Here is a 44071-nt window from a genome sequence, read left to right as displayed (position 1 = left end):
CGCGAATCCCTCACTGCCCAGGCGATGCACGCCATCGACGCCGCCACCGGCGCGGTGATCCCGCCAATCCATCCGGCGACGACCTTTGCGCGCGATGCCGACAACCAGCTGATCGGCGAGACCGATTATCGCCGCCCGGCCGGGCCGAACGAGTTTCAGGCGGCCCGGGTGCTGGCGATGCTGGAGGGCGCGCCGGAGGCGAAGCTGTTTGCGTCGGGCATGGCGGCGATTGCGGCGGTGGTCGAGAGCGTGCCGACGGGCGGGCATGTCGTGGCGCAGAGCGAGATGTATTACGGCGCCAAGGCCTTGCTGCAGCGCGCTGCCGCCAAGGGGCGGATCACGCTAGATCTGGTCGCGCCCGGCGATGTGGCTGCGCTGAAAGCCGCCTGCAAGCCGGGCACGGATCTGGTCTGGATTGAGAGCCCGGCCAATCCGTCCTGGGCGATTGTCGATATCGCGGCGAGTGCCGGGATCGCCCATTCGGTCGGCGCGACACTGGCGATTGATTCCACCTGTGCCCCGCCCTGCACCACGCAGGCTTTGGCGCTGGGCGCCGACATCGTCATGCACTCAGCGACCAAATATCTCAACGGCCATTCCGATGTGCTCGCCGGCGTGCTGGCGACGCGCGCGCTCAATGAGCGCTGGGCCGAGATCACCGAGATCCACACCCGCACCGGCGCCATTCCCGGCGCTTTCGAGACCTGGCTGATGCTGCGCGGCCTGCGCACACTCTGGGTCCGCTTTGCGCGCCAGAGCGAGACGGCGCTCTTCCTGACGGAAAAGCTCTCCGGCCACCCGGCCCTCGACGCCGTGCTCTATCCCGGCCTGCCCACCCATCCGGGCCATGCCATCGCCGCGCGTCAGATGACGGGCGGGTTTGGCGGCCTGTTTTCCTTGCGGCTGAAGGGCGGTTATGAGGCAGCGCGCAAGCTGGCTTCCGGGACAAAGCTCTTCATCCAGGCCACCTCGCTGGGCGGGGTGGAAAGCCTGATCGAGCATCGCAAACCAATCGAGGGACCGGCCAGTCCGACGCCGGATAATCTGGTGCGGGTCTCGGTCGGGCTGGAGCGGGCGGAGGATCTGCTCGCTGATCTGGAACAGGCCCTGGCGACGGCCGGCTGACCTAAAGGTCAAACCCCAGATATTGTGATCAACTCGTAGCGTTCCACAACATCTTGCCGGTTTATGCTTGCGTCCCGATCAATATCGGGCGTAATCTCACGGCTATGTTGTGGTTCAAGTGCGTAGTTTTCCAATAAACACCCTGGGGAGAAACTCATGTCACTGGACAAAATCATCTGGGCCGTCTCGGCCCTTGTCGCGATTGTTTTCGCTTTCGTCAGCATCGAAATGGCCGGACTGATCCTGGCCATTCTCGGCCTCGCCTGCGGCTTCTTCATCAAGGGCGATCATCGCCGCGCCGTCATTCTGGCCGCGATCTTCCTGATCGCCGGCGGTGCCAGCGCGCTGGGATCGATCCCGACCGTCGGCACCTATCTGACGGCTATTTTCAGCAATTACGGCGCCGTCCTTTCCGCCGCATCGCTGATGGTGATCGTCATGGCGACCGCCGAACGCATGATCCCGGGCATGTCGAGCGAATAGACACCGGCCCGTTCAGACCTCAACCAACAGGGAGCCCCGGATATCGGTCCGGGGCTCTTTGCGTTGGCGTTGCACTTGACCGGATTGCCCGCCCTGTTTAACCCTGCCCACTCAACCAACCGGAGCGTTTATGCGCCGCCTTCTTGAGTCCTGATACAGCCCGCTGATGCAGCGGGCTGGCATGAAAACCCCATTCCGCCTGGCCATGCCGGTGCGGATCGCTTTTCTATTTCAGGAACAGACCATTGAAAAACACACAAAATATCCAGCTTCGTCCCGCCACGCCGGACGATGTCGAGCCTCTCACTGCCCTTTCCTACAAGACGATCCGGGTCAAATACCCCGACGTCATCGGAGCGGATATGGTGGAGGGCTATATCGCCTCAGGGGCGGTGCCGCATTACTATACCGAGCGCAATGCCTTCACCCGCGTCGCCGTGGCTGATGGCGAAGTGATCGGGGCCTGCGCCCTGCGCGGCAATGCCGTCGATCTGATGATGGTGACTGTTGAACACCATCGCAGCGGTGTCGGCTCGATCCTGTTGTCGGAGGCAGAGGGCATCCTGTTCGCCGATCATCCGGAGATCACACTCGACAGCTTCCGCGATAATCGCCAGGCGGTCGATTTCTACACCAAGCATGGCTGGGAGATGCAAGAAGCCTTCACCGACCCCGATTACGGGATCGCGATGGTGCGCATGATCAAGTCACGCGGCAGCGCCTAACGGCACGGCCCGGTCTCGCTCCAGGGCGAGACCGGGCCAAACCGCTCGCATCCGTCAATCCATATGCATGATCGCCGGCAGCGACCATTTGAACTGGATGGCACAGCCGCGCAGCACAAAGGCGAGCACCGCGGCCCCGATCGTCACCGCGCTGGGGTCGAGCCCGAGCGCCATGCCGGCGACATAGGCCGCCGCGCCGGCCAGGGCGGCAAGGGCGTAGATATCCTCGCGCAGCACCAGCGGCACGTCATTGACGATAATATCGCGCAACAAGCCGCCAAAGGCGGCGCTCATGACGCCGGTCAAGAGCGCGATACTCCAGTGGGCACCGGCATCAAGCCCGGCGCGCGCGCCAAGCACGCAAAACACCGCCAGCCCGACCGCATCGGCCCAGATCAGCACCGCACGCCGCGTCGCCAGCCATTGCGCGCCCGGCGCCAGGAAATAGCCCAGCAAGGCGCCGCCCAGCGCGATCCAGAGATATTTCGGCTCGACGATCCAGTAGACCGGCAGCTCGCCCAGCAGAACATCGCGCAGCGTACCCCCACCCATGCCGGCAACGGCGCCGAGAATGGCGGCGCCGAACGGGTCGAGCGATTTGCGCGCCGCCAGCATGCCGCCGGAAAAGGCGAAAAAGCCGATCCCGGCGAAATCGAGGATCAGGAAGACGGTGCCGACATTCATGCGCGCGGCGCCGTCTTGCCGCGGGCGAGCTCACGCCGGGCCTGCTCGAATACAAGAAGGTCGGCAAGGTCACGCGCCCGCCAGGCAGCGGCCATCAGGATCCCGACTGCCACGGCCCAGGTTGCCAGGATGACGATCACCGAGTCGATCTGGCTGAAGCCGAGCCGGGTCCAGATTTCCGGATCGATCTCATTGATCCCGATTGTTGCACCGACTGGCAGGGTCACCATCAAAAGGGCATAGGCCCGAAAGGTACGGTCCACTTTGCCGGCATTCAGCTCGGCATAGGTTTTGAGGAAGTCGATCTGGGCATCATCCAGCCCGCCAAGCAGGCCCAGCCCGAGTTTCCAGTGGCGCGCCCGGGTGAGCGGCGTGAGCTGGTCATTGCCGAAATGGTGCAGGCTGCGCCGCGAGAAACCCGCGAACAGGATCAGGCGCCATGTGGTGAAGTTCACGGTCAACCGCTCCCACACGCCCATCGCCATGGCGTCGGTGCGGATCAAACCGGTTGCGCCAGCCTTGCTGGTTGAGGTCATCTCGTCATCTTTCATGGCCGCGGAACCCCCGGCACTTCGGGCACGCCCGGCACGGTCAGATACACTGCCACCGCGGTCAGTGCCACGATCAGCACCGCCCAGACGGCGGCATTGATATAGACCGAGCGCTTGGCGGAGCGGCGCTCCAGCCAGGTGCGCGGGCGCACGCCCTTGAAGAAGAAGACCAGCAGGGCTGCCAGATTGACACTGACGATATTGATCATCAGCAGCAGGCCCGCGCGCGCTGCCAGCGGGAACTCGCCCGAACCGGCAAACAGGCCGGTCGAAGCGGCCGGCGGCAACAGCGCCACGGCGACCATCACCCCGACCAGGGTCGAGGGCAGACCGGCGACAATGGAGAGCGCCGCTGCCGCCCCGGAGGCCAGCGCCAGCGCGGTTGAGTCCAGTCCGACAATGGTGCGATTGGTCAGCTCGGCCGAGCCGAGATTGACGTCAAAGACCAGACCGATCACGACGGAAATCGCCATGCCGAGAAACAGGCCGGACAGAGCGGTGCGTGTCGCCTTGGTCATCAGCGCGAAGTCACCCAGCGCAGAGCCGAGCGCGAAGGCGAGGATCGGTCCCAGCAAGGGGGCGATCACCATCGCGCCGATCACGGCGGCGACATTGTCGGCGGCGAGACCGAACACGACCACGATGGTCGAGAGCACGGTGAGGATCAGGAAGTCGCGGTCCAGCTTGGTGCCAGCCTCGATGTCCTGGTAGATTTCCTCCCGCAGCGCCACCACGCGGTGCTTTTTCTTCACTTCCGGGTCGACTTCCTCAAGCTTGGGCAGGCTGGCCTCGACCGGCAGGACGACCAGGCGCCAGCCCTCCTGATGCTCGAGCATGGTCGCAATCGTATCGAGCGCCTTCTGGCCATCGCCTTCCTTGAACACCATGCGCATCAGCCGCCGGCCGCCGCTGTCGGGCTCACTGAGGCTGCAATCGAGCGGTTCGGTCGCGAGCACGGCCTGGTGCACAGGTTCGACCCTGTCACCATCGGCCATGCTCAGTTCAAACAGGCGCATGGTTTCAGCCCTTCCCGGGGAAATCGAGGCGGAAGATCAGGCTCGACGTGTCCCAGCGGCTGCCGCCGGCGTCCTGGATTTCGGCATAGAAATCATCGACCAGTTTCGCCACCGGCAATTCGGCGCCATTGCGTCCGGCCTCCTCGAGCGTGATGCGCAGATCCTTGCGCATCCAGTCTACGGCGAAACCGTAGTCAAACTTGCCCGCAACCATGGTTTCCCAGCGATTTTCCATCTGCCAGGACTGGGCCGCCCCCTTGGAGATCGCCCCCATGACCTTGGCCGGATCGAGCCCGGCCCGCTTGGCGAAATTGAGGCCTTCCGACAGCCCCTGGACAACACCGGCAATGCAGATCTGGTTGACCATCTTGGCCAGCTGACCCGAACCGGCCGGACCGATCAGGGACGACGCCTTGGCATAGGCATCCATCACCGGCTCGGCCGCGGCGAAGTCGGCCTCGCTGCCACCACACATGATGGTCAGCTGGCCATTCTCGGCCCCGGCCTGGCCACCGGAGACCGGCGCATCGACAAAGCCGATCCCGGCGCTGCGCGCCTCGGCATCGAGTTCGCGCGCCAGTTCGGCAGAGGCCGTGGTGTGGTCGACCAGGATGGCGCCGCGCTTCATGGCCGGGATCACCTGGTTGGCCACCGCCCGCACATCGGGATCATCGCCCAGGCAGAAGAAAACGAAATCGGCGTCGGCGACCGCCTGCTGCGGCGTCTCGGCCGCCTTGCCGCCATGGCGGCGCGCCCAGTCAGCGGATTTCGCCGCGGTCCGGTTCCAGACTGTGACCTCATGATCCGCCTTCACCAGATGGCCCGCCATCGGGAAGCCCATCACGCCAAGACCCAGAAATGCGCACCGTGCCATTAATCACTCCCAATTCGATTTGCCCCTTGCTAGTCTCCCGCGCACAGGGGAGCAAGTCATCATGATCAAATCCGTATTGCGTTATGGCACCATCACGCTTGGTATCATTGCGGCCGCGATAATCGCGTTCGCACTCGTCTTCGCCAACCGTCTCTATGCCTCGCTGCCGCAGACCACGGGCACGCTTGAGCTGGCTGGACTGGAAGCGCCGGCCGAGATCGTACGCGACGAGTATGGTGTGCCCCACATCTTCACCGCCAATGCCCATGATGCCTATTACGTCCTCGGCGCTGCCCACGCCCAGGACCGGATGTGGCAGATGGAAATCACCCGCCGCGCGATTCGTGGCCGGCTTGCGGAAATCCTCGGGCCCGATGCGCTCGATACGGACATCTTCTTCCGCACGATGGGCCTGGCCACGGCCGCCGAGGAATCTGTCACCAACCTGCCCGCCGATGTGCAGGATGCGCTGCAGGCCTATAGCGACGGCGTCAATTCCATCATCACCGCACCCGGCTATGTCGCCCCGCCGGAATACCAGATCCTGATGACCGCCCCCGAGCCGTGGTCGCCCGCCGATACCGTGACCGTCTTCAAGGCCATTGCCCTCGACCTGTTCGGCAATGCCTTCCAGGAACCGGCCCGCGCCGCGCTGGAAGCGGTGCTGGGCGCCGAGCGCACCGAGGAATTCATCGGCCGCTATCCCGCTGATGCGCCGCGCTCGCTGAGCATGGCCGATCTCGGCCTCACAGAAGCGCCGGCGGCCTCCGAAGTCGAAAGCCCGGCACCCGCCATCGGACCGGAAGATCCCGGCCGTGACGGCTCCAACAACTGGGTCGTCGCCGCCAGCCGCACCACGACCGGAGCGCCAATTCTGGCCAATGACCCGCATCTGGGGCTGAGCGCGCCGGATATCTGGTATCTCGCCCGCGTCACCACGCCCGCCGGATCGACGGTCGGCGCCACCCTGCCCGGCACGCCTTTCGTGACGCTGGGCCGCAATGATCACATTGCCTGGGGCTTCACCAATACCGGCCCCGATGTCGGCGATCTGCACCCGGCCACCGAGGCCGATGTCACCGGCAGCCGCGAAGAGACGATCCATGTCCGCTTCGCCAACGATGTGACGATCACCCGCCGCGAAACCGCGACCGGTCCGGTGCTCGATCCGGAGCATTTCGGCTATCCGCTGCCGAACGGCGCCGATTTCTTCGCCCTGCAGTGGATGCTCGACGAGCCCGACGACACCACGCCAGGTGTCGGCATGGCGATTTCCGGCGGCCGCGGCTGGGATGATTTCGTCGACGCGGTGCGCTCATTCGTGGCACCGCAGCAGAATATGGTCTTTGCCGCCACCAATGGCGATATCGGTTTTTACGCACCGGCGCGTATTCCCGTACGCAATGCCGACGGTGAGTGGGTCTCGACCATCCCCTTCGATGCCCTGCCCCACACCCGCAATCCCGAGCGCGGCTTCATCGCCACCGCCAACAACATGATCGTGCCGGATGAGTATCCCTATTATCTGACGAGTGAGTGGTATGGCGTCAGCCGCATCCGCCGCATCTATCACGGCATCGAGGCGCAGCCGCGCCATGATCTCGACAGCCTGCAGGCGCTGCAGACGGATACCGTCTCCGACATGGCGCTGCGCATCCTGCCGACCCTGCGCACCGCCGAACCACTGACCACCGCCGGCCAGGACGCACTCGCCCTCCTCGCCGACTGGGACGCCGACATGGCCGTCGACCGGCCGGAGCCGCTGATCTATTCCGCCTGGATGGTGGAGCTGCAGCGGCGCGTCTATGCCGATGAGCTCGGCACCGAGTTCAATCGCTGGTTTGCCGATCGCCGCGTCTTCATGATGGATGTGCTGACCGGTGATCTCGGCGCCTGGTGCGACAATGTCCTGACCGATGATGTCGAGACCTGCCACGACCTGCTGGGCGCCGCGCTCGATGACGCCATTGCCAATACGGCCGCCGCCCAGGGCAGCGATATCACCGCCTGGCGCTGGGGCGATGTCCATTACGCGCGCAGCGACCACACGCCGTTCTCCAGCTTCCCGATCCTGAAGGACTGGTTCACCATCACCACGCCGGTGCCCGGCGATGGCTCGACCGTCAATGTCGCGCCCTTCTCCTTCCGCGGAAACGACTACGTCGTGTCGCACGGTGCATCCTACCGCTCGCTGTATGATCTGTCGGATCTGGACAATTCGCGCTTCATGATCACCACCGGCCAGTCGGGCAATGTGATGTCGCGTCACTATGACGACCTGGCCCCATTATGGGGTCGCGGCGAGTATTTCCAGGTCCGCACGGACTGGACGCCTGACACGATGCCGGAAGGTGCCGAACGGCTGCAGCTTCAGCCGGCCTCGCCGTAGCCGCCACGCACGAAGACCAGCGAGGGCACCGTCCGCGGCGTGTCGAAGGCGATGACTTCGCCGACAATGATGTCGTGATCGCCGCCGGCATGCACGGCGCGCTGTCGGCAGACCAGCCGCGCCACGGCACCGTCAATCAGCGGCGCGATATCGCCGGAGCACTGCGCACCGCAAAGCGCGAGATCGGCCTCGTGCGCGCATTTCTCCGCCATCTGGGCCTGGTCGTGCGCGAGGATATTGATGGCGTAGTCCCGGGCATTGCGAAGCAGGTCATAACGATGCGTGCTGCGCTCGATCGACCACAGGACCAGCGGCGGCTCGAGCGAAACCGAGGCAAAGGAATTCACCGTCATGCCCAGGGCAGCGCCACCGGCATAGGTCGATACAATGGTCACGCCGGTCGGGTAGCACCCCAGGACGTCGCGGAAAGCTCGGCTATCAATCAAAATCTGCCCTTCGGAAACCGGCTCGAAACCTCGCCTTAACGTTAACGGTCTACAGGAGACAGGTGAGTTTAAACAAGGCGGGTAGACATGGCGGCGAACGACAGGCCGATCATCATCAAGAAGATCACCAAGGTTGCCGGCGGACACCATGGCGGTGCCTGGAAGGTTGCCTACGCCGATTTCGTCACCGCGATGATGGCCTTCTTCCTGTTGATGTGGCTGATCAACACCACCACGCCCGAGCAAAAACAGGGCATTGCCGATTATTTCGCCCCGGCCAGCGTCAGCCCCTCGACCTCCGGTTCCGGCCAGCCCTTCGGCGGCACGACCCCCGGCCAGGATGGCGTCCAGGGTAGCGGCGACGCCTCGATGGTGCGCCGGCTGGCCCCGAGCGTGCCCGAAGACAATAATGACACCGAGCAGGTCACGCCGGCCTCGTCCTCTGATGCGACGGACGCCCCGGAAGTGACCCAGTCCGCCATGGCACAGGCGCAGCAGCGCCGCGAGGACGCCCTGTTCCAGAGCGCCGCCATGTCACTGCGTCAGGCGATGCAGTCGATGCCGGAGCTGGCAGAACTCTCCAACCAGGTCATCATGGACGTCACGCCGGAAGGCCTGCGCATCCAGCTGATCGACCAGGAAGGCCGGCCGATGTTTGCCCCCGGTGCCGCGGAACCGAATCCACGCGCCGTGACGCTGATCAATGCCATCGCGGCCATCGCCGAGCGCCTGCCCAATCGGGTCTCGATTTCCGGTCATACCGATTCCGGACCGACCGGATCGGGCAATTACACCAACTGGAACCTCTCGGCCGACCGCGCCAATGCGGCCCGCGCCGTAATGCAGGAAGCCGGCATCAGCGACGACCGGATCTATGAGGTGCGCGGCAAGGCCGGCTCGGAACCGCTTTATCCGGACGACCCCTATATGCCCGGCAATCGCCGCATCTCGATCGTTTTGCTGCGCGAGGCACCGATCCTGCCGGCCGGTCACGAACTCTGATCAAAGCGCCCATGGCGCGGTGAGTTGCACCAAAAGGGCTTCGCAAGCCCGCGGGGCGCATGCTAGCGTTCACACGGGCCAGATCGGGCCCGACGCTTCCTGAAACACCAATATGCCGGAAATGACATCTGTAGATGATTGGCAGATGTGGGCCGTTCTCGGCGGCCTGTGCATCGCTATCGTCTTCTATTGCTGGGAACGATTTGCGATCGAGATCGTCTCCGCGTCCATCGTCGCAGTCCTGCTGGTCTTCTTTCACCTCTTCCCGCTGGAAACCGACAATCCATCGGTGACCGCCCTGCTGGCCGGATTCGCCAATCCCGCCCTGATCACCATCATGGCGCTCCTGATCGTCGGCCAGGGCATTTTCCAGACCGGTGCCATGGAAGGCCCGACCCAGGCGCTGCTGCGATCCTTCGACCAATATCCCAAGGCGACCCTGCTGGGCATGTTCGCCTTCGTCTTCATCATCAGCGCCTTCATCAACAACACGCCGGTCGTGGTGATGTTCATCCCGATTCTCGGGGCGATCGCCAAGCGGATGGACCAGAGCGCCTCCAAGCTGATGATCCCGCTGAGCTATGTCTGCATCTTCGCCGGCATGACGACGCTGATCGGCTCGTCGACCAATCTGCTGGTCGCCGATTCCCTGATGACCACTTCGGGGGTGCATCTCGGCTTCTTCGCGCCCACAGCGCCTGGCCTTTTCCTCGCCGGAATCGGCGTGGTCTATGTCATGTTCGTGCTGCCACGTCTGCTGCCGGATCATTCCTCCATGGAGGAAGAGCTGGCCGGTGCCGGCGGACGCCAGTTCATCGCCCAGCTGGAAGTCACTGCCGACCACCCGCTGGCCGGCAAGAAGCCTGTTGCCGGCATGTTCACCGACCTGCCTGACATGACTGTGCGCATGATCCAGCGCGGCGAACACGCCCTGCTGCCCCCTTTCGACCAGATCGAACTGCGCTCCGGTGACCTTGTCATCGTCGCCGCGACGCGCCAGACCCTGACCGACCTTCTGTCAAAGAATGCCGATTTCATGCGCGGCCTGCTGCAGACCTCGGGCCCCGGTGATGAACCGAGCCCGGGTGACCAGCTGAAAATGACCGAAGCGGTCGTCGCGCCCGGTTCGCGCCTGATCGGACGCACCATCGCCCAGATCGGCTTTCGCCATGCCACGGGCTGCGTCGTGCTGGGCATCCAGCGCCGCAGCCGCATGATCCGCTCGCGCATGGGCGAGATCCGGCTCGAGGCCGGTGACACCCTGCTCTTGTTCGGCACGTCAAACGCCATGCGCTCAATGCGGGCCGACCGTGACCTCCTGCTGATGGAATGGTCCTCGACCGCCCTGGCCGATCCGCGCCGGGCCAATATTGCGCGCGTCATTTTCGGCGGCGTCGTGCTGTTCGCGGCGACGGGCGCCATGCCGATCGCCGTCGCCTCTTTTCTCGGAGCCGTCGCGATGATTGCCGGGGGCTGTCTCAATACGCGCCAGGCGGCGCGAGCCGTGGACATGCGGGTCTACCTGCTGATCGGATCCGCAATCGCCCTGGGAACGGCGATGCAGGTCACCGGCGCAGCGGATCTGCTGGCCCTTGGCGTGGTCTCGATCTTCGCGCCCTTCGGCCCGGTTGTGTTGATGTCCGCGCTCTTCATCCTGGTCGCGGTGCTCACCAATGTCCTGTCCAACAGCGCCACCGCCATCCTGTTCACGCCGATCGCCATCGGCGCGGCCAACCAGATGGGACTGGACCCGACCCTGTTCGCGATGACGGTCCTGCTTGCGGCCAACACATCATTCGCCACACCGATCGGGTATCAGACCAATCTTCTGGTGATGGGGCCCGGACACTACCGCTTCGTGGACTATCTGCGGGCCGGCACGCCACTAATCATCTTGTTCTGGGCCGGGTATACGGCCTATATTGCCGTACATTACGCGTTCGGTGGGGCTTGAGCGCGTGCCGGTAAGCAAGCCGAAACAACGCAAGGCGAGAACGTGACCCACCCGTTTGCCACCCAGCAGATTCCCTTCTTCCTGACGGCGTCCGCGCCCTGCCCCTATTTGCCGGGCCGTATGGAGCGCAAGGTCTTCACGCGCCTCGAACCGGGTGAAGGCCCAGCCCTGAACGACGCGCTGACCCATGCCGGGTTTCGGCGCAGCCAGGCGGTGCTTTACCGGCCGGCCTGCGAGCAATGCGATGCCTGCCGCTCCTCGCGGATCGATCTGGCGAATTTCGAGTGGAAACGCCGCTGGCGCAAAATCCTCAACCGGAATGCGGATTTACGCGTCTCCACCGACGCTGTCGCGGCGACGCTGGAGCAATATGAATTGCTCGATCGCTATCTCGACAGCCGCCATTATGACGGCGACATGGCGGGGATGTCCTTCGGCGAATACGTGATGATGGTCGAGGATGGCGCCCAGCGCACCCATGTCACCGAATACCGTGACACCGAGGGCGATCTGGTCGCGGCCGTGCTGACCGACCGCCTGCGCGACGGGCTGTCAATGATCTACAGTTTCTACGATCCGGAAGCGGAACGCCGCAGCCTCGGCGCCTACATGATCCTCGATGCGGTCCGCCAGGCCGAGCTGGCCGGCCTGCCCTTTGTCTATCTGGGCTATTGGGTACGCGGCAGCCGCAAAATGGCCTACAAGGAACAGTTCCAGCCGCTGCAAGTTCTCACCCCCGCGGGGTGGAAGCTGCAGGCCGAACTGGAATATGAGGATGAAGACAGTCCGGACAACGATCCACACCACGACTGACGCGCTCTTGGGGGAGACAAGCATGGACAGACGCACATTTCTCAGCGGTGCCAGCATCGCGGCCGCCACGGTGGCGACAGCTTGCGGCGACAGCACCCAGCCAGCCGGACCGGCCTCGCCCGCCATCAATCGCGGCGTCAAGCAATTGCGCATGGTCACGACCTGGCCCGCCAATTTCCCCGGCCTCGGCACCGCCGCCAATAATGTCGCTGCCTTCGCCAATGCCGCCTCGGGCGGCACGCTGGACGTGCGCGTCTACGCCGCGGGCGAGCTGGTCAGCGCGTTTGAGGCCTTCGATGCCGTTTCCGAAGGCACGGCCGACATGTATCATGGCGCCGAATATTACTGGCAGGGCAAGTCCCAGGCCTTCAATTTCTTCACCGCCGTACCGATGGGCATGACGGCCACGGAAATCATGGGCTGGGTCGAATTCGGCGGTGGCCAGGCCCTGTGGGACGAGCTTTCCGCCCAGTTCAACATCAAGCCTTTCCAGGCCGGCAATTCCGGTCATCAGATGGCTGGCTGGTTCAAGCGCGAGATCAATACGCTGGAAGACTTCCGCGGCCTGCGCATGCGCATGCCGGGCCTGGGTGGCTCGGTGCTGCGCGAACTGGGCGCGGCGGCGGTCACCCTGTCGGGCGGCGAGATCTATCCGGCGCTGCAGAACGGCACGATCGACGCGACCGAATGGGTCGGCCCCTGGAATGACCTCGCCTTCGGCTTTTACCGCGAAGCGCCCTATTATTACGGGCCGGGCTTCCATGAGCCGGGCTCCAGCCTGGCCGTCGGCATCAATCTCGATGTCTGGAACGGGCTCGACAGCGACCACAAGGCGATCCTCCAGCAGGCCTGCTGGGCCGCGAACAATCAGAGTCTGGCCGAATACCAGTACCAGAACGCCCTCGCGCTGGACGTGCTGATCAATCAGCACGGCGTGCAATTGCGCTCCTTCAGCCACGAGGTCTGGAACCGGATCGGCGCGATTTCCGAACAGGTCGTGGCCGATACCGGCAATAGCGATGCCATGACCCGGCGGGTCTATGACAGCTATCTGGCGACCCGCAATTCGATGCGCAGCTGGGACCGGATCTCCGAAATGCCCTATATGGCGCAGCGCGAACGCGTGCTGGGCGGCTGATCATCATGCGGCAGGGGGATGGACTGATCCTGGTGGCTGGCGCCGCGGCGCTGGCGTTGACGGTGGGCGATATCGTGACCGGCGGCGGCGTTGCGGCCTGGTCGGGAGCGCATCTCGCGACCACCGCCCAGGCGATCGGCGGCGTGCTCGGAAAGCTCGGCCAGTTTGGCTGGCCCCTGCTCCTGATCCCGTTTCTGGCCGCCCTGGCCGGGCGCTTCATGGCCCTGCCCGCCGCCCTCACCGGCGGCCTGCGCCGCGCCATCGCCATCATCGACACCATTAATCTAAGCCTGGGCGGCGCGGCGCGCTGGTTTGCCCTCGGCCTGGTGATCGCCACCGCGACTGTCGTCGTGCAGCGCTATGTGTTCGGCTATGCCTCCACCAAGCTGGCCGAGAGCGTGATCTACATGCACGCCCTGCTCTTCCTGCTCGCCTCCGCCTCGACCCTGCTCAGCGATGGCCATGTCCGGGTCGATATTTTCTACTCGAAAATGAACGCGCGCGGCAAAGCCTGGGTCGATCTGCTGGGCACCTATCTCGCCCTGATCCCGACCAGCGCGCTCATCCTGTGGAGCTCGACCGGCTATATGAACTCCACTTGGCGCATCCTGGAGCGCTCGCGCGAGGCTGACGGCCTGCCGCTGGTGTTCGCGCTGAAGACCGCCATCCCTCTGTTTGCCGTCCTGATGATCCTGCAAGGCATCTCGATGGCCGCCCGCGCCGCCCTCACGATATCGGGCGAACAGGCGCCGGCGACGCCGGCCAATGCCAGCGCAGGGGAGATCTAGGATGAGCCTCTTCATCGAACTCCTGCCCTTTTTGATGTTCCTGGCCGCCTTCGCGGCCCTGCTGCGCGGCTATCCCGTCGCCTTCACCCTGGCCGGCGTGGCGCTCGGATTCGCCTTGCTGGGCATGAGCCTGGGCCTGTTCGACCCGGTGCATCTGCGCGCCTTCCCGCAGCGCATCTACGGCAATCTGATGGAGATGGACCGTTCCATCCTCGTCGCCGTGCCGCTGTTTGTCTTCATGGGCGTGATGCTGGAAAAATCACGCATCGCCGAGGAATTGCTCGAGGCCATGGGGGCGCTGTTCGGCACCATGCGCGGCGGGCTCGGGATTTCCGTCGTCATCGTCGGCGCACTGCTGGCCGCCTCGACCGGCATTGTCGGCGCCACCGTGGTGACGATGGGGCTCTTGTCCCTGCCGACCATGCTCAAGCGCGGCTATTCGCCCGAGCTGGCCGCCGGCTCGATCGCCGCCTCGGGCACGCTGGGCCAGATTATCCCGCCCTCCATCGTGCTCGTCCTGCTCGGCGACCAGATCTCCAATGCCTATCAGGAAGCCCAGCGCTCGCAGGGCATTTTCTCGCCCGACATCGTCTCGGTCGGCGACTTGTTCGCCGGCGCCCTCATCCCCGGGCTCATCCTGGTGGGGATGTATATTCTCTATCAGGTCGGCATCGCGATCTTCCGCCCCGGCGACGCGCCCGCCGCGCCGGCCAGCGAAGGCGCGACCGACTGGGGTCAGCTGCTGCACGCCCTGCTGCCACCGCTGGCGCTGATGGCCGCCGTGCTCGGCTCCATCCTGACGGGCGTGGCCACTCCGACCGAAGCCGCCGGTGTCGGCGCCGTCGGCGCGACCTTCATCGCCGGTGCCCGCAATGCCGGCGCCGCCAGAAACCCGCTGGCCGGTCAGCTGGTGGCCTTTGCCGGCCTCGCGGCCCTGCTCGGCTTGTTTGCCCTGGTTCTGGTCGCCAATATCGGCGCGGAGCGGCGCCTCTACATTGCCGACCTCGGTCCCGCCGCCAACCTGCTCGCCTTCGTGCTGGTTGCCATCACCCTGATCGGCGCGGCGCTGAGCCTTCTGCGCCTGAAACGCTCCGGCGTGCTTGATGATGTCATGGCCTCGACCGCCAATATCTCGGCCATGGTGTTCGTGATCCTGATCGGTGCGGCCCTGTTCTCACTGATCTTCCGCGAGCTCGGCGGTGACCTGGTGGTCCAGCACGCCCTCTCGGCGGTTCCCGGCGGCAAGTATGGCGCCCTCGCCGTGGTCATGCTGGTCATGTTCCTGCTGGGCTTCTTCCTCGACTTCATCGAGATCACCTTCGTGGTCGTGCCCATCGTGGCGCCCATCCTGCTGATGATGGGGATCGACCCGGTCTGGCTGGGCGTGCTGATGGCGATGAACCTGCAGACCAGCTTCCTCACCCCGCCCTTCGGCTTCGCCCTCTTCTACCTGCGCGGCGTCGCCCCGCCTTCGGTGACGACGGCCGCCATCTATCGCGGCGCGATCCCGTTCGTGATCATACAGATACTGGCGATCGGCGCGGTGGTGCTATTGCCGTGGCTGGCGACGGCTCTGCCAGAGTGGCTCTACGGGTAGCGGCTGGGCCTGGCGCAACGCCCTCCCCGAACACACCCCCGTTTGTCATCCCGGACGGATGCCCGGACGCGGCAGCGATCCGGGCGTAGATCCGGGACCTACCCGTCAAACCAGCTGGAGCAGCGGGTAGGTCCCGGATCTGCGCCCCGCCTGCGCGGGGCATCCGTCCGGGATGACAAGGAGAATATCAGGGAAGAGGTGTGCGAGCTCGCCGGCCCTTGGCGAATCCCCGCTGCGAGCTAGTATCAATGCTCGAACGCCCCAGGAGCCCCCATGACCCCGATCCGTAAAATCGCCCTCGAGCGCGGCTTCATCATCGTCCTCGCACTTGTCGTCTCCTGGATCTTCCTGTGGATGATCCGCGATTATCTCGCGGCCCTCTTCCTCGCCGCGGTGCTGACGCTCTTCCTGCAGGCGCCGCAGGACTGGCTCAGTGCCAAGCTGGGCGGGCGCAAGGGGATCGCCGCCGGGCTGCTTGTGACCGGCTCGGTGCTGGCCTTTGTGATCCCCGCCTCCATCCTGCTGGGCGTTGTCGCGGAGCAGGCGATTGAAGTGACCGGCATGGTGACGCCCTGGGTGCAGGAGCAGGTGGCGCTGATCCGCGAGAACGGGCTCGACAGCCTGCCGGCCTGGCTGCCGTTCCGCGATGAGATGATCCAGTATCAGGCCACAATCGCGACCCAGATCGGATCGCTGGCCGGATCAGTCGGACGCATTCTCGTCTCCAGCCTGCGGGCCGGCACCGGCGGCGTGCTGATCGCGGCGCTCAATCTCTTCATCCTGATCTATGCGCTGTTCTTCTTCCTGCTGACCGGGCGCGAGACCGGCCGCAAGGCCGTCGCCCTGATCCCGATGGTGCGCGAAGATCGCGAAATGCTCGCCGAGCGCGCCATCTCCACCATCCGCGCCACGGTGAAGGGCTCCTTCCTGATCGCGCTGGTGCAAGGTTCGCTGACCGGGATCGGCCTGTTCGCCGCCGGTGTGCCCGGCGCGATCTTCTGGGCGGCCGTCGCCACCCTGCTCTCTATCATCCCGATGATCGGCCCGCCCCTGATCTGGGGCCCCGCCGCGATCTGGCTCATCGCCTCGGGTCACCCCATTGCCGGCATCGCGCTGGCCGTCTGGGGCGCCGTCGTGGTCTCGACCTCGGACAATATCCTGCGGCCGGCCCTGGTCGGCAAGGACGCGAAAATGTCAGACCTGATGGTGTTGATCTCGACCCTGGGCGGGCTCGGCCTGTTCGGCGCCGTCGGGATCATCCTCGGCCCGGTGATCGCGGCGCTCTTCACCTCGGTCTGGTTTATCTTCCGCGAGGCCTTTGCGGGGCTGCTGGAGGAGGAGGTGGAGGAAACGGAAGAAGCGGCAGACAGCGAGGATGCGGTCTAGATTCCCCCGGTGCGTCGAACGGTTGGGGCCGGTTCAAAGCAGAAGATCATCCCCTTCCAGGGATTGCGCGAAAGCCTCCTTCGGCAACAGGCTGAATGACGCCCCGGTCAACGCGGCGCGGGAGATGCGGTCGCACCGGAAGGTGCGCGGCCCATCCCGGAGACGATCCATGGCGATGATGTACCAGACAGGGTATTTGAGCAGAAAATAGTGCGGCTCGATCTGACGCTCCGAAGTCGCGCCATCTTCCCTCTGATAGTGAATCGACAGCACCTCCTGATCGATAAACGCCTGGTGCAGCGTCTGGACCAGGCGCCTCGGCGGAGAGGCGACACCGGCCTGGACATAGGTTGAGGCCGTGGCTCCGATCAGGATCCGGGATTTCAGACGGTTCACCCTATTGCGTTTCTCCGGCGAAAAGGAGGCCACCAGCTGGCGCCGGACCGACGCCAGATTGGCGAGGAACAGCGGCGAATCCATCTTCTGCGCGACCTCGATGCTGATAAGCAGATCAACGGCTTCCGGATAGGCCAGGTTCAGGCGGCCGACGCCCCAATTGCGATCCAGCCGCACGCCACCACCACGGCCGCGATCTGCGTCGATCGGCAGGCCCTGCTCGCGCATCAAAAACAGGTCGCGTGTGATCGTGCGCTCGCTGACCCCCATCTCGGAGGCCAAACCCTTCACAGTACAGAACTCATCCTGCTTCAGCCGCGCTGCCAGCAGCTCCAGCCGCCTGAGCCTGTCGATCGATTTGCTGCCCGCCATGAAACAAATAGGACATTAAATGTCGCATTTGTCGATATCCTGGATTGGTCACCAGGCAAGTCAGCCTGGGCCTGCAGGAGAGATACAGATGAAAATGAGTTACTTCGTCATTGGTACGAACAATATGGAAGCAGCGACGAAATTCTACGACGTCCTGTTCGCACAAACCGATGTAGCGCCGGCCTTGCCGCAGGGGCGGATGACCTACTGGCTCGGCCCGGACTTCGCATTCGCCGTCGCCCTGCCCTTCAACGAAGCGCCCGCGACCCCCGGTAATGGCACAATGCTCGGACTCGATGTCGGGTCCGACGAGGAAGTCCGGCGGCTGCACAAACTGGCGATTGAGCTCGGGGGCAGCTGTGAGGGTGAGCCCAATCAGCGTGGTCCCTTTTTCTCTGCCTATGTGAGAGATCTGGACAAAAACAAACTCTGCCTGTTTCGGCAATAGGCCAGGCGAGGGTAGCGTCGCGGCAGGCGGGAGGCATCACTGCCCCGGCCGGTTGCCCCCTCACACCTGCGGCACGCTCGACATGCGCTGCGGCAGCTTGCCGCCGCCAAACTCCACCAGCGCCTCGATGCGCTTCTCGATCGGCGGGTGCGTCGCGAACACGCCCATGAAACCCGTATGCGGGTTCTCGATGAACATTTCGCGGACCTCGTCGGGCGCGTCGCCAACCTCGGAATGACCGGAGATTTTCATCAGGGCCGAGATCATGGCATCGGGATTGCGCGTCAGTTCGACGGCGCCGGCATCGGCCATGTATTCGCGCCGGCGCGACAGGGAAAAGCGGATCAGAATGGCCAGGATATAGGCGATGGCGATACAGGCCAGGGCGATGAAGATCAAAGCGCCGCCATTGCGCGAGCCGCCGCCACGGCGCGAGCCGAGCTGACTGCTGGCGCGCAGGCCGCCATGCAGCATGCCGCGAAAGGCGATCTCGCCGGCGAATGAGATAATCCCGACGAAGATGATGGCGATCACCAGCAGGCGCACATCCTTGTGGCGGATATGGGAGAGCTCGTGGGCCAGCACGGCTTCCAGCTCGGCATCATTGAGGGTCTGCATCAGCCCGCGCGTGACGGTGACGGTGTAATTGCCCTCGGTGAGGCCGGACGCATAGGCATTGAGGCCGGGCGTTTCGATGATCGCCATTTTCGGCACCGACATGCCGCGGGAAATGCACAGGTTTTCAAGCAGGTTGTAGAGGCGCGGCTCATCCTTGCGGGTGACGGAACTGGCGCCGGTGGCCGCATTGATCATCGCCTGATGCCCGAACCAGGCGATGATGAACCAGATGCCCGCCCCGATCAGGGCCCAGACGGCGATCTCAGGCAGGATATGGACCGCCGCCATCATCGACTGGCCGAGCGTCGCCTCGCCGTAATAGCCCTTGCCCGTCATGTAGCTGGCTTCCCCGGTCATCGCGATCACGAGGAGCGCGATGGCGTAGCCGATCAGGGTCAGCAGGACCGGGAAGCCAGCCAGCAGCAGGATGGATTTGAGGTTATTGTTCCAGATATGGGTGCGAAGTCCTGCCGCCCCGAACATCATGGGATAGGATCCTAGAACTTGACCTGGGGTGCCGCACGCTCGGCCTCGGCGACTTCGAAGAAGTCACGCTTGGAAAAGCCGAACATGTTCGCCATCAGCACCGCCGGGAATTGCTCGATCGCGGTGTTGAATTCGGCGACGGCATTGTTGAAGAAGCGGCGCGCGGCGGCGATCTTGTTTTCCAGGTCCGACAATTCGCTCTGCAGCTGCATGAAGTTCTGGTTGGCCTTCAGGTCCGGATAGCTTTCCGACAGGGCGAACAGCTGACGCAGGGCGCCGGAGAGCATGTTTTCCGCACCGGCGAGCTCTTTCACATTCGGCGCAACAATCGCGGCCTGGCGGGCCTTGATGACGTTTTCCAGCGTATCGGTCTCGTGGGTGGCATAGCCCTTCACGGTCTCGACCAGGTTGGGAATGACGTCATGGCGCTGCTTGAGCTGGACATCGACATCGCCCCAGGCCTGGTTGCAGGTCTGCCGCAGGGCGACAAGGCGGTTGTAGATACCGACCAGGATGAAGCCGACAACGAGGACGACGATAAAAATGATGAGTGACGAGTCCATGCTTTATTCTCCCGGGCAGGCCAGATGGGCCAAAATCGCAATACGCTAATCTATTTATTCAGCTTTCGCCTGTGAAGCGAGGAATTCCGAGCCGCGCGGTGCAAAGCGCAGGCTGCGCGGGAAACCGCGCGGCGCCATCTTGCCCGCCTGGGCGCGCTTGCCGCACCACATCTTCCAGTCGTCGAGCGCGTGACGGCGGCCGGCGCCGTCGAGCCAGCTGAGGCCCTCCTCGGCGCTGAACACCATGACATCGGCCACCCGGGCCCCCTTGCCGCCCAGCAGGCGCACGCCCTTGCCGCGCGTCATCACCGAGATCTCCTCGAGCGGGAAGACCAGCATTTTCTTGTTCTCGCCGATCACCGCGACCTGGTCGCCCATGGCCGGAATACACAACAGGGCCTCGTCGCCCTCGACCAGGTTGAGGATCTGTTTGCCGCCCTTCTTGGCCGCCATGCAGTCCTTCTCCTCGACGCGGAAACCATGCCCCTCGCCCGAGGCGATCAGCAGCGTGCGTTCGGGATCATATTTGAACAGGCCGATCGGGGCGGCATCATCAGGCAGATCGACATGCAGGCGCACCGGCTCGCCATGGCCGCGGCCACCGGGCAGCTTGTTGGCGTCGAGCGTGTAGAATTTTCCGTCCGTGGCGAACATCAACAGCTTGTCGGTGGTCTCGCATTTGACGGCGAAGGCAGAGCGGTCGCCTTCCTTGAATTTCAGCTCGGTGACGTCGGAGCTGTGCCCCTTGAGCGCCCTCACCCAACCACGCTCGGAGAGCACGGCCGTGATCGGTTCGCGCACGATGAAGGCCTCGATCGAGGTCTCGGCAGCGACCAGCGGTGCATCGGCGAACACGGTGCGGCGGGCACCGATCGCGGTCTTCGGGCCGTAGAATTTCTCGACCTCGGCGATCTCGCCATCGACCTTGGCCCATTGCAGCTCGGTCGAGGCGATCAGGTCGGCCAGGCTCTGGCGTTCGCCGCGCAGATTGTCGTCTTCCTTGCGGATTTCCAGCTCTTCCAGCTTGCGCAAGCTGCGCAGCCGCATGTTGAGAATGGCTTCGGCCTGCCGTTCCGACAGCTCGAAGGTCGACATCAGCTTGTCTTTGGGCTTGTCCTCGAAGCGGATGATGCGGATCACCTCGTCCAGATCGGCATAGACGATGAGATAGCCGGCCAGCACTTCCAGCCGGTCCTCGACCTTGGCCAGCCGCGTCTCGGCCCGTCGCACGACGACCTCGCGCCGGTGCTCGACCCAGATCTTGAGCGCATCCTTCAGGCTCATCACCCGCGGCGTGCCGGTCGGATCGAGCACATTGAGATTGAGCGGGAAACGGTTTTCCAGATCGGTCAGCTTGAACACCGACTCCATCAGGAGTTCCGGATCAACCAGCTTGCTCTTCGGCTCCAGCACGAGGCGGATATCCTCGGCGCTCTCGTCGAGCACGTCTTCGAGCAGCGGCAGGCGCTTGGCCTCCATCATCAGGGCAATGCGCTCGACCAGTTTGGATTTCTGCACCAGATACGGAATTTCGGTGATGACGATGCGCCACATGCCGCGCCCGACATCCTCGATCTCCCATTTTGCCCGCACCCGGAAACCACCGCGCCCGGTCTCATAGGCCTCGCGGATCGCCGCTTCCGGCTCGACGATGATGCCGCCGGTCGGCAGGTCGGGACCCTTCACGAATTTCAGCAGGTCGACAGTTTCCGCGTCGGGCTTCTTGATCAGATGCCGCGCAGCGCGGCACAGCTCGTAAGCATTGTGCGGCGGGATCGAGGTCGCCATGCCGACGGCGATGCCGGTCGAGCCATTGGCGAGCAGGTTCGGGAAAGCGCCTGGCAGGACGAGCGGTTCGCGTTCGGAGCCGTCATAGGTCTCCTCGAAATCGACCGTGCCGTGCTCGATATCCTGCAGGAGGAGCTCGGCCGCCTTGGTCAGGCGGGTCTCGGTATAACGCATGGCGGCGGCGCTATCGCCGTCAATATTGCCGAAATTGCCCTGACCCTCGACCAGCGGATAGCGCGAGGCAAAATCCTGGGCCAGACGCACCAGCGCCTCATAGACCGACTGGTCACCATGGGGGTGATATTTACCGATTACATCACCGACGATGCGGGCCGATTTCTTGAACGCCGAATCCGGGTTCAGCTTCAGCTCGCGCATCGCGTGCAAGAGCCGCCGGTGGACCGGCTTCAGACCGTCGCGGGCATCAGGCAGGGCCCGCTGGGTGATCGTCGACAGGGCATAGGCCAGATAGCGCTTGGACAGCGCCTCATCGAAGGGTTCCTCGATGATATGACCGGCATCAGGATCGAAATTATCGCCCATGGAACTGCGCCTCGTGATTCGTGGGCTTCAGTATAGGGCGATTGGCTTGTGGGACAGGGACGGGGCGCAGGAATAGCTGTGGGGAAAGCCGCGAGGCCGGCCGTAGGTTGACAACGCGCTGGTTGCAGAAGGCCGATTATCCCCGCCAGTCGATCAGCGCCTGGATCTCAGCGACAGTCATCCCTTTCTTCTCGAATCGCGAGCGCGCCGCAGCGAGGACGTTAGGCTCGAACTGGTCGGGGAACCTCAACACTATTGCCTCACCGGCCAGATGGAGCATCCCCCGATCAAGCAGGATCGAGAACTCATCTGTCTCCTTTGGACCAAGTGCCCAATCGATCAGCGTCTGCTTCACCCCAACTCGCTTTATTTTTGGTCGGGTACGATGCATCGGCGATGACTTCCCGCGCTCTTCCCGCCGCATTTCTTCGATCGTATGGACGGTCTGCCAGAGCGCATGATCCAGTGTCCCAGACGCGGCCTCCGGCATCACCGAAACAAGCTGTGCAAAGGCGGCGCGCTCAACATCATCGGCCCCATGCCGCTGCGCGTTTTCCTTCCAGATCCTCAGTTTCGCGACATCGCGGCATTCCCGTATCTTCTCGATGACGCGCTCATTGCCCATGCCAGTCTCCCCCCACCCCGATTGGGCGGCTCCGGACAATGCCTCAAAAAGCGGCCGGTCGCAGGGAAATATTATCGCCACGCCCCCAACCGGTCCCACCAGCTCCTCCTCGGCCACCGCAGGTGGATTGAAGAAAACCGGGCCTGAGCCCGGCTTTTCAACGGTTGATTCTAGCCCGCTTACAGGGCGGGGTCCAAACCCCGCCCCCTCCACCGGATTAGCGAACGACTGGATTGAACTCGGTCCGGCCGTCAAGAAGTTGCAATTCCAGCGCTTCCACCCGCCCGCGGCGGTCCAGCTGGAAGACGAGGCGATAGGACTCATCATCGGCGAATTTGAACCGGTGATCGCCCAGGGCGATGAGCGGAACCGGGTCGCGGCCCTCGCGCTGATAGACCAGCCCACCATTCTCGACGCGGACATCACGCGGCCCGAAATCGCCGGCATAGCGGGCCAGTTCTGCCTCCGACAGGACGACCGGATTTTGTGCTACCTCAAGCGCCTCACGCATCCAGCCCAGCTCGCGGCGGCGATCCTCATCCTCCGTCTGCTGCTCAAGCGCGCCATAGGCCTCCATCAGGGCCCGGTCGAGGGCCTGGTCGGCATCGATTTCGATATCGGGTGTGACGCCGGTGCCTTCCCAATTGGTGCCGGTGATCGGATTGCGGGCAGAGCCGGTCGAGACGAAAACCCCGTAGCCTTCCGGGACAATCTGAACACCGCCCGGATTGCCCGCGCCATAGGTGGTTTCGCCCACCAGAGTGCCGCGTTCCATGGCCTGGAGGTGGTAGGAGAAAGCCTCCCCGGCCGATGCGGTATCGCCGCTGGTCAGCACATAGACGGGCACGTCAGGACGATTGCCCGCCGGATGGCTGGGCAAGGACCACATCTGGTTCGGATATTCGTAATCGCGCGACACGAAGGTATTGATCAGCGTCTCGCCACCCGGTTCGAGGAAATGGCTGATGAGATACTGCACCATGGTCGGGTCGCCGCCGCCATTCTCGCGCAGGTCGAATATGACCGCGTCGGTATGGGCGACAAATTCGAGCGCAGCGCGCGCCGTCGGCTCGGCCGGGTCAATCGGTGCGAAACCGCGCAGCTCGATATAACCGATATTGCCGGGCAGGATCTCCACCGCATCGAAGGCGAAATTGCTCCGGGCCATCCGAGCCACTTGCTCGGCATTGGCCGCATCGCGCGCGGCACTATCCTCTGATGTCCTGCGCGCCAATTGCGCTGCCGCGGCTTGCCGCCCGATATAGCGAACGGAGAAATGGCGGTCCTGCTCGTGCAGATGTGCCGTCAGTGCTTCGGCCAGGGCCTGGGCGGTGGCGGCGTCATCGAAAGCCCCGTTGTCTTCGGCGGTCCGCATCCCGGATGCGATGATCGCAGCGCGTTCCACATCGAAGAATTCGTCTTCAATCACCTGGGCCAGGGCCGTAACAGCCGCATCGCGTTCAGCGGCATCAATCGCGTCCTGCGCCCAGGCCGGGGTCTGTGCCACGGCCATTGCAGCAATGGCAATCCCACTCACCTTGTTCAAAAATTTCATAAAATCGTCCTCCCAAGAAGCCCGGAGAGGTGAAGCGCAACCGCTTGTAGATCAACTTAATTACGGGCAATTGATTGGCAAGACGGGCGTCATGGAGACAGGCCAAACAATGTCCAGACAGGTCAGGACGAAGCCAGAGCCGGCTTGCCACGCACCGCTAAAGCCGCCCCACCCGCTCCAGCTCGGCGATCATGCGGGTGCGCGCTTCGGGCAATTGCCTGTCGATCGGCCAGAGCACGCGGCGGTCGATGAAATAACCGGTCAGGGCCAGGCCCATGGCGATATCGCCGGGCTCGATCGTGCCGGAACCCTGCATGAAGCCGGGGATTTCCAGGAGCTTGGCCAGGTAGGGCGCGGCCTCTTCGCGGCAGACGGCGCGGCCGGTGCGCGGGCTGACATGGGTGAGATCCTCGACAACGCCGGTGACGGCGCAGCTGTCGAGATCGAGGCCGTAGCCAAGATCGGCGAGCAGCCCCGCCTCCCAGCTGACATAGAGCGCCGGCCAGACATCGGGATTGTCCAGCGCCGCCAGGAAGACGCCGAAGCCCTCATAGACCTGTCTGTGCGCCTCGCGCTCGGGCAAGGCCATCACCGCGACGGCGCAGGCGGAATTGAGCCCGGCCAGCGCTGCACGGTCTTCCATCACGGCGCCGGCCCCCAGATGCTCGGCCTCAACGGTAAACGAGCCCAGATGATCGGCCAGCCGCGCGCGCCAGGTGACGGCGACACGATTGCCCGGCTGCAGCACCGGCCGCATGGTGCGCGAACGCCCGCCGCGCACGAGGCCGGCATGGCGGCCATTTTCCGCCGTCAGCACCTCGATGATCGCGCTGGTCTCCCCGTGCGGCCGAACCGCCAGGACAATGCCGCTATCAGACCATTCCATCATGGCCCTCAGGCATCACCAGCCTAGGCATCGAAATCAAGTCCGACATCGGAGAAGTGCGAACGCCGCGCCATCCAGCGCGGGTCGACCTTCACATTGATGAAGAGGTGGACGCGGCAACCGAGCATTTCCTCGAGTTCGCGCCGGGCCGCCTCGCCGATCGCCTTGACTGCGGAGCCATGCTTGCCGAGGACGATGGGCTTCTGGCTGTCGCGCTCGATGATGATGGATTGCTCGACGCGCACGGAACCGTCGCGCAGCTTTTTCCAGCTCTCGGTCTCGACCATGGAGGAATAGGGCAATTCCTCGTGCAGGCGCAGATAGAGTTTTTCGCGGGTGATCTCGGCGGCCAGAAGGCGCTGCGGCAGATCGGCGATCTGGTCTTCGGGATAATGCCAGACGCCTTCCGGCATCAGCGTCGCCAGATGCGCTTTCAGCAGCGGAACGCCGAAACCCTTCTTGGCAGAAATCATGAAGACGTCGGAGTAAATGCCGGTGTCATAAAGCTCTTTCGACATTGCGAGCAGATGGTCGCTGTCGATGGTGTCGATCTTGTTGAGCACCAGCGTCGCCTGGCGATTGGCCAGTTTGAGGCCTTCCATGACGCGGTCATCATCATCGACCATCAGCCGGTCGCCCGGCTTGCCATGGCCCTGTTCGATGCGGTCGCGCGCGCCGACATCGATGACATGCACGATGCAATCGGCATCATCGGCACCGCTCCAGGCGGCACGGACCATGGCCTTGTCGAGCCGGTTCTTCGGGGCGAAAACGCCGGGGGTGTCCACCAGGCAGATCTGCGTCTTCTCCTCGATCGCCACGCCGCGCACGGCAAAGCGCGTCGTCTGCACCTTGTGGGTGACGATGGAAATCTTGGCGCCGACGAGCGCATTGACCAGGGTCGACTTGCCGGCATTGGGGGAACCGATTACGGCGGCAAAGCCAAATCGGGTTTCAGGTTCAGCCGACATCATGGCCCTCTCTGTTCAACAGGTTTTTTGCGGCGGCGCGTTCGGCCGCCTGTTTGGTACCGCCCTCGCCGATAGCCGGCTCAAGCGGTGAAATTGTGACCTGGACGGTAAAGACCGGGCGGTGATCGGGGCCGGAGCGCCCGGTGAGCTGGTAACGCGGCGCGGCATGGCCCGCCTTGGCGGCCCATTCCTGCAACATGGATTTGGCGTCGCGCGGCTTCTGCTTCAAGGCTTCAAGCTTGTCCGACCAGTGGGCGTCGTAAAACGCCTGCACGCAAGGCCGGCCGCCATCGAGATAGAGCGCCGCCATCAGCGCCTCGCAGGCATCGCCCAGGATGGAGGTCTTGGCGCGGCCGCCGCTCTTCTCCTCCGAGCGCCCCATGCGCAGGGCCGAGCCGAGATCGATGGCGCGGGCGACATCGGCGCAGGTCTCCTTGCGCACCAGCGCATTGAGCCGCGGTGCCAGCGCGCCCTCGGACGCGGTATCGAAGGCGCGAAACAGGGCCTCCGCCGTCATCAGGCCGAGCACGCGGTCGCCGAGAAATTCCAGCCGCTCATAGCTTCGAAATCCGGGACGGCCATCGCCAAAACTGGAATGGGTCAGCGCCCGCTCGATCAGCTTTCTGTCCTTGAAGACATAGCCGATGCGGGCCTCGAGATCAGCGGTCGGATCAACCATGGGCCGACCCAATCAAACGCGCCTCGATCACCACGAAGGCCTGGGCATAGGGGTGGTCATCGGTGATGGTGATATGGGCATGGGCTTCCATTCCCTGGGGCGTCAATGCGATCAGGCGCTCCAGCGCGCGGCCGGTGAAGGCCAGGGTCGGCTTGCCGCCGGGCAGATTGATGACGCCGATTTCCTTCCAGGACACACCGCGCGCAATCCCGGTGCCGAGCGCCTTGGCGCCAGCCTCCTTGGCCGCGAAGCGCTTGGCATAGCTGGCAGCGCGCATACGGCGCGCTTCGGATTTGGCCTGCTCGACCTCGGTAAACACGCGCTGCACGAAACGGTCGCCAAAGCGCTCGAGCGAACGCTCGATGCGGCGGATATCCATCAGGTCGGAACCGAGACCGATGATCATGTCACAATGCCTGCCTCGTCACGCGCTTCCGCGATCAGCCCGCGCATCGTCGTCACAGCTTCGCGCAGCCCACGGAAAATCGCTTCGCCGATCAGGAAATGGCCGATATTCAGCTCGAGCAATTCCGGGATCGCCGCGATCGGCTTCACGGTGTCATAGGTCAGGCCGTGGCCGGCATGGACTTCCAGGCCGCGGCGGAAGGCTTCCGAGGCGCCGATCTTGAGCAATTCCAGATGCCCGGCCACCGCTTCGGTGTCGCCGCGCGCGGCGGCTTCGCAATAGGCGCCGGTATGCAGCTCGATCACGCTGGCGCCCATCGCCTCGGCGACGGCGATCTGGACCGGGTCGGCCTCGATGAAGAGGGAGACCCGAATGCCGGCCTCATCGAGCTGGCGCACATAGGGGGCGAGATGATTATGGCCGGCGGCGATATCGAGCCCGCCCTCTGTGGTGCGCTCCTCGCGCTTTTCCGGCACCAGGCAGACGGCATGCGGCTTGTGACGCAGGGCAATCTCGAGCATTTCCGGCGTCGCGGCCATTTCCAGATTGAGCGGCAGGTCGATCTCGGCCATCAGCCGGTCGATATCGCTGTCGGTGATATGGCGGCGATCCTCGCGCAGATGTGCCGTGATGCCGTCAGCGCCGCTCTCGGCGGCCTGGCGCGCGGCGCGCACCGGATCGGGATGCATGCCCCCGCGCGCATTACGGATGGTGGCGACATGATCGATATTGACGCCCAGGCGAAGCATCAGGCCAGACCCCGGCTGCCGGGCTTGATCGCCGGGATGGCGGCCAGTTCGGGCGGCAGCTGGTCGGCCGGATAGGCGGGCACCTTGTATTGCGTCAGCGCGATCAGCGGCACGCCGACATCGGCCTCGCCGCCGGAACGGTCGACCAGGCAGGCCTCGGCAATCACGGTCGCGCCGGTCGCCTGGATCGCCTCGATGCATTCGCGCGAGGACAGGCCGGTGCTGACGATATCCTCGACCACCAGCACGCGATCTTCCGGGCCGAGCTCGAAACCGCGGCGCAGGGTGAACTCGCCATTCTCGCGCTCGACATAAAGCGCCTTGAGCCCCATCTGCCGTGCCGTTTCATAGCCGGGCACAATCCCGCCGACGGCCGGCGAGACGATGATGGTCGGCTGTTCGGTGAGTTCCGCCCTCACCTTGTCCGCCAGCGCCTTGCACAGGCGCGCGGTGCGTTCGGGATCGGCAAAGACTTTCGCCTTTTGCAGGAAGACGGCGCTGCGCAGGCCGGAGGAGAGGATGAAATGCCCCTCAAGCAGGGCCCCGGAGGCGCGGAATTCATTGAGGACTTCGTCGCGTGTCATTCTTCCTGCTCCTCGGCCTCGGCCCGCATCCGCTCCGCTGACACCACGGATGAGCACATCCGGATCGCGGCCAGGACATTGGCCAGGTGGCGGGTGTCGATCACTTCGATGTCGAATTCCATCTCGAAGAAATCGGCGGCCCGCTTGTAGGTTTTCACATTGGCGATATTGCCGCGATTCTCGCCGACGGTTTTGGCGATCTCGGCCAGGGCGCCGGGTTCATTGTGCATCACGGCCTTGATACGGGCCATCGAGACGGCATTGGCGCCAGCCTCATCGGTCCAGACCAGGTCGAGCCATTTGTCGGTGTCGTCACCCTCGAACTGGGCGAGACGTTCGCAATCGATCGTATGGATCTCGATGCCGTGCTCGGGGATGAGCAGGCCGACGATGCGGTCACCGGGCAAGGGCGAACAGCATTCGGCAAAATGCAGCGTCACGCCTGGCGTCAGACCGCGGCCGCGCACATAGAGCCGCGCCTTCTTGTCCTCGATCAGATCGCGCTCGACGGCCTCGCCGCGATCGTCGAGACGGCCGGGGAAGACGGCGTTGAGCAGGCCGGTCGAGGTGATGCGGCCACGCCCGAGCGCTTCATACAGGCCTTCGACATCCTTCAGCTCAAGCCGGCTGATCGCCTCGGTCAGATCCTTCTCGACCAGGGCCCGGTTCTCGCGGCGGAAGGCGTGCTCGGCCATGATCTTGCCGATGCGGCAGAATTCCTCGCGTTCGGATTCGCGGATCAGGCGGCGGATCGCGGCGCGGGCTCGGCCGGTAATGGCGAGGTTCTCCCAGCCCTGCGGAGGCTGGCGCACGCCGCCTTTGACGATCTGCACGACATCGCCATTGTGCAACTCGGTCCGCAGCGGCCGCTCGCGTCCATTGACCTTGGCCGCGACCGTGGTGTGGCCGAGCTCGGTATGGACGGCATAGGCAAAATCGAGTGGTGTCGCGCCGGACGGCAGGGCAATCAGGTCGCCCTTCGGCGTGAAGCAATAGACCTGGTCGGCAAACATCTCGAGCTTGGCGTGCTCGAGGAATTCATCGGGATCACCGCCCTGGTTGAGGATTTCCACAAAGGGACGCAGTCGCTCGAGCGGGTCGCCACCGGCGGCCTTGGCCGCGGCCGGATCATAGCGGTAGGTGCTGTCCTTGTAGCGCCAGTGCGCCGCCACGCCGTCCTCGGCAACCGCTTCCATCTCCTCGGTGCGGATCTGCAATTCGATGCGCACGCTGTTGGGGCCGATCACCGTGGTGTGCAGCGAGCGGTAATTGTTCGGCTTGGGCACGGAGATGAAATCGCGAAACCGTTCCGGCACGCTGCGCCAGGCCTGGTGAATCACGCCGAGGGCGCGGTAGCAGTCATCGGGCTGATCGACGATCACGCGGAAGGCATAGATGTCGGCGATATCGTCAAAGGTCGTGCCCTTGCGCTCCAGCTTGCGCCAGATCGAATAGGGCCGCTTCTGGCGTCCGAAGACGCGGGCATCAATGCCGGCTGCGGCCAGCTTGTCGGTAATCACACCGGAAACGGTGGAAACCTCGACGGAGTGCTGGTCACGCAGCAATTGCAGACGCCGGGTGATCGATTCGTGGGCGGCGGGATTGATGTGCTTGAAGGCGAGGTCTTCCAGCTCGACACACACCCGGTTGATACCGATACGGCGCGCCAGCGGGGCGTAGATTTCCAGCGTCTCGCGGGCAATGCGTTCGCGCTTTTCCGGCCGCGGGATGGCGCCGAGCGTGCGCATATTGTGCAGGCGGTCGCTGAGTTTGACGATCAGGACGCGGACATCGGAGGAAATCGCGACGACGAGCTTTTGCAGGTTTTCCGCCTGCTTGGTGCGCTTGGAGCGCAACTCCATCTGACCCAGCTTGGTGACGCCATCGACCAGCAGCGCGACTTCGGAACCGAACAGCTCCTCCAGCTCGACCAGGGTGGCGGGCGTATCCTCGACGGTATCGTGCAGCAGGCCGGTACAGACGGTCGCGACGTCCATGCGCAATTCGGCAAGGATCATCGCCACGGCCACGACATGCCCGAAATAGGGCTCGCCCGATTGCCGGCGCTGCGGCCGGTGGGCTTCTTCGGCAAAATCATAGGCCAGGCGCACGAAATCAGCATCGACGGTCGGAAAATACTTCCGAATCCGCTCAATCAGCTCGTCCGCGCTCGGTATGGGCGGCGGCGAAACCGTATCAGATGACGTCGCCCCGGCAGTCAAGGCGCGTTACAGGCGGCCGTCAGGCGCGCCGTCCCGATCGTTTTGCAGGGCCTTGAGCATTTCCGCTTCGTCGAGCTCGACAGGCGGAGCCGGCAGGGCTTCGAATTCCTGGCGACCTTCGGCCTTGCGGGCCTCTTCCTCGTCTTCGCTCGGCAGAACGCGCTGCAAGCCATTGATAAGGCTCTCACGGAGGACGTCGAGATCGAGGGTCTCATCAGCGATTTCGCGCAGGGAGACGACGGGGTTCTTGTCGTTGTCGCGCTCAATCGTCAGCGCGGAACCGGCGGAAATATTCCGCGCACGGTGCGCTGCCAGGAGAACCAGGCGAAAACGGTTAGGGATCTTATCGATGCAATCTTCGACGGTGACGCGGGCCATACGCGCGATCTCCTTGAACAAGCGCTGCAGTTTGAACCGCGTGTCCTATCGGTCCGGCCCGCATCTGGCAAGGGCTGTGCGCGCTCAGCGCAGCGTGGTGTGCAGCTTGCGGGTCTCCAACACTCAATCGAACCGGCTTTGCGAATACCAGACGGTTTGCCGGGTTATCGCCCGCCCCGGGAAATTCCGCATTTTGGACATTCGCGCCAAGCGATCAAACCGCGGATATCGATCAACCCGGCACCCTCCTTGTCGTATCGCAACACCCGGACGCCGCAATTTTCGCAACACGTCCGCAATGCGAGCACTCCAAAGACCCCGACCCAAGCAAACAACACCCAGTCGAACCAGCCGCCCGCAAGCCCGGCATATTTGACGAACAAGACCGGCACCGAGCCGATCACCGCGAATGCCCACATCCGCCAGAAGGCCGTTGATTTCCTGATCCCATCAGCGCTCATCGTCAAATTCCTCGGCCAAGGCTCACAATCGTATGGTCGCCGCCACATCTTCCGGCAGCAGGGCTGCGATCAGATCGGCAATTGCGCGCCCGGTTTCCGGCTCGCGCCAGTCCGGCGCAATTTCCGCCAGCGGCAGGAGCACGAAGGCGCGGTCGGTCATGCGCGGATGCGGCACCTCCATGCCGGCCTCGTCGGTGCAGCGCTCGCCGCAATAATCGAGCAGATCGAGATCGAGCACACGCGCTTCCCAGCGGATATGGCGCACACGGCCAAACTCGGCCTCGACCTCGTGCAATTGATCCAGCAGTGCGCGCGGCCCCAGCCCGGTCGCGACCTCGGCGACGGCATTGACATAGGCCGGCGCCGACGGGTCGGGCCAGGCCGGGCTGTGCCAGTCGGACGAGCGCGCCACCACGGCCACACCGCGCGCTTCCAGCGCCTCGAGGGCGCGCGCCAGTGTCTCGGCCGGGCTGCGTCCTGCCGATGGAAGATTGGCGCCAAGCGCGATATAAATCGGGGATGTTTTCATGGTTTCATTCATGCATGTCTCAGAGGATATTTATCCAATGACCTTTTATCCCGATGAGCGCATCGGCCTTTTCATCGATGGCGCCAATCTGTTCGCGACCACCAAGGCGCTCGGTTTCGATATCGACTTCAAACGCCTTCTCGCAGAATTTCGCAAGCGCGGCCGGTTGATCCGGGCCAATTACTACACCGCCCTGCTCGAGCACGAAGAATACAATCCGCTACGCCCGCTGGTCGACTGGCTCGACTATAATGGCTTCCACGTCGTCACCAAGCCGGCCAAGGAATTCACCGATGCCGACGGCAATCGCCGCGTGAAAGGGGATATGGATCTCGAGCTCGCCGTCGACATGATCGATGCGGCCGATTATCTCCAGCACATCATCCTGTTTACCGGCGATGGCGATTTCTGCCCGGCCATCGCGGCGGCCCGGCGCCGCGGCGTGCGTGTCAGCGTCGTCTCCTCGATGAAGACCAAACCACCCATGATCGCCACCGAGCTGCGCCGGCAGGCCGATGATTTCATCGAATTGCTGGATCTGCAGCAAATGATCGGCCGGCCCGACAGCCGCGTGGAAGACACGATATGAGCACGCCGCCGGAACCGGCCCTCGATTGCCCGCTCTGCCCGCGCCTGGTCGATTTCCGTGCGCGCAATGCCGGGCTTTACCCCGACTGGCACAACGCCCCGGTCGGCTCCTTCGGTCCGGACAATGCACGCCTGCTGATCGTGGGACTGGCGCCGGGCCTGCGCGGCGCCAACCGCACCGGACGCCCCTTCACCGGCGACTGGGCCGGCGACCTGCTCTATGCCACCCTCGGCGCCCACGGTTTCACCCGCGGCACCTATGCCTCATCCGCCGATGACGGGCTGGAGCTGGAGGATGTGATGATCACCAATGCGGTGCGCTGTGTACCGCCGGAGAACAAGCCGGTCGGCGCCGAGGCCAATGCCTGCCGGCCCTTCCTGACAGCGCGGATCGCATCCCTGCCCCGGCTGACCACCATTCTCGCCCTCGGCAAGATCGCCCACGACAACACCTTGCGCGCCCTCGGCCACCGCCTGGCGAGCGCGCCCTTCGGCCATGCCGCCGCCACCGACATCGCGGCCCCACAGGGTCCGGTGCGCCTGTTCAGCAGCTATCATTGCTCCCGCTACAACACCAATACCGGCCGCCTGACCGAGCCGATGTTCAATGCGGTCTTCGCCGACATTCGCGCCCATCTCGACGGGCAATCGCGCTAATCAGCCAGCTGTGGAAATATGGTTAACGCCCTGCCGGGGCTAATACTCCCGCGTGCCTATCCGGATCGACCATCATTTTCTGCCAAGGCTTCAATCCTTGAATCGAACAGGCTCGTTGCCGCCTCGAAGCGGTCGCGGCAGCCGGGATTGCAGAAGCCGACCACATGGCCGCGATAGCGAGTCAGGGCCGACGCGCTGACCGGTTCACCCGACCAGGGGCAGTTCGCATTTATGACATCCTTGCTGGTTAGCCTGTTCATTCCGGCATCCTTCCTGACGCGCTGGCAGATGCCTCTGGCTATTCGCATCCACTGATGGCACAAATGACAACATGCCTACTTTTTCTGCCACAACGCCCCTGATCGAACGTCACATGGCCTTCTTCATCTTCGAAGGGGTGAAGCTGCTCGACGCGACCGGTCCGCTACAGGTCTTTTCCGACGCCAATCATGTGCTCGGCTATGAGGCCTACACCACCACCCTCGCCTCCTATCATGGCGGCCCGGTGAAAACCGATACCGGTATCCTGCTGAATACACGCCGCGTTGCCGGGGTCGGGCTGGACGAGAATGATACCCTGATCGTGTGCGGCGGCGACGGCGTCCATGCCGCCAGCCGCGATAATCGCCTGGTGGCTTCATTGCTGCGCGCGACGCAGAAATGCGGCCGCATCGCCTCGACCTGCACCGGCGCCTTCCTGCTTGGCGCCGCCGGCCTGCTCGATGGTCGCCGCGCCGTGACCCATTGGCGCGATTGCGACCAGCTGGCTGAATCCTGCCCCAAGGCGGAGATTGATCCCGACCCGATCTATATCGAGGATGACGGCGTGTGGACCTCGGCCGGCGTCACCGCCGGCATCGATCTGGCGCTGGCCATGGTCGAGGCGGATCATGGCCGCGAAGCCGCGCTGGAACTGGCGCGCAATCTGCTGGTCTATGTCAAACGTCCCGGCGGCCAGTCGCAATTCAGCGAAGCGCTGAAGGAACAGACCCGCTCGGCCAGCGGCCGTTTCGACGCCCTGCATTTCTGGATGCGCGAAAACCTCACGGCCGATCTGCGCATCGAGGCCCTGGCCGAACGCTCCGGCATGAGCGCGCGCAATTTCGCCCGGCTGTATATCCGCGAAACCGGCCACACCCCGGCCCGCGCCGTCGAACAATTCCGCGTCGATGCGGCCCGGGTGATGCTGGAAGATGTCAAGCTGAGCATCAAGACGATCGCGGCGGCCTGCGGCTTCGGCAATGACGAGCGCATGCGCCGCAGTTTCTCAAGGCTCATGGGCGTCACGCCACAAGCCTATCGTGATCGCTTTGCCGCAGTGGCTGAAGACTGAGGCCAGTCGCGCAGGGGCGGATGCTACCCGTGATCCTTCATCAGGCGTGACTTCTGCTTGTTCCACTCGCGATCCTTGATCGTCTGGCGCTTGTCGATGTTCTTCTTGCCCTTGGCGAGACCGATCTCGAGCTTGGCGATGCCGCGATCATTGAAATAGAGCTTCAGCGCGATGATGGTGCGCCCCTCGCGGGTCACAGCCCCGACAAGGCGGTTGATCTCGCGCTTCTTCAGCAGAAGCTTGCGATGGCGCCGGGGCTCGTGATTGAAGCGGTTGGCCGGGGCGTATTGCGGAATATCGGCATTGATCAGCCACAGACCGTCATTTTCCGGGCTGACATAGGATTCGGCGATATTGGCATGACCGAGGCGCAGGGACTTGACCTCCGAGCCCATCAGCATGATGCCGGCCTCGAAACTGTCCTCGATCTCGTAATCATAACGGGCGCGGCGATTGAGCGCGATCGGCCGCGTATCGGGCTTGCTCATGACCGATCCAGCAATCCGGCAATTGCCATCGCCTCACGCACGGCCCGCTTCGAGGCCTCGTCCGGCTCGGTCAGCGGCAGGCGCATTTCCAGGCCGGTAACGCCGAGCAGGCTCATGGCATATTTGGTCGGCCCGGGGCTGGCGGACGAGAACAGGGCGTGGTGAAGCGGCGTCAGCCGGTCATTGAGCGCGCGCGCCGTATCCCAGTCGCCGTTCAGTGTCGCATTCTGGAACTGCGCGCACAGTTCCGGTGCCACATTGGACGTGACGGAGATCGCGCCGGTACCGCCGCTGGCATTGAAACCGAGCGCCGTCGGGTCATCGCCGGAGAGCTGGATGAAATTCGCGCCAATCAGCCGCTGATGGTCGGAGACCCGCGACAGATCAGCGCTGGCATCCTTGATCCCGACGACATTTGACAGGCCGGCAATGCGCGCCACCGTCGCAACGCCGATATCGACCACGGTGCGGCCGGGTACGTTGTAAACAATGATCGGCAGATCGACGGCGTCATTGATCGCCTTGTAGTGCTGGTACAGGCCTTCGGCATTGGGCTTGTTGTAATACGGCGCCACGACCAGGCCGGCATCGACACCGAGCGTCTTGGCGCGGGCCTGGTTCTGGATAGCGACAGCCGTCGAGTTCGATCCGGTGCCGGCGATCACCGGCACGCGGCCGGCTGAAGCCTGCACCACCAGCTCGATCACGCGCATGTGCTCTTCGAAGGTCAGCGTGGCGGATTCGCCTGTCGTGCCACACGGAACCACGCCGTGCGTGCCGGCCGAAATCTGGCGTTCACACAGTTCGATTACATTGGCCTCGTCGACGGCACCATTCTTGAACGGTGTGACGAGCGCGGTGATGGAGCCCTTGAACATGTTTTGTTGGTCCCGAAATCCGGATTGCAAGCGGGCGACCATAAAGGTGGCACCGCGCGCGGCCAAGCTTTCTCAACAAGACTGGACAGTGAGGGCTGTTCGGGAGGATGATGGACGGGTTCATCCCTCAGGATCCGAGTTGCGACCTATGATCATGCGTTGTTTATCGGCGGTGTTGCTGCCAGCCTTTCTGTCGCTCGGGCTCGCCCTGCCCGCGCAGGCACAGGCGCCGACGCCACGTATGCGGCCCGAGCCGCAGAATTATTCCACCTATCTCAGCGATGCGGATTTCAACCTGTTTCGCCAGGGGCTGGACGCGGCTGATGACGAGGACTGGGAACAGGTGGCCGATATCCGCCTGCGCCTGAGCGATACGGCGGCGCGCAGCGTGCTGTTATGGCGCACCGTGCTGAGCAATCCACGCGCCACCTTCCTGGAACTCAATCTCGCCCTGGACGAACTCGACAACTGGCCGCGCGACAGCTTTATCCGCTCCGAGGCCGAATCGAAGATTGCCGATTCCGGGCTGAGTGCCCCCTTCATCATCTCCTGGTTCGAGGACAATCCGCCGACCACGGGGCGCGGCAAGCTGGCCTATGCCGAAGCGCTCCTCGCCGATGGCCGCACCGAGGAAGGCGAAGACCTGCTGCGCACGACCTGGCGCGGCGATTTTCTCCCGCTCGCAGTCCAGAGCGAACTCTATCGCAATCATGGCTCGGTCCTGACGGCTGAGGATCACCAGGCACGGATCGATTATCTGATCTGGTCCAACCAGACGACGGCCGCGCGCCGCGTGCTGCCCCTGCTGCAGGGTACCGAGCACGACCTCGCCGATGCCCGCCTGCGCCTGGCCGGCCGCCAGAGCGGCGTCGAGCGCGCCGTCAACCGCATCCCGGTCAGCCTGCAGAGCGATCCCGGCCTGACCTATGAGCGCGCTCGCTGGCGCCGCCGCGCCGGCATGACCGACACCGTCCTGCCGCTGCTGCTGCAATTGCCCGATGCCCACGCCAATCCCAGCGCGCTGGGCCTGATGTGGACCGAGCGCAAGCTGATGATCCTGAACCTGATCCGCGATCAGGACTATGTCACCGCCTATCAACTGGCGCGCGCCAACGGGATGGATTCGGGCGGCGATTTCGCCGATGCGGAATTCATCGCCGGCTGGCTTGCCCTGGTGCATCTCAATGAGCCGGACCAGGCGATGGAGCATTTCACGCATCTGCGCGACAATGTCGGCACCCCGGTCTCGCTCTCGCGTGCCTCCTACTGGATGGCCCGCGCCGCCGATGATGCCGGCAATCCGGAACTGGCCGCCACCTATTATGCCGAGGCCGGCGTGCACTCGACCGCCTATTACGGCCAGCTCGCCCTGGCCCAGCTCTCCGATGCGCCCGACGCCTTCTCGCTGGAGCGCGAGCCGGAGCCGACCGAGGCACAACAGGTCGCCTTTGAATCGCGTCCGGAAATCCGCGCCATGCGCCTGCTCGCCGAGCAGGGCGAGGAATACTATTTCCGCCTCTTCATGTACCGGCTCGATGACCAGATCACCGATCCGGTCGAAGGCGTGTTGCTGGCCAATCTGGCGAATGAATATCTGCAGATGCGCCAGGCCGTCCGCGCCGCGAAACAGGCGCGCCTGCGCGGCATCATCCTGCCGCAAAGCGCCTATCCGACCATCAGCCTGCCGCAAACCACCGGTGGACGGCCGGAAGACGCGCTGGTCCATTCCGTGATCCGCCAGGAGACCGAATTCGCCCAGGACGCCGTCAGCGGCGCCGGTGCGCGCGGCATGATGCAGATGATGCCCGCCACCGCCCAGGCGACGGCGCGCTCAATGGGTGCGCCCTATCGCTTCAACTGGCTGACCGATGACCGGGACTACAACCTCACCCTGGGCATGCACCATCTCGAGGAGGTCGTCGATCAGTATGACGGCTCCTATATCCTCGCCCTGGTGGCCTATAATGCCGGGCCGCACCGCGCCAATCGCTGGATCGAGAATTACGGCGATCCACGCGATCCCGACATCGATCCGATCGACTGGGTCGAGAGCATCCCCTTCTCGGAAACCCGCAATTACGTGATGCGCGTGCTCGAAAACGTCCAGGTCTATCGCACGCGGCTCCAGGATGATGCGCCGACACCGCTGATGATCGACCAGGATCTGCGGCGGGGAGCGGTGGCGACGGTGCCGGAATAAATCGAGCGAGCGGCACTTCTCCAACCGATACAATTGGCTATTCCCCCGGAATTCGCGACGCGCCTCCGGGGGAAGTGATGTGTTGGGTGGGGCGCCGGATTTCGCCCACCTGGCCGCCCCCTCACCCCAGCTCCAGCGCCCGCGCAAACACCGCCCGGTCGACATTGCCGCCGGTGGCGAGCACGCAGACCGTCTTGCCGGCGACATCCAGCTTGCCGGAGAGCACGGCGGCCAGGGCAACGACGGCGCCCGGCTCGATCACGATCTTGAGGTGGCGCCAGGCGAAGGCCATTGCGGCCAGCGCTTCGTCGTCCGTGACGGCGACGCCGCCGCTGAGCTGGCGGGAATTGAGCTGCCAGGTCAGCTCGCCGGGCGTCGGGGTGATGATGGCGTCGCAGATCGAGCCGGTCAGGCGGTCATTGCTGACGCGCTCGCCCGCCTCGAGCGAACGGCGGTGATCATCGAAGCCGGCCGGTTCGGCGGCCCAGACCTGCGCGTCCGGATGGGCATGCTTGACCGCCAGCCCGGTGCCGGCGATCAGCCCGCCGCCACCGGCGGGGGCCGAGACGATATCGGGCGCCAGGCCCAGTTCGGCCATTTGCTCCACCAGTTCCAGCCCCGCCGTGCCCTGCCCGGCAATGATGAAACGGTCCTCATAGGGCGGCACCAGGATGCGGCCCTCCTCGGCGGCGATGCGGGCGCCGATCGCCTCGCGCGACTCGCTGGCGCGGTCATAGCTGACCACCTTGCCGCCCCAGAAACGCACGCCCTCAACCTTGGCGGCCGGCGCATCGGTCGGCATCAATATGGTGGCATGGGTGCCGACCAGCCTTGCTGCGGCGGCAACGCCCTGGGCGTGATTGCCGGAGCTGTAGGCGATGACACCGCGCGCTCTTTCCTCGGCATTCAGCCGGGAGATACGGTTATAGGCGCCGCGAAACTTGAAGGATCCGGTGCGCTGCAGGCATTCCGCCTTCACAAAAATTCGGGCACCAAGCCGTTCGTCGAGCACATCATTGCGCAGGAGCGGCGTGCGCACGGCCTGACCGGCCAATTGCCGCGCCGCATCGAGAATATCCGCATGGGTGGGCAGGTCGGAAACCGGTGACGTCATCGTCGCAACACTCCTGATCGGGCCGATTGCGGCCGCCAAACGCAGGCAAAACGCATAGGCAATTCATTTGCGCCGCGCAAAGGGATTGCGCGGCGGGGCGGGAAGCCTTTTGATAAGAAAAAAACAAACACTGCGAAACTGGTTGATATCTAGGGGAGACATGATGACCTTGCGCGCACACATGATGGAACGTCCGTTGATGATTTCGGACATTCTGGTCCACGCCGCCCGATGCCATGGCGATCAGGAAATCGTCACCCGCCTGCCCGAAAGCGGTCTGATTCACCGCCAGGGCTATGCCGCCACGCACCAGCGCACCAAACAGCTGGCCCATGCGCTGCAGAAAAAGCTCAAGGTGCGCGAGGGCGACCGCGTCGCCACCATCGCGTGGAATTCACACCGGCATTTCGAGCTCTACTACGCGATCTCCGGAATCGGCTCGGTGATCCACACGGTCAATCCGCGCCTCGATCCGAAACAGCTGATCTGGATGCTCGATCACGCCCAGTCGAAAGTCGTCTTCTTCGACAAGACCTTCGCGCCGCTGGTCGATGCCATCTCCAAACAGTGCAAATCGGTGCGTCACTGGGTGTTGATGACCGATGCCACCTACAAGGACGGCGTCGCGACCAAATGCCTGACCTATGAGGAATTGATCGCCGACCAGAGCACCGAATACGACTGGCCGATGTTCGACGAGAACACCGCCGCCGGCCTGTGCTACACCTCCGGCACGACGGGCGACCCCAAGGGCGTGCTCTATTCCCACCGCTCCAACGTGCTGCACGCGATGGCCTCCTCGGCCTCCGACGTGATCGGCGTCGGTGCCCGCGGCACGCTGCTGCCGGTGGTGCCGATGTTCCACGTCAACGCCTGGGGCATTCCCTATGCCGCGCCGATGAACGGCGCCAAGCTGGTCATGCCCGGCGCCCAGATGGACGGCGCCAGCATCCACGAACTGATTGAAACCGAACAGGTCAATTACGTCGCCGGCGTGCCGACCGTCTGGCTCGGCCTGCTGCAATACCTGCAGAAGAGCGGCAATCGCATCGACAGTGTCGAGCGCGTCCTGATCGGTGGCTCCGCCCTGCCCGAGGCCCTGCTGCGCGCCTATGAGGACGAATATGACGTCGTGATGCAGCAAGGCTGGGGCATGACGGAAATGAGCCCGCTGGGTACCGTCAACAATCTCCTGCCCAAGCATGACAAGCTCGATCGCGAAGACCAGATCAAGATCAAGCTGAAACAGGGCCGGCTGGTGTTCGGCGTCGGCATGCGCATCGTCAATGATGGCGGTGATATCCTGCCCTGGGATGGCAAGTCCTCCGGCCATGTCCAGGTCCAGGGGCCATGGATCGCCTCGTCCTATTATCGCGGCGCCGGGGCCGACAGCTTCACCGATGATGGCTGGTTCAAGACCGGCGATGTCGCCTATCTCGACGGCGATGGCTTCATGACCATCACCGACCGTTCCAAGGACGTGATCAAGACCGGCGGCGAATGGATCTCCTCGATCGATCTGGAAAACGCCGCGATGGGCCATCCCTCCGTCGCCCTGGCCGCCGCCTTCGGCATGCCGCACCCGAAATGGCAGGAACGCCCGCTTCTGGTCGTCCAGCTCAATGAGGGTTTCGAGCCGGATGCCGAGTCGATCATCGAATACCTGCGCGGCGAGGTGCCCAAATGGTGGCTGCCCGACGCGGTGGAATTCATCGAGCACATGCCGATCGGCGCCACGGGGAAAATCCTCAAGACCAAGCTGCGCGAGATCTATGCCGGCTATGAGTTTCCGTCCGTCGAAGGTTAGGCGGCAACCGGCATGACCACACAGAGACAGCCCCGGCCCCAAAGCCGGGGCTGTTTCATATCGGGCTAGAGGCTCTGGCCGCCGGAGAGTTCGAGGCGTTGTCCGGTCATCCAGCCGAAATCACCCAGCAGTACACTGGCAACCGCGCCGCCGATATCATCGGGAAGTCCGGCCCGGCCGAGCGCGGTTGCCGCAGCAATGCCGGAATTCACCGCCGGGTTATCGCGCACCAGACCGCCTCCGAAGTCGGTTTCGATGGCACCGGGCGCAATCGTGTTCACGCGGATACCGCGCGGTCCCAGTTCCAGCGCCAAATAACGCGTCAGCACCTCGACCGCGCCCTTCATCGCCGCGTAGGCGGCAAAGCCCGGATGGGTGAAACGGGTCAGCCCGGTGGAGAGGTTGAGAATGTGACCGCCATTGCGGATCAGGCCAAGCAGGGACTGGGTGAGGAAGAAGACGCCCTTCAGGTGCAGCGACATCAACTGGTCGAATTCGGCCTCGCTGGTCCCGGCAAAGGGCTTGTTGACGCCAACGCCGGCATTGTTGACGAGGCCATCGAGCCGGGCACCGCCCCACTGCCGCTCCAGCACTTCGCGAAGGGCATCGACAAAGCCGGGAAAGCCGGAGGTGTCACCGATATCCAGCTGCAGCGCCAGGCCGCGTCGCCCGAGCGCCCCGATCTCGGCGATGACAGCCCCGGCCTCCTGCTGCGCGCCCTGATAGATCAGGATGATATCGGCGCCCAGGCGGGCGAGATGCAACGCCATGCTGCGGCCGAGGCCGCGGCTGCCGCCGGTGATCAGGATGACGGGATGGGACGTTTCGGTCATGGTCTGCTCCTTGTGCTCACCCCTTTGATCTAGCGGCCAGCGCTCCGGCGCACCTGCCATATTCTCCACAAAACCTGCCCAATCCTCGCATTTGCAAAGCCGTCGCTTGCGGCAGACGGTGGGCCGGACTAGGAGGTTCAGCAGGGAGTTGGCCATGGCCCATCTTGAGCAGTTGCGACGTGACATGATCGATTATGCCAACAATTGTGGCTTCGATGACTGGCCACAACCAACCCATGTGCCAACGCTCTCGCTGGTCCGGAGCCGTGTTCCGACACAGTTCACCGCCGTCGACTATCAACCGCTCTTTTGCCTGGTCCTCCAGGGCAGCAAGCAAACCCTGATCGGTGAATGCCTCCACCGCTTCGGCGCGCTACAGAGCCTGATCGTCAGTCTGGATTTGCCGGCGACGGCCTGCGTCGTCGAGGCGACAGCGCAAACGCCCTATCTCGCGCTCGCTTTGGATCTTGATATCGGCCTGTTGCGCGATCTGGCGTCAGAGCTGGATGACCTCGCCGGAATGGACAGCCCGCCATCCCGGACAGCGCTGGTGGTTGGCGATGCCGATCCGGCGCTGATCGATGCCATGGCCCGGCTGTTCGCGCTGCGCGGGTCTGCGATGGATATCGAGGTGCTCGCACCGCTCGTCATCCGCGAAATCCACTACCGTCTTCTGCTCGGCAATCAGGGGGCCGCCTTGCGGGCGCTGATGCAGCCCGACGGTCAAGCCAGCCGGATCGCGCGGGCCATCACGCGAATCCGGCGTGACTACACCGCTCCCCTGACGATTGCCGGGCTGGCCCGCGAAGCCGGGATGAGCATCTCGGCCTTTCACGATCATTTCCGCGCGCTCACGGGTACGACGCCCCTGCAATACCAGAAAGCGCTGCGACTGATGGAAGCCAGGCGGCGCCTGCAGGGCACCGCCGCAAGCGTGACGGCGATCGCCTTCGAGGTCGGATATGAAAGCCCGACGCAGTTCAGCCGCGAATATCGCCGCAAATTCGGACAGTCCCCACGCGAGGACCGGCCCGTAACGGCTTGAGCAGCGCGGGCCGGGAGGGCGGGACAGATCAACGCACAATCCCGCCCCCACCATCTTGCGCCCCGATCCGGATCGGCATAACTTCATATCGAAAGTCGATAAGGACAAACGAAATGGAGTATCATCTGATGGGCCCCGAAGGCGCGATTGCAGTCTTGATCATCGGCTTTTTGCCGACCCTGATCGCCTTGCTGCGCGGCCACGACAACAGCTTCGCTATCTTCCTGACCAACCTTCTGCTGGGCTGGACCGGGATTGGCTGGCTTATCGCCCTGATCTGGAGCTTCACCGCGATCCGCCGGCGCGTGCGAGAATAGGGAGTCCGCCCTGCCCCTGACGGCCCCCCTGGCAAAACGCGCCTACCCCGGACGCCGCGCCCGGCCCCCAAGGGACCGGGCGTTGCCTATAGGAGGCCTTGACGGCAAGCAAGAAATGCGTGTTTTCTGGATACAACCTGCACGGGCTTGAGCCCCGGCTGTGAGGATCCGAAGCCATGGCAAAGACATCGTTCGGCCCGTCAAAACCGATCCGCCAGACCGGCTCGCTGCCTCGCTGGTCCAGCGTCGCTATCGCCGCCCTTGCATCGATCGCAAGCTGGGCAGACGCCCAGGAGACACCCCGGTCGGCCGAACAGCCCCAGCCCCCGCGCTCGCTGGTCGCCATGATCACTGAAGAGCTCGAACAGACCCTAACGGAAGCCGCACAATCAGGTCTGGCTATCGGGGCCTTGCCACAAGAAATGACTTCGGCCACTCGCCAGCCTGCCTTCAGCGCGGAAACCTGCGGTGCTGCGGACCCGACAGCATTCTTTGAATTATTTTCCGGCGGTACCGCGCGCCCGATCAATCTGCCGGAACTCGCAGCGAGCGTCTATGCATCCCGCCCGACGTTTGGCTTC

General features: G+C 64.0%; 46 protein-coding genes (1 of these 46 running past the window's edge). 20 read left to right on the top strand and 26 right to left on the bottom strand.

All coding sequences use genetic code 11. The annotated features are described in order from the left end of the window. The 3 genes from ACN0YF_RS08165 to ACN0YF_RS08155 all read left to right on the top strand — a co-directional run. Positions 1-1125 (top strand): trans-sulfuration enzyme family protein (locus tag ACN0YF_RS08165; protein ID WP_417494006.1); only part of this gene is annotated, 1125 nt, incomplete at its 5' end. A 156-nt stretch (positions 1126-1281) separates the two neighbouring features. After that, positions 1282-1608, top strand: a complete 327-nt coding sequence (locus ACN0YF_RS08160) for a hypothetical protein (RefSeq protein ID WP_417494005.1) — start codon at positions 1282-1284, stop codon at positions 1606-1608. A gap of 245 nt (positions 1609-1853) precedes the next feature. Further along, positions 1854-2333, top strand: a complete 480-nt coding sequence (locus tag ACN0YF_RS08155) for a GNAT family N-acetyltransferase (protein ID WP_417494004.1) — start codon at positions 1854-1856, stop codon at positions 2331-2333. 54 nt (positions 2334-2387) lie between these two features. Here ACN0YF_RS08155 and ACN0YF_RS08150 read toward each other — a convergent pair whose 3' ends face one another. From ACN0YF_RS08150 to ACN0YF_RS08135, 4 genes are read right to left on the bottom strand one after another with little or no spacing between them, the layout of a single operon-like run. Beyond that, positions 2388-3017: a trimeric intracellular cation channel family protein gene (locus tag ACN0YF_RS08150; protein WP_417494003.1), complete on the bottom strand. Its 630-nt coding sequence runs from the start codon at positions 3015-3017 to the stop codon at positions 2388-2390. Next, a complete protein-coding gene (locus ACN0YF_RS08145; protein ID WP_417494002.1) occupies positions 3014-3568 on the bottom strand; it encodes a hypothetical protein in 555 nt (184 codons plus the stop codon). The genes ACN0YF_RS08150 and ACN0YF_RS08145 overlap by 4 nt, the downstream gene beginning before the upstream one ends. Further along, positions 3565-4584 (bottom strand): TIGR00341 family protein, encoded by a 1020-nt coding sequence (locus ACN0YF_RS08140; RefSeq protein ID WP_417481672.1) that lies wholly within the window; start codon positions 4582-4584, stop codon positions 3565-3567. The genes ACN0YF_RS08145 and ACN0YF_RS08140 overlap by 4 nt, the downstream gene beginning before the upstream one ends. Positions 4585-4588: 4 nt before the next feature. Next, entirely contained in the window at positions 4589-5458 is an 870-nt protein-coding gene (locus ACN0YF_RS08135; RefSeq protein WP_417494001.1) for an NAD(P)-dependent oxidoreductase, read from the bottom strand. Positions 5459-5519: 61 nt separating this feature from the next. Here ACN0YF_RS08135 and ACN0YF_RS08130 point away from each other — a divergent pair, with 61 nt between their 5' ends. Next, positions 5520-7847 (top strand): penicillin acylase family protein, encoded by a 2328-nt coding sequence (locus tag ACN0YF_RS08130; protein WP_417494000.1) that lies wholly within the window; start codon positions 5520-5522, stop codon positions 7845-7847. On the opposite strand, the gene ACN0YF_RS08125 is transcribed toward ACN0YF_RS08130, so the two are convergent. Beyond that, positions 7829-8242, bottom strand: a complete 414-nt coding sequence (locus ACN0YF_RS08125; protein WP_417481669.1) for a flavin reductase family protein — start codon at positions 8240-8242, stop codon at positions 7829-7831. The two genes, ACN0YF_RS08130 and ACN0YF_RS08125, sit on opposite strands and share 19 nt — an antisense overlap. A gap of 138 nt (positions 8243-8380) precedes the next feature. Here ACN0YF_RS08125 and ACN0YF_RS08120 point away from each other — a divergent pair, with 138 nt between their 5' ends. The 7 genes from ACN0YF_RS08120 to ACN0YF_RS08090 all read left to right on the top strand — a co-directional run bounded on the left by ACN0YF_RS08120 (position 8381) and on the right by ACN0YF_RS08090 (position 16971). Then, complete coding sequence (locus ACN0YF_RS08120; protein ID WP_417481668.1) at positions 8381-9295, top strand: flagellar motor protein MotB; 915 nt, start codon at positions 8381-8383, stop codon at positions 9293-9295. Between the two features lie 121 nt (positions 9296-9416). Continuing rightward, positions 9417-11249, top strand: coding sequence for an SLC13 family permease (locus ACN0YF_RS08115; protein ID WP_417493999.1), 1833 nt, complete (start codon positions 9417-9419; stop codon positions 11247-11249). A gap of 42 nt (positions 11250-11291) precedes the next feature. After that, positions 11292-12062, top strand: a complete 771-nt coding sequence (locus ACN0YF_RS08110) for an arginyltransferase (protein ID WP_417481666.1) — start codon at positions 11292-11294, stop codon at positions 12060-12062. Positions 12063-12084: 22 nt separating this feature from the next. After that, entirely contained in the window at positions 12085-13200 is a 1116-nt protein-coding gene (locus ACN0YF_RS08105) for a TRAP transporter substrate-binding protein (RefSeq protein ID WP_417493998.1), read from the top strand. Between the two features lie 5 nt (positions 13201-13205). Beyond that, a complete protein-coding gene (locus ACN0YF_RS08100) occupies positions 13206-13988 on the top strand; it encodes a TRAP transporter small permease subunit (RefSeq protein WP_417493997.1) in 783 nt (260 codons plus the stop codon). A 1-nt stretch (position 13989) separates the two neighbouring features. Then, positions 13990-15585 (top strand): TRAP transporter large permease, encoded by a 1596-nt coding sequence (locus ACN0YF_RS08095; RefSeq protein WP_417493996.1) that lies wholly within the window; start codon positions 13990-13992, stop codon positions 15583-15585. A 273-nt stretch (positions 15586-15858) separates the two neighbouring features. Then, positions 15859-16971, top strand: a complete 1113-nt coding sequence (locus ACN0YF_RS08090) for an AI-2E family transporter (protein ID WP_417493995.1) — start codon at positions 15859-15861, stop codon at positions 16969-16971. 33 nt (positions 16972-17004) lie between these two features. Here ACN0YF_RS08090 and ACN0YF_RS08085 read toward each other — a convergent pair whose 3' ends face one another. Beyond that, the gene (locus ACN0YF_RS08085) at positions 17005-17739 is read right to left on the bottom strand and encodes a helix-turn-helix transcriptional regulator (protein WP_417493994.1); all 735 of its coding nucleotides are present in this window, start codon (positions 17737-17739) and stop codon (positions 17005-17007) included. Between the two features lie 88 nt (positions 17740-17827). Here ACN0YF_RS08085 and ACN0YF_RS08080 point away from each other — a divergent pair, with 88 nt between their 5' ends. Then, a complete protein-coding gene (locus tag ACN0YF_RS08080) occupies positions 17828-18187 on the top strand; it encodes a VOC family protein (protein WP_417493993.1) in 360 nt (119 codons plus the stop codon). Positions 18188-18247: 60 nt separating this feature from the next. On the opposite strand, the gene ACN0YF_RS08075 is transcribed toward ACN0YF_RS08080, so the two are convergent. The 15 genes from ACN0YF_RS08075 to folK form a co-directional block, all read right to left on the bottom strand. Then, entirely contained in the window at positions 18248-19291 is a 1044-nt protein-coding gene (locus ACN0YF_RS08075; RefSeq protein ID WP_417493992.1) for a M48 family metallopeptidase, read from the bottom strand. An 11-nt stretch (positions 19292-19302) separates the two neighbouring features. Beyond that, positions 19303-19854 carry a LemA family protein gene (locus ACN0YF_RS08070; RefSeq protein ID WP_417481659.1) on the bottom strand — a complete coding sequence of 184 codons (552 nt, stop codon included), beginning with the start codon at positions 19852-19854 and terminating at the stop codon, positions 19303-19305. A 54-nt stretch (positions 19855-19908) separates the two neighbouring features. Continuing rightward, entirely contained in the window at positions 19909-22185 is a 2277-nt protein-coding gene (parC, locus tag ACN0YF_RS08065) for a DNA topoisomerase IV subunit A (RefSeq protein ID WP_417493991.1), read from the bottom strand. Positions 22186-22321: 136 nt separating this feature from the next. Next, positions 22322-22810, bottom strand: a complete 489-nt coding sequence (locus ACN0YF_RS08060) for a hypothetical protein (protein ID WP_417493990.1) — start codon at positions 22808-22810, stop codon at positions 22322-22324. A gap of 217 nt (positions 22811-23027) precedes the next feature. Beyond that, complete coding sequence (locus ACN0YF_RS08055) at positions 23028-24365, bottom strand: S41 family peptidase (protein ID WP_417493989.1); 1338 nt, start codon at positions 24363-24365, stop codon at positions 23028-23030. Between the two features lie 157 nt (positions 24366-24522). Continuing rightward, complete coding sequence (recO, locus tag ACN0YF_RS08050) at positions 24523-25254, bottom strand: DNA repair protein RecO (RefSeq protein ID WP_417493988.1); 732 nt, start codon at positions 25252-25254, stop codon at positions 24523-24525. A 20-nt stretch (positions 25255-25274) separates the two neighbouring features. Continuing rightward, positions 25275-26225, bottom strand: coding sequence for a GTPase Era (era, locus tag ACN0YF_RS08045; RefSeq protein ID WP_417493987.1), 951 nt, complete (start codon positions 26223-26225; stop codon positions 25275-25277). Continuing rightward, complete coding sequence (gene rnc, locus ACN0YF_RS08040) at positions 26212-26901, bottom strand: ribonuclease III (protein ID WP_417493986.1); 690 nt, start codon at positions 26899-26901, stop codon at positions 26212-26214. The genes era and rnc overlap by 14 nt, the downstream gene beginning before the upstream one ends. Next, positions 26894-27307 carry a holo-ACP synthase gene (gene acpS / locus ACN0YF_RS08035; RefSeq protein ID WP_417493985.1) on the bottom strand — a complete coding sequence of 138 codons (414 nt, stop codon included), beginning with the start codon at positions 27305-27307 and terminating at the stop codon, positions 26894-26896. The genes rnc and acpS overlap by 8 nt, the downstream gene beginning before the upstream one ends. Continuing rightward, a complete protein-coding gene (locus ACN0YF_RS08030) occupies positions 27304-28056 on the bottom strand; it encodes a pyridoxine 5'-phosphate synthase (protein WP_417493984.1) in 753 nt (250 codons plus the stop codon). Before ACN0YF_RS08030 ends, acpS begins: the two co-directional genes overlap by 4 nt. Then, entirely contained in the window at positions 28056-28640 is a 585-nt protein-coding gene (pyrE, locus tag ACN0YF_RS08025) for an orotate phosphoribosyltransferase (RefSeq protein WP_417493983.1), read from the bottom strand. The genes ACN0YF_RS08030 and pyrE overlap by 1 nt, the downstream gene beginning before the upstream one ends. Continuing rightward, positions 28637-30751: a RelA/SpoT family protein gene (locus ACN0YF_RS08020; protein WP_417493982.1), complete on the bottom strand. Its 2115-nt coding sequence runs from the start codon at positions 30749-30751 to the stop codon at positions 28637-28639. The genes pyrE and ACN0YF_RS08020 overlap by 4 nt, the downstream gene beginning before the upstream one ends. Positions 30752-30868: 117 nt before the next feature. Beyond that, complete coding sequence (gene rpoZ / locus ACN0YF_RS08015; RefSeq protein ID WP_417481650.1) at positions 30869-31240, bottom strand: DNA-directed RNA polymerase subunit omega; 372 nt, start codon at positions 31238-31240, stop codon at positions 30869-30871. A gap of 164 nt (positions 31241-31404) precedes the next feature. After that, positions 31405-31701 carry a hypothetical protein gene (locus ACN0YF_RS08010; RefSeq protein ID WP_417493981.1) on the bottom strand — a complete coding sequence of 99 codons (297 nt, stop codon included), beginning with the start codon at positions 31699-31701 and terminating at the stop codon, positions 31405-31407. A gap of 22 nt (positions 31702-31723) precedes the next feature. Beyond that, positions 31724-32230 carry a 2-amino-4-hydroxy-6-hydroxymethyldihydropteridine diphosphokinase gene (gene folK / locus ACN0YF_RS08005; RefSeq protein WP_417493980.1) on the bottom strand — a complete coding sequence of 169 codons (507 nt, stop codon included), beginning with the start codon at positions 32228-32230 and terminating at the stop codon, positions 31724-31726. A gap of 37 nt (positions 32231-32267) precedes the next feature. Here folK and ACN0YF_RS08000 point away from each other — a divergent pair, with 37 nt between their 5' ends. Both ACN0YF_RS08000 and ACN0YF_RS07995 read left to right on the top strand, forming a co-directional pair. Continuing rightward, positions 32268-32819, top strand: coding sequence for an NYN domain-containing protein (locus ACN0YF_RS08000; protein WP_417481647.1), 552 nt, complete (start codon positions 32268-32270; stop codon positions 32817-32819). After that, complete coding sequence (locus tag ACN0YF_RS07995; protein ID WP_417493979.1) at positions 32816-33475, top strand: uracil-DNA glycosylase; 660 nt, start codon at positions 32816-32818, stop codon at positions 33473-33475. The genes ACN0YF_RS08000 and ACN0YF_RS07995 overlap by 4 nt, the downstream gene beginning before the upstream one ends. A 56-nt stretch (positions 33476-33531) precedes the next feature. Here ACN0YF_RS07995 and ACN0YF_RS07990 read toward each other — a convergent pair whose 3' ends face one another. Further along, positions 33532-33735: a glutathione S-transferase gene (locus ACN0YF_RS07990; protein ID WP_417493978.1), complete on the bottom strand. Its 204-nt coding sequence runs from the start codon at positions 33733-33735 to the stop codon at positions 33532-33534. A gap of 71 nt (positions 33736-33806) precedes the next feature. Here ACN0YF_RS07990 and ACN0YF_RS07985 point away from each other — a divergent pair, with 71 nt between their 5' ends. Next, a complete protein-coding gene (locus ACN0YF_RS07985) occupies positions 33807-34808 on the top strand; it encodes a GlxA family transcriptional regulator (RefSeq protein ID WP_417481644.1) in 1002 nt (333 codons plus the stop codon). Between the two features lie 23 nt (positions 34809-34831). Here ACN0YF_RS07985 and smpB read toward each other — a convergent pair whose 3' ends face one another. Then, a complete protein-coding gene (gene smpB, locus ACN0YF_RS07980; protein WP_417481643.1) occupies positions 34832-35296 on the bottom strand; it encodes an SsrA-binding protein SmpB in 465 nt (154 codons plus the stop codon). Continuing rightward, positions 35293-36174, bottom strand: coding sequence for a 4-hydroxy-tetrahydrodipicolinate synthase (gene dapA, locus ACN0YF_RS07975; protein ID WP_417493977.1), 882 nt, complete (start codon positions 36172-36174; stop codon positions 35293-35295). The genes smpB and dapA overlap by 4 nt, the downstream gene beginning before the upstream one ends. A 154-nt stretch (positions 36175-36328) precedes the next feature. Here dapA and ACN0YF_RS07970 point away from each other — a divergent pair, with 154 nt between their 5' ends. Then, complete coding sequence (locus ACN0YF_RS07970; protein WP_417493976.1) at positions 36329-38374, top strand: lytic transglycosylase domain-containing protein; 2046 nt, start codon at positions 36329-36331, stop codon at positions 38372-38374. Positions 38375-38495: 121 nt separating this feature from the next. Here the strand turns inward: ACN0YF_RS07970 and ACN0YF_RS07965 are convergent, their stop codons facing one another. After that, a complete protein-coding gene (locus ACN0YF_RS07965) occupies positions 38496-39488 on the bottom strand; it encodes a threonine ammonia-lyase (RefSeq protein WP_417493975.1) in 993 nt (330 codons plus the stop codon). A gap of 163 nt (positions 39489-39651) precedes the next feature. Here ACN0YF_RS07965 and ACN0YF_RS07960 point away from each other — a divergent pair, with 163 nt between their 5' ends. Then, the gene (locus ACN0YF_RS07960) at positions 39652-41295 is read left to right on the top strand and encodes a long-chain-fatty-acid--CoA ligase (protein ID WP_417481639.1); all 1644 of its coding nucleotides are present in this window, start codon (positions 39652-39654) and stop codon (positions 41293-41295) included. Between the two features lie 65 nt (positions 41296-41360). Here the strand turns inward: ACN0YF_RS07960 and ACN0YF_RS07955 are convergent, their stop codons facing one another. Further along, the gene (locus tag ACN0YF_RS07955; protein WP_417493974.1) at positions 41361-42128 is read right to left on the bottom strand and encodes an SDR family NAD(P)-dependent oxidoreductase; all 768 of its coding nucleotides are present in this window, start codon (positions 42126-42128) and stop codon (positions 41361-41363) included. Between the two features lie 154 nt (positions 42129-42282). Here ACN0YF_RS07955 and ACN0YF_RS07950 point away from each other — a divergent pair, with 154 nt between their 5' ends. From ACN0YF_RS07950 to ACN0YF_RS07940, 3 genes are all read left to right on the top strand, one after another. Next, on the top strand, positions 42283-43173 hold the full coding sequence (locus ACN0YF_RS07950; RefSeq protein WP_417493973.1) for an AraC family transcriptional regulator N-terminal domain-containing protein: 891 nt from the start codon (positions 42283-42285) through the stop codon (positions 43171-43173). A 113-nt stretch (positions 43174-43286) separates the two neighbouring features. Beyond that, the gene (locus ACN0YF_RS07945; protein WP_417481636.1) at positions 43287-43490 is read left to right on the top strand and encodes a superinfection immunity protein; all 204 of its coding nucleotides are present in this window, start codon (positions 43287-43289) and stop codon (positions 43488-43490) included. Positions 43491-43666: 176 nt separating this feature from the next. After that, on the top strand, positions 43667-44071 hold the start of the coding sequence (locus tag ACN0YF_RS07940; protein WP_417493972.1) for a hypothetical protein. Its footprint extends 579 nt past the window's final position; 405 of the gene's 984 nt are visible here — the first part of the coding sequence; it begins with the start codon at positions 43667-43669; the stop codon falls past the right edge of the window.

Origin of the sequence: Maricaulis sp., assembly GCF_048270265.1 — a bacterium.
In the GTDB taxonomy this organism is placed as follows: domain Bacteria; phylum Pseudomonadota; class Alphaproteobacteria; order Caulobacterales; family Maricaulaceae; genus Maricaulis.
The sequence above is the reverse complement of the archived record's forward strand: the minus strand, read 5'-3'. Positions and strand labels throughout refer to the sequence as shown.

Coding starts and splice junctions, on each gene's coding strand:
- ACN0YF_RS08000 (WP_417481647.1), top strand. CDS start 32,268: ATGACCTTTTATCCCGATGAGCGCATCGGCCTTTTCATCGATGGCGCC.
- smpB (WP_417481643.1), bottom strand. CDS start 35,296: ATGAGCAAGCCCGATACGCGGCCGATCGCGCTCAATCGCCGCGCCCGT.
- ACN0YF_RS08070 (WP_417481659.1), bottom strand. CDS start 19,854: ATGGACTCGTCACTCATCATTTTTATCGTCGTCCTCGTTGTCGGCTTC.
- ACN0YF_RS08085 (WP_417493994.1), bottom strand. CDS start 17,739: ATGGCGGGCAGCAAATCGATCGACAGGCTCAGGCGGCTGGAGCTGCTG.
- ACN0YF_RS07945 (WP_417481636.1), top strand. CDS start 43,287: ATGGAGTATCATCTGATGGGCCCCGAAGGCGCGATTGCAGTCTTGATC.
- ACN0YF_RS08160 (WP_417494005.1), top strand. CDS start 1,282: ATGTCACTGGACAAAATCATCTGGGCCGTCTCGGCCCTTGTCGCGATT.
- ACN0YF_RS08105 (WP_417493998.1), top strand. CDS start 12,085: ATGGACAGACGCACATTTCTCAGCGGTGCCAGCATCGCGGCCGCCACG.
- ACN0YF_RS07990 (WP_417493978.1), bottom strand. CDS start 33,735: ATGAACAGGCTAACCAGCAAGGATGTCATAAATGCGAACTGCCCCTGG.
- ACN0YF_RS08030 (WP_417493984.1), bottom strand. CDS start 28,056: ATGCTTCGCCTGGGCGTCAATATCGATCATGTCGCCACCATCCGTAAT.
- era (WP_417493987.1), bottom strand. CDS start 26,225: ATGATGTCGGCTGAACCTGAAACCCGATTTGGCTTTGCCGCCGTAATC.
- ACN0YF_RS08140 (WP_417481672.1), bottom strand. CDS start 4,584: ATGCGCCTGTTTGAACTGAGCATGGCCGATGGTGACAGGGTCGAACCT.
- ACN0YF_RS08130 (WP_417494000.1), top strand. CDS start 5,520: ATGATCAAATCCGTATTGCGTTATGGCACCATCACGCTTGGTATCATT.
- ACN0YF_RS08075 (WP_417493992.1), bottom strand. CDS start 19,291: ATGATGTTCGGGGCGGCAGGACTTCGCACCCATATCTGGAACAATAAC.
- ACN0YF_RS08115 (WP_417493999.1), top strand. CDS start 9,417: ATGACATCTGTAGATGATTGGCAGATGTGGGCCGTTCTCGGCGGCCTG.
- ACN0YF_RS07970 (WP_417493976.1), top strand. CDS start 36,329: ATGCGTTGTTTATCGGCGGTGTTGCTGCCAGCCTTTCTGTCGCTCGGG.
- folK (WP_417493980.1), bottom strand. CDS start 32,230: ATGAAAACATCCCCGATTTATATCGCGCTTGGCGCCAATCTTCCATCG.
- parC (WP_417493991.1), bottom strand. CDS start 22,185: ATGGGCGATAATTTCGATCCTGATGCCGGTCATATCATCGAGGAACCC.
- ACN0YF_RS08100 (WP_417493997.1), top strand. CDS start 13,206: ATGCGGCAGGGGGATGGACTGATCCTGGTGGCTGGCGCCGCGGCGCTG.
- ACN0YF_RS08090 (WP_417493995.1), top strand. CDS start 15,859: ATGACCCCGATCCGTAAAATCGCCCTCGAGCGCGGCTTCATCATCGTC.
- ACN0YF_RS07955 (WP_417493974.1), bottom strand. CDS start 42,128: ATGACCGAAACGTCCCATCCCGTCATCCTGATCACCGGCGGCAGCCGC.
- ACN0YF_RS08150 (WP_417494003.1), bottom strand. CDS start 3,017: ATGAATGTCGGCACCGTCTTCCTGATCCTCGATTTCGCCGGGATCGGC.
- ACN0YF_RS08060 (WP_417493990.1), bottom strand. CDS start 22,810: ATGGGCAATGAGCGCGTCATCGAGAAGATACGGGAATGCCGCGATGTC.
- rnc (WP_417493986.1), bottom strand. CDS start 26,901: ATGGTTGATCCGACCGCTGATCTCGAGGCCCGCATCGGCTATGTCTTC.
- ACN0YF_RS08135 (WP_417494001.1), bottom strand. CDS start 5,458: ATGGCACGGTGCGCATTTCTGGGTCTTGGCGTGATGGGCTTCCCGATG.
- ACN0YF_RS08010 (WP_417493981.1), bottom strand. CDS start 31,701: ATGAGCGCTGATGGGATCAGGAAATCAACGGCCTTCTGGCGGATGTGG.
- ACN0YF_RS08080 (WP_417493993.1), top strand. CDS start 17,828: ATGAAAATGAGTTACTTCGTCATTGGTACGAACAATATGGAAGCAGCG.
- acpS (WP_417493985.1), bottom strand. CDS start 27,307: ATGATCATCGGTCTCGGTTCCGACCTGATGGATATCCGCCGCATCGAG.
- ACN0YF_RS07985 (WP_417481644.1), top strand. CDS start 33,807: ATGCCTACTTTTTCTGCCACAACGCCCCTGATCGAACGTCACATGGCC.
- recO (WP_417493988.1), bottom strand. CDS start 25,254: ATGATGGAATGGTCTGATAGCGGCATTGTCCTGGCGGTTCGGCCGCAC.
- ACN0YF_RS07965 (WP_417493975.1), bottom strand. CDS start 39,488: ATGACGTCACCGGTTTCCGACCTGCCCACCCATGCGGATATTCTCGAT.
- ACN0YF_RS07960 (WP_417481639.1), top strand. CDS start 39,652: ATGACCTTGCGCGCACACATGATGGAACGTCCGTTGATGATTTCGGAC.
- ACN0YF_RS08095 (WP_417493996.1), top strand. CDS start 13,990: ATGAGCCTCTTCATCGAACTCCTGCCCTTTTTGATGTTCCTGGCCGCC.
- pyrE (WP_417493983.1), bottom strand. CDS start 28,640: ATGACACGCGACGAAGTCCTCAATGAATTCCGCGCCTCCGGGGCCCTG.
- ACN0YF_RS07995 (WP_417493979.1), top strand. CDS start 32,816: ATGAGCACGCCGCCGGAACCGGCCCTCGATTGCCCGCTCTGCCCGCGC.
- ACN0YF_RS08120 (WP_417481668.1), top strand. CDS start 8,381: ATGGCGGCGAACGACAGGCCGATCATCATCAAGAAGATCACCAAGGTT.
- ACN0YF_RS07950 (WP_417493973.1), top strand. CDS start 42,283: ATGGCCCATCTTGAGCAGTTGCGACGTGACATGATCGATTATGCCAAC.
- dapA (WP_417493977.1), bottom strand. CDS start 36,174: ATGTTCAAGGGCTCCATCACCGCGCTCGTCACACCGTTCAAGAATGGT.
- ACN0YF_RS08055 (WP_417493989.1), bottom strand. CDS start 24,365: ATGAAATTTTTGAACAAGGTGAGTGGGATTGCCATTGCTGCAATGGCC.
- rpoZ (WP_417481650.1), bottom strand. CDS start 31,240: ATGGCCCGCGTCACCGTCGAAGATTGCATCGATAAGATCCCTAACCGT.
- ACN0YF_RS08145 (WP_417494002.1), bottom strand. CDS start 3,568: ATGAAAGATGACGAGATGACCTCAACCAGCAAGGCTGGCGCAACCGGT.